Below are 54,302 nucleotides of genomic sequence, written 5' to 3'. Positions count from 1 at the left end.
GTCTTCAACTTCAACTTCACCGACTGGTACGGGCTCGGAGACGACTTCAAGCCGCTGTGGGCCGAGTTCCTCAACGGTGACCTGACCGCCGAGCAGGCGCTCGAGAAGTCCCAGGAGGTCATCGACAAGGTCCGGGAGGACGACGGCATCGAGAAGTTCGACGTCGAATGATGGCTGCAGTCCCCACCGCCGCACCCCCCGCGGCCACACCGTCGGCCCGGGGGATGCGGCGCCGTCTGACGCCCTCGCGAGTGCTGTTCTTCGCCTTGTTCCTCGGGCTGCCGCTGGTGGTCTACGTGGTCTTCGTGGTGTCGCCGTTCCTGCAGGCGTTCTACTACTCGATGACCGACTGGCGCGGCCTCGCCCGCGCCCCGCAGTGGATCGGGCTGGACAACTACGTCACGCTCGCGAACGACCCGATCTTCCGCAAGGCGCTCTCGAACAACCTGATCCTCATGATCCTGCTGCCCACGATCACGATCACGCTGTCGTTCGCGCTCGCGGTGCTGGTCACCGTGGGCGGGAACAGCAGGGGGAAGATCTCCGGGATCCCGGGAGCGGCCGTCTTCCGCATCGTGAGCTTCTTCCCGTACGTGATCCCGGCGGTCGTCGTCGGCATCCTGTTCGGGTTCATCTACTCGCCCAACGGGGGCCTGCTCAACGGTGGGCTGAACGTGCTCGGGCTGGACGTCTCGATCGCCTGGCTGGGCGACCGCCGACTGGCGATGCCGGCGGTGATGGCGGCAGTCATCTGGAGCCTCGTGGGCTTCTACATGGTGCTGTTCGTCGCGGCGATCAAGTCCATCCCGTCCGAGATCGTCGAGGCCGCGCGTATCGACGGTGCCGGGCGTCTGCGCCTGGCGGTGCGGGTCATCCTGCCGATGGTGCGGGAGAACGTCTCCACCGCCGCGGTCTACATGGGGATCATGGCGCTGGACATGTTCGTCTACATCAATGTCATGACGCCCAGCGGCGGCATCGGCAAGAGCACCGAGGTGGTCTCGCGGTACCTGTACGAGACCGCGTTCAGCGAGTCCCGCTTCGGGCTCGCCTCCGCCATGGGTGTCGTGATGGCGCTGGTGACCATGCTGATGGCCGTGATCGTCCTGTTCGGGACCCGGCAGAAGGGGGACGAATGAGCGTCTCGCACACCACCGCGCCGGCCGGCACCGAGCAGCCCCGGCCGCCGGCGCAGCAGCGTCGCAACCGCGGCCCTGCAGGCGACCGGATCTTCACGGTCGTCGCCCAGATCATCCTGGGCATCTGGTCGCTGCTGGTGATCCTGCCGCTGGTCTGGACCGTCTTCAGCTCGTTCAAGTCGACGAAGGGGATCCTGTCCTCGCCGTTCGCGCTGCCCGAGGAATGGAACTTCGACAACTTCGTGCGGGCGTGGAGCCAGGCCGGCATCGGCCGCTTCTTCGGCAACACCGTGCTCGTCGTCGGCTGTGCATTGATCCTGGTGATGCTGCTGGGGGCGATGTGCGCCTATGTCCTGTCCCGGTACACCTTCCCGGGTCGCAGGATCATCTATTACGCCCTCATCGCGGGCCTCACGTTCCCGCTGTTCCTCGCCGTGGTGCCGCTGTTCTTCATCATGGAGTCGATGCACATCCGGGGCACGTACTTCGGACTGATCATGGCCTACGTGGGCTTCGCGCTCCCGTTCACCGTGTTCTTCCTGTACGCCTTCTTCCGGCAGCTGCCGGAGGAGATCGCCGAGGCGGCAGCGATCGACGGTGCGGGGGACTTCCGCACCTTCTTCCAGGTGATGCTGCCGATGTCGGGACCGGGGATGGCCAGCGTGACCATCTTCAACTTCCTGGGACTGTGGAACCAGTTCCTGCTCCCGATCGTGCTGAACACCGATTCGGACAAGTTCGTCCTCGCGCAGGGCCTGGTGAATCTGCAGGCTCAGCAGGGATACCGTTCGGACTGGGCGGCGATGTTCGCCTCGGTGACGATCACGATCCTGCCGGTGCTGATCGTGTACATGATCTTCCAGCGCCAGCTCTCCGGCGGGATCGGTCCGAGCACGAACAAGTGACCGCCCCTCTCGAGGCGGCGCCGTTCCCGGCGTCGCCGTGGAGGGTCTGTCGTCGAGGACCAGGTCTGCCTCCGAAGCAGTCTCGAGGCCCTCGACGCGGCTCCCGCCACGGCACACCCGCATACCCGCATCCCGGCGCACCGGCCGCGTCCCGCGAAGTCCGCAGGACGCGGCCGGTCCGCTGTGCTGCGTGATCTGTGACGGGGTGCACGCGACCTCCCCTTGTGAGGCACTCGGAGGCGTGGCAGACTAGACGAGTTGTCTGCGTGGGCCGATATTCCCGGTTCCGTTCTCCCAGGCTCTTGGCCCGGGCGAATGATCACCGGATGAGGTCCATCCCGAGGATGCGAACTGTGCCATTGCGCAGATCGCGCATCGAGACGAGGGAACAGACGCAGAAGCAGCCGATACTCGGCGGCCGCAGGCTGGGCTCGTGTGCCCCGCGGAGGCCGACACGCCCGTCCTCGGGTACCGGGGATCGGGTGTATCCATGCCAGACGAAAGAGAGACAGGACGCCATGGCGGGACAGAAGATCCGCATCCGGCTCAAGTCGTACGACCACGAGGTGATCGACACCTCCGCGCGCAAGATCGTGGACACGGTCACCAGCGCGGGCGCGACTGTTGTGGGCCCGGTGCCGCTGCCGACGGAGAAGAACGTGTTCTGTGTGATCCGTTCTCCCCACAAGTACAAGGACTCTCGTGAGCACTTCGAGATGCGTACGCACAAGCGACTGATCGACATCGTCGATCCCACGCCCAAGGCCGTGGATTCGCTCATGCGTCTCGATCTGCCCGCAGATGTCAATATCGAGATCAAGCTCTGAGGCAGGTGGACATGAGCAACGAACTGACCGGCCAGAAGGCCCGTCCGGTGTCCGGCGTGCTCGGCACCAAGCTCGGCATGACCCAGGTCTGGGACGAGAACGGAAAGCTCGTCCCGGTCACCGTCGTGCAGACCGGTGCGAACGTCGTGACCCAGATCCGGTCCGTCGAGACCGACGGCTACGACGCCGTGCAGATCGCCTACGGGCAGATCGACCCGCGCAAGGTGTCGGCCCCGCTCAAGGGCCACTTCGAGAAGGCCGGCGTGACCCCCCGCCGTCACCTCGTCGAGCTGCGCACCGGCAACGCCGGTGACTACTCCCTCGGCCAGGAAATCGACGCGTCGATCTTCGAGTCGGGCCAGAAGGTCGACGTCGTCGGCACCTCCAAGGGCAAGGGCACCGCGGGCGTCATGAAGCGCCACGGGTTCGCCGGTGTCGGCGCTTCTCACGGCCAGCACCGCAACCACCGCAAGCCGGGTTCCATCGGCGGCGCCTCCACCCCCGGTCGTGTCTTCAAGGGTCAGCGCATGGCTGGCCGTATGGGCAGCGACCGCACCAGTGTCCAGAATCTGACCGTTCACGCGGTCGACGCCGAGAAGGGCCTCGTGCTCGTCAAGGGTGCCGTTCCCGGCCCCAAGGGCGGCCTCGTGCTCGTCCGCTCGGCTGTCAAGAGCCCCGCGAAGGAGGCCTGAGCCCGATGGCAGCGAACCTGACTGTCGACGTGCTCGATACGGCCGGTAAGAAGTCCGGCACCGTCGAGCTGCCCGCGTCGATCTTCGACGTGCAGACGAACGTGGCCCTGATCCACCAGGTGGTCGTCGCCCAGCAGGCGGCCGCTCGTCAGGGCACCCACAAGGCCAAGACCCGCGCCGAGGTGCGTGGCGGCGGCAAGAAGCCCTGGAAGCAGAAGGGCACCGGTCGTGCCCGTCAGGGCTCCCTCCGTGCGCCGCAGTTCGCCGGTGGCGGCACCGTCCACGGGCCCGTCCCGCGTGACTACAGCCAGCGCACCCCGAAGAAGATGAAGGCCGCCGCCCTGCGCGGAGCCCTCTCGGATCGGGCCCGCAACGGCCGCGTCCACGTGGTGTCGTCCCTCCTGACCGGAGATGTCGCCTCCACCAAGGCCGCGCGCATCACCCTGTCCCACGTCTCCGACCGCCGGCACGTGCTGGTCGTCGTGCGTCGTGACGACGATCTGGGCGCGCTGAGCTCCCGCAACCTGCCTGTCGCCCACGTCCTGTACGCGGACCAGGTGAACACCTACGACGTCATGCTCGCCGACGACGTGGTCTTCACCTCCGGTGCGCTCGAGGACTTCGTGGCCCAGGCGACCCTGACGCTCCCCACCTCGACCTTCGCCACGGCGAGGTCCGCTGCTGCCGCTCCGGCCGCCGCTGTCGAGGAGGCCCCCCACGGTGCAGGTTCGGCGGCCCCCCTGGCCGACGGCTCCGCTCCCGAGGGCTTCACGATCAAGGGCAACCAGGGCTCGATGAAGTTCCACACCGAGGACTCCCCGTGGTACGGCCGCACCAAGGCCGAGGTCTGGTTCACGACCGAGGAGGCCGCCAAGGCCGCCGGATTCGTGAACGCGGTCAAGGAGTCCACCCCGGCCGATGAGGCCGCCGAGGAGGAGTCGAAGTGACCTCGCTGAACAAGGATCCCCGCGACGTCCTGCTGGCCCCGGTCGTCTCCGAGAAGAGCTACGGGCTGATGGACAACGGCAAGTACACCTTCCTGGTGGCTGCCGACGCCAACAAGACCGAGATCAAGATCGCCGTCGAGAAGGTCTTCGACGTCAAGGTCGCCTCGGTGAACACGATCAACCGTCAGGGCAAGTCGCGCCGCACGCGCTTCGGCACCGGCAAGCGCAAGGACACCAAGCGCGCCATCGTCACCCTGAACGACGGAGCCATCGACATCTTCGGAGGGTCGGTCGCCTGAGGCGGCCGATATCCGAGGAGCCGAAGAGAGTCTGAGGGAAACCCACATGGCAATTCGTAAGAGCAAGCCGACCACCCCCGGTCGTCGCGGCTCGAGTGGCGCCGACTTCGTCGAGGTCACCCGGTCCACGCCGGAGAAGACGCTGGTCCGACCGCTGTCCAAGTCCGGCGGTCGCAACAGCAACGGCCGTATCACGTCCCGTCACCGGGGCGGCGGCCACAAGCGTGCCTACCGCGTGATCGACTTCCGTCGTCACGACAAGGACGGCATCAACGCGAAGGTCGCTCACATCGAGTACGACCCCAACCGCACCGCGCGCATCGCGCTGCTGCACTACGTCGACGGCGAGAAGCGTTACATCCTCGCTCCGGCCAAGCTGCGCCAGGGCGACTGGATCGAGAACGGTCCGGGCGCGGACATCAAGCCCGGCAACAACCTGCCGCTGCGCAACATCCCCCTGGGCACCGTGGTGCACGCGATCGAGCTCCGGCCCGGTGGCGGCGCCAAGATCGCCCGCAGCGCCGGCGCCTCCGTGCAGCTGGTCGCCAAGGAGGGTCAGCATGCGCAGCTGCGCATGCCCTCCGGGGAGATCCGCAACGTCGATGCGCGCTGCCGCGCGACCATCGGCGAGGTGGGCAACGCCGAGCAGTCCAACATCAACTGGGGCAAGGCCGGCCGCATGCGCTGGAAGGGCAAGCGCCCTCACGTGCGCGGCGTGGTCATGAACCCCGTCGATCACCCCCATGGTGGCGGCGAAGGCCGTACCTCCGGTGGTCGCCATCCGGTTTCGCCCTGGGGTCAGCCCGAGGGCCGCACCCGTCGGCCGGGCAAGGAGAGCGACAAGCTCATCGTGCGCCGTCGTCGGACCGGCAAGAAGCGCTGATAGGGAGAAGCAGAGACAATGCCTCGCAGTATCGCCAAGGGCCCCTTCGTGGACGATCACCTTCAGAAGAAGGTCGATGTCCAGAACGAAAAGGGCACCAAGAATCTCATCAAGACCTGGTCGCGTCGTTCGGTGGTCACCCCGGACTTCCTCGGCCACACCTTCGCAGTGCACGACGGCCGCAAGCACGTCACGGTGTTCATCACCGAGTCGATGGTCGGCCACAAGCTCGGCGAGTTCGCTCCCACGCGGACTTTCAAGGGCCACGAGAAGGACGACAGAAAGGGCCGTCGTCGCTGACCTCGAGTCAGCACGGCAGCACGTCCCGACACCCAGAAGAAAGCAGGACAGCAATGGAAGCCAAGGCGCAGGTGCGGCATCTCCGCATGTCGCCCATGAAGGCTCGCCGCGTTGTGGACCTGATTCGTGGCAAGAGCACGGCCGAGGCCCTGGACATTCTGCGGTTCGCTCCGCAGTCCGCCAGTGAGCCCGTCCTCAAGCTCGTCGAGTCCGCGATCGCCAACGCGCGGGTGAAGGCAGATCAGGCAGGGGAGCGCTTCGATGAGCGCGAACTCGCCATCTCCGCCGCCTTCGTCGATGAGGGTCCGACCATGAAGCGGTTCCAGCCGCGTGCACAGGGTCGAGCCTTCCAGATCAAGAAGCGCAGCAGCCACGTCACCGTGGTCGTCGCTCCCGTGAACAAGTAAGGAGTCCCGAATGGGCCAGAAGGTCAATCCGAACGGGTTCCGTCTCGGGATCACGACGGAGCACACGAGCCGTTGGTTCGCCGATTCCTCCAAGGAGGGTCAGCGCTACCGCGACTACGTGAAGGAAGACGTCGCGATCCGCGAACTCATGTCCAAGGGCATGGAGCGGGCCGGCATCTCCAAGATCGAGATCGAGCGCACCCGTGACCGCGTCCGCGTCGACCTCCACACCGCCCGCCCGGGCATCGTCATCGGGCGTCGTGGTGCAGAGGCCGAGCGTCTGCGCGGAGCACTGGAGAAGCTCACCGGCAAGCAGATCCAGCTGAACATCCTCGAGGTCAAGAACCCCGAGGCCGACTCTCAGCTGGTCGCACAGGGCATCGCCGAGCAGCTCGCCGCCCGTGTCTCCTTCCGTCGTGCGATGCGCAAGGGCATGCAGTCCGCCCAGCGTGCCGGCGCGAAGGGCATCCGAGTGGCCGTCTCCGGTCGCCTCGGTGGCGCCGAGATGAGCCGTAACGAGTTCTACCGCGAGGGTCGCGTGCCGCTGCACACCCTTCGCGCGAACATCGACTATGGCTTCTACGAGGCCCGCACCGCCTTCGGCCGTATCGGCGTGAAGGTGTGGATCTACAAGGGCGACGTCACCGCCAAGGAGCTCGCGGCTCAGCAGGCCGCCTCGCAGGGTCCCCGCTCCGGCGGCCGTGGTCCTCGTGCCGAGCGCCCCCGTGGCCGTCGTAACGAGCGCAACGCCTCCGCGCGTCGGGAGAACACGGACTCTGCACCGCAGAGCGCCGCTCCCGCCGAGCAGACCGCGTCCGCTCCCGCACAGCAGTCCGGAACGGAGGCCTGAGCGACATGCTGATCCCCCGCAGGACCAAGCACCGCAAGCAGCACCACCCGACCCGCAGCGGCATGGCCAAGGGCGGCACCGAGCTCGCGTTCGGCGACTACGGCATCCAGGCGCTCGCGCCTGCCTACGTCACCAACCGTCAGATCGAGGCTGCACGTATCGCCATGACCCGCTACATGAAGCGTGGCGGCAAGGTGTTCATCAACATCTACCCCGATCGACCCCTCACCAAGAAGCCTGCCGAGGTCCGCATGGGCTCCGGTAAGGGCTCTGTGGAGTGGTGGATCGCCAACATCAAGCCGGGACGGGTCATGTTCGAGATCGCCGGTGTCGACGAGGACGTTGCTCGTGAGGCCCTGCGCCTTGCGATGCACAAGCTCCCCATGAAGTGCCGCATTCTGAGCCGAGAGGGTGGTGACATCTGATGGCAGCGACCAAGCTCACCGCCGAGGAGATCGACAAGCTGGACGACCTCAAGCTTGCCGAAGAACTGGCCAAGGCCAAGGACGAGCTGTTCAAGCTTCGTTTCCAGTCCGCTACCGGTCAGCTCGAAAGCTCCGGCCGCCTGCGGTCCGTCAAGAAGGACATCGCACGGATCTACACGATCCTGCGCGAGCGCGAGCTGGGCATCCGTCAGGCCCCCGGCTCCGCCGAGTGACCGCGAAGCGAGGAACAGAGATGACTGAGAACAGCAAGGCCGAGTCCCCGGCCGTCGAGGAGCTCGACAAGGAAGGCGCTCACGCGTCCTCCCAGGAGCGTCCCTACCGCAAGACCGTTCGCGGCTTCGTGGTCTCCGACAAGATGGAGAAGACGATCGTCGTCGAGGTCGAGGAGCGTGTGAAGCACGCTCGCTACGGCAAGGTCACGACCAAGACCAGCAAGTTCAAGGCCCACGACGAGGAGAACACCGCCGGCATCGGCGACCGTGTCCTCATCATGGAGACCCGTCCGACCTCCGCTTCCAAGCGGTGGCGTCTGGCGGAGATCCTCGAGCGCGCCAAGTGATCCAGCGGTCCTCGTGACCGCAGCTGGAATCTGAGAAGGGCCGGTCCTCCCACAGGGAGGGCCGGCCCTTCTTGTCTGCGAGCGGCTACTGGTCGCCGGAGGTGGGGGAGGGCTCCGCGCTCTGCGGACCGTCTGCGGTGAGCCGCATCAGCAGGGCGCCGGCGTAGGCGTCCTCCGCGTGGGGCGCCCGCACCTCCTGGACCTCGCCCCGGGGGTCGAGGACAGCGGAGACGACGAAGCCGCCGTCCTGCTCGCGCCGCAGGGAGACGAAGTCCGTGCCGAGCGCGTCACGCAGCTGCTCCTCGCGGGGGATCCAGAGGGCCTCGTGCTGCTCCACGGAGTCCAGTGCCCATTCCGTGGTGCCGTTGAAGCGGAAGATCTTCTGCCCGGAACGCCCCTCGGCGGACTCGATCACCATCGACGAGAGCATGAACGCCTCGTCGCGCAGCTGCTCGGTGTCGATCGCGAACAGATCCCCCTCCGCGGGGAACCATGGAAGTCCTGCATGCTGGAGCCGTCGGGCGACGTCGATGTCGATCATGCGTCGAGTCTAGGGGTGGCCCTCGGTGCCGCGCCGAACGGATGGGCGCTGCCGTCGCAGAGCCGTCCTCTCCCGCTCCCTCTCGGCGGGACGTTCTACCGGGAGTGCGGGCCAGGAGAGCAAGGACACACCCGCTTCTTGTCCTTCGCGGGGTGACACCGCAGCGTGGTAGCGCGTAGTCTTGAGCAGTTGCCGGACGACTGTCCCCATGCGCCCCTGCGGTGTGAGAGGACGGACGTCCGTGACAGGATCCGGTAGCACCAGATCCATCCTCGCCGGAGACCTTGCACGAGACAGCGAACGTTCCGCGTTCTCCACGCTAGTGCTTGAGTCCGGCAGAGGGTTTTTTGGTGCCCGGGACCCGTCGGCGGTGACGCCAGAGGTCGCAGCTGCGACCAGCGGCGATATCGGGCATGGTCCACATTCCGTTCCGCAAGGCTCGGCCGGCTCGCTCCCGCGGGCGGGAAGAGAACCGGTGAGACGATAGGAGAACGAGTGATTCAGCAGGAGTCGCGACTGAAGGTCGCCGACAACACGGGTGCCAAGGAGATTCTGTGCATCCGCGTTCTCGGTGGCTCCGGTCGCCGTTACGCCAGCATCGGCGACACCATCGTGGCGACCGTCAAGGACGCCATCCCCGGTGGCAACGTCAAGAAGGGCGACATCATCAAGGCTGTCGTCGTCCGCACGTCCAAGGAGCGTCGTCGCGTCGACGGTTCCTACATCCGCTTCGATGAGAATGCAGCGGTGATCCTCAAGGCCGACGGGGAGCCCCGCGGTACGCGCATCTTCGGCCCGGTCGGTCGCGAGCTGCGCGACAAGCGCTTCATGAAGATCATCTCGCTGGCACCGGAGGTGCTGTGATATGGCAAAGATGAAGATCAAGAAGGGCGACCTCGTCCAGGTCATCACGGGGCGCACGAGCGACGGCGACAAGGCCGCCGCACGCAGCCTCAAGGCCGGCGACAAGGGCAAGCAGGGTCGAGTGCTGCAGGTGTTCCCCGACACCCAGCGTGTCCTCGTCGAGGGCATCAACCGTCGCACCCACCACCTCAAGGCGGACCAGGCCGGAGGCGCGGGCGGCATCGAGCAGCGCGAGGCTCCTCTGCACGTCTCGAACGTGGCCCTGGTCGACCCGGAGGACAACAAGCCGACCAAGATCGGTTACCGCGTCGAGACCGTTGAGCTCGAGAACGGCCGCTCCAAGCAGGTGCGCGTCCGCTTCGCCAAGCGCTCCGGGAAGGACATCTGATGTCAGAGACCACTGCCACGCAGACGCCCACCCCGCGTCTGAAGGCCCGCTACAACGAGTCCATCAAGACGGAGCTGACCGAGCAGTTCGGTTACCAGAACGTCATGCTGGTCCCCGGGCTGACCAAGATCGTCGTGAACATGGGCGTCGGCGACGCCGCTCGCGACTCCAAGGTCATCGACGGTGCCATCCGCGATCTCGCGGACATCACCGGACAGAAGCCCCAGGTCACCAAGGCCCGCAAGTCCATCGCGCAGTTCAAGCTGCGTGAGGGCATGCCGATCGGTGCGCACGTCACCCTGCGCAACGCTCGCATGTGGGAGTTCCTGGACCGTCTGCTGTCGACCGCGCTGCCGCGCATCCGCGATTTCCGCGGACTGTCGCCGAAGCACTTCGACGGCAACGGCAACTACACCTTCGGTCTCACGGAGCAGGTCATGTTCCACGAGATCGACCAGGACAAGATCGACCGCGTCCGCGGTATGGACATCACGGTCGTGACCACTGCGAAGACCGACGACGAGGGACGCGCGCTGCTGAAGCTGCTCGGCTTCCCCTTCAAGGAGAACTGATATGGCGAAGACAGCCCTGATCAAGAAGTCGGAGCGCAAGCCGAAGTTCGGCGTCCGCGCCTACACCCGGTGCCAGCGCTGCGGTCGACCGCATTCCGTGTACCGCAAGTTCGGGCTCTGCCGAGTCTGCCTTCGCGAGATGGCTCACCGCGGTGAGCTCCCCGGCGTGACCAAGAGCAGCTGGTAAGAACTACCGCCAGAGGTCCCGAGGCACAGCAATGATGCCGAGGGAAACCAGGTGAGGAAGAAGCAACAGACATGACCATGACCGACCCGATCGCGGACATGCTGACGCGGATCAGGAACGCCTCAGGGGCGTTCCACGAGACCGCGTCCATGCCGTACTCGAAGTTGAAGGCCCGCATTGCGGACATCCTGAAGGCTGAGGGCTACATCCTCGGTTGGACCGAGGAAGAGGCCGAGGTGGGCAGCAAGCTCGTCCTCGAGCTCAAGTACTCCGACAGCCGTGAGCGTGCCATCTCCGGGATTCGTCGAATCTCGAAGCCCGGCCTGCGTGTATACGCGAAGTCCACCAATCTGCCCAAGGTCCTCGGCGGGCTGGGCGTGGCGATCCTGTCCACGTCCTCCGGCCTTCTGACCGACAAGCAGGCTGCCACGAAGGGTGTGGGTGGGGAAGTCCTCGCCTACATCTGGTGAGCGGGAGAGGAGCAAACAACTATGTCCCGCATCGGACGCCTCCCGGTCGCAGTGCCGGCCACTGTCCAGAACGTCACCATCGATGACCGCACCGTCACGGTGACCGGTCCCAAGGGCGAGCTCAAGCACTACGTGCCCGAGCCCCTGACCGTCGAGCGCGCGGAAGACGGCTCCATCGTCGTCAGCCGCCCCGACGACGAGCGTGAGAACCGGAGCCTTCACGGCCTCACCCGCACGCTCATCAACAACATGGTCCTCGGTGTCACCGAGGGCTACACCAAGAAGCTGGAGATCGTGGGCACGGGCTACCGTGTGACCGCGAAGGGCACCGACCTCGAGTTCGCCCTCGGTTTCTCCCACCCTGTCGTGGTGAAGGCGCCCGAGGGCATCACCTTCACCGTCGATACCCCGGCCAAGTTCTCGGTCAGCGGCATCGACAAGCAGCAGGTGGGCGAGGTCGCCGCGAACATCCGCAAGATCCGCCGGCCCGAGCCCTACAAGGGCAAGGGCGTGCGGTACGCGGACGAAGTCGTGGTGCGCAAGGCCGGAAAGGCTGGTAAGTGATCATGGGTTACGCACTCAAGCACACCAAGGGCAAGGTCGGCAGCAAGCTGCGTTCGCGCGGTCGTCGTCACCTGCGTGTTCGTCGCCGTGTCATCGGCACCGCCGTGCGTCCGCGCCTGGTGGTCACCCGCTCGTCGCGCCACGTCTTCGTCCAGATCGTCGATGACTCGCTGGGCAAGACCATCGCGTCGGCGTCGACCATGGAGGCCGACCTGCGCGGCACCGAGGCACCCAAGACCGACAAGGCCCGCAGCGTCGGCGCCCTCGTCGCCGAGCGTGCCAAGGCTGCCGGGATCGACTCCGTCGTGTTCGACCGCGGCGGCAACAAGTACCACGGCCGTGTGGCAGCCGTCGCCGACGGCGCTCGCGAAGCCGGCCTGGCGCTGTGATCGCCCCCGGGACACAGGACGAGAAGAGGATCTGATATGGCTGCACAGCAGCGGAACAACGGTCCCGCGGCCTCCGGCCGGCGGGATGACAACACCACCAACACCAGCAACGACCGCGGAGGCCGCCAGGGCGGCGACCGCGGTGGCCGTCAGGGTGGCCGCGGCCGCGGACAGGACGCCGAGAAGTCGGCATTCCTCGAGCGCGTCGTGAGCATCAACCGCGTGTCGAAGGTCGTCAAGGGCGGCCGTCGTTTCTCCTTCACCGCTCTCGTGGTGGTGGGTGACGGCGACGGCACCGTCGGCGTCGGCTACGGCAAGGCCAAGGAGGTGCCCGCGGCGATCTCCAAGGGTGTCGAGGAGGCGAAGAAGAACTTCTTCCGCGTCCCGCGCATCCAGGGAACCGTCGTGCACCCCGTCCAGGGTGAGGATGCGGCAGGCGTCGTCCTGCTCCGTCCCGCCGCTCCGGGTACCGGCGTGATCGCCGGCGGTCCGGTCCGTGCGGTGCTCGAGTGCGCCGGAGTGCACGACGTGCTCTCCAAGTCGCTCGGCTCCACGAACCAGATCAACATCGTGCGGGCCACCGTCGATGCCCTGAAGCAGCTCGAGGAGCCGGAGGCCGTGGCAGCACGTCGTGGCCTCTCGGTCGAGCACGTCGCTCCGGCTGCGCTCCTGCGGGCCCAGGCCGAGGGCCGTGCAGCGGCTCGGGCCACGAAGGTGGGTGCCTGATGCAGATCAAGGTGACCCAGGTCCGTTCCGACATCGGCGGCTCCCAGAGCCAGCGCGCCACCCTGCGGGGCCTCGGCCTCAAGCGCATCGGTGACACGGTGGTGAAGGAAGATCGCCCTGAGATCCGCGGCATGGTCCGCACTGTCACCCATCTGGTGACGTTCGAAGAGGTGGACTGACTCTCATGACTGATTCCAACCAGAGCCCTCTGAAGCTTCACGACCTGCGCCCCGCGCCGGGTTCGAAGACCGCGCGCACGCGCGTTGGTCGTGGTGAGGCCTCCAAGGGCAAGACCGCCGGTCGCGGCACCAAGGGCACGAAGGCCCGTTACCAGGTGCCCGTCGGCTTCGAGGGTGGCCAGATGCCTATGCATATGCGCCTCCCGAAGCTTCGCGGCTTCACCAACCCCTTCCGCGTCGAGTACCAGGTCGTGAACCTGGCGACCCTGCAGGAGCTGTTCCCCGAGGGCGGCTCCATCACGGTCGAGGATCTCGTCGCCAAGGGCGCCGTGCGCAAGAACCAGCCCGTCAAGGTGCTGGGTTCCGGCGAGGTGAGCGTCAAGCTCGACATCACCGCGCAGAAGTTCTCCGCCTCGGCGGAGCAGAAGATCGCGGCGGCTGGCGGGTCCGTCACCACCGCGTGAGTCTCTTTTGACGGGGCACCGTCGCGCAGAATAATCTGTGCGGCGGTGCCCCGTCGTCATATCGGGGCCGGTCCGATAGCTGCAGAACATCTGCCGCGCCGGGACGGGCCGGGACGTCCTATACGGTCCTGTCCCCGGACCTCCAGGAGGGAAACTCGTGAACTCGTTCGTGCGCGCGCTGCGCACCCCCGAGCTGAGGGCGAAGATCCTCTTCACGCTCGGCCTGCTCGCGATCTATCGCCTCGGTGTCTTCGTCCCCACTCCGGGATTCGACTACACCAACGTGATGATCTGCTCCGACCAGGCGAGCTCGGGTCAGGGCGCTTCCGCGATGGGCATGATCAACATGTTCTCCGGCGGCGCTCTGCTGCAGCTCTCCGTCTTCTCCCTCGGCGTGATGCCCTACATCACGGCGTCGATCATCGTGCAGCTCCTGCGCGTGGTGATCCCGCGCTTCGAGGCCCTCCACAAGGAAGGCGCCTCGGGCACCGCGAAGCTCACCCAGTACACGCGCTACCTGACGATCGGCCTGGGCGTGCTCCAGGCCACCACGATCATCACGCTCGTGCGCTCCGGCAACTTCTTCGTCGGCTGCAACCTGCCCCTCGTGCCGGACCAGTCGATCCCCACCCTGCTGCTGATGGTGCTCGCGATGACCGTCGGCACCGTGCTGATCATGTTCATGGGCGAGATGATCACCGAGCGCGGCATCGGCAACGGCATGTCGCTGATGATCTTCACGTCCATCGCCGCCTCGTTCCCCGGCGCCCTGACCCAGGTCTTCCAGCTGCAGGGCTGGATGGTGTTCGCCCTGGTGCTCCTCGTCGCGCTCGTGGTGATGGTCGGCGTCGTGTTCGTCGAGCAGTCCCAGCGCCGCATCCCCGTTCAGTACGCCAAGCGCATGGTGGGTCGACGCATGTACGGCGGCACCTCGACCTACATCCCGATCAAGGTCAACCAGGCCGGCGTCATCCCCGTCATCTTCGCCTCCTCGATCCTCTCGCTGCCGCAGATGCTCGCGGGCTTCGGTGATCCGGAGGCCCCGTGGGTCGCCTGGATCAACCAGAATCTGGTGATGGGCTCGTCGTTCTCCCTGATCTACGCGCTCTCCTACTCGGCGCTGATCATCTTCTTCGCCTTCTTCTACACGTCGATCACCTTCAACGCCGAGGAGATCGCCGACAACATGAAGAAGTACGGCGGATTCGTGCCCAACGTCCGTGCCGGCAAGCCCACTGAGCGGTACCTGCGCTACGTGATCAACCGGATCCAGACCCCCGGCGCGCTCTACCTCGCGGTGATCTCGCTGATGCCGCTGCTCGCACTCACATTCCTGGGCGCCTCGCAGGACTTCCCGCTCGGCGGGGTGTCCCTCCTGATCATCATCGGCGTCGGCCTCGACACCGTGAAGCAGATCGACGCGAAGCTCCAGCAGCACCACTACGAAGGGATCCTCCGGTGACCAGCCCCGACCTCTCCAGCGACTCCGCCGCCTCGTCCGCCCCGCAGGGGGAGGGCGCCCCCCGACGCCTGCTCATCGTGGGTCCGCCCGGAGCGGGCAAGGGCACGCAGGCCGCGCGGCTGGCGGACGCACTGTCGATCCCGGCGATCTCCACCGGTGACATCTTCCGTGCGAACGTCTCCCAGCAGACCGAGCTCGGCGTGCTCGCGAAGTCCTACATGGACAAGGGCGAGTACGTCCCGGACTCCGTCACCAACGACATGGTGCGCGCACGCCTCGCGGAGGACGACGCCGCGGCCGGTTTCCTGCTCGACGGCTACCCCCGCACCCTCGATCAGGTCGAGGCCCTGGACGGGGTGCTCGACTCCCTGGGCACGTCCCTGGATGCAGTCCTGCTGCTCGTGGTCGAGACCGAGGCCGTCGTGGAGCGGCTCGTCGCTCGTGGCGAGGCCGAGGGACGCAGCGACGACACCGAGGAGACGATCCGTCATCGTCTCTCGGTGTACAGCGAGCAGACCGCTCCGCTGATCGACGTCTACGACGCTCGGGGCCTGGTGCGCCGGGTGGACGGCATGGCCTCCATCGACGAGGTGACCGCGGCTCTGCAGGACGCGCTCGGGGCCCGATGAGCCTGCTGCCTGAACGGGTGGAGCTGAAGACTCCCGAGCAGATCCTCGTGATGCGGCGCAGCGGCCTGCTGCTGCATCGTGTCCACGAGATGCTCTCGGAGAGCATCCGGCCTGGCATCACCACGAACCAGCTGGACTCGCTCGCCCACCAGATGATCCGGGACGAGGGCGCCGTCCCGAACTTCCTGGGCTACCAGGGATACCCCGCGACGCTCTGCATCAGCGTCAACGACGTCGTCGTGCACGGCATCCCCGATGACGTCCCGCTCGAGGAGGGCGACATCGTCTCGATCGACGGCGGCCTGATCATCGACGGCTGGCATTCCGATTCGGCCCGCACCCACATCGTGGGGGAGCCCCGCTCGCGGGCCGACGAGGAGCTCGTGCGCGTCACCCGCGAGGCCCTGTGGGCCGGCATCGCCGCCCTGGCGGCCGCACAGCGGGTGGGCGACGTGAGCGCCGCGATCGAGGACTTCGTGGGTCAGGAGGCGGGGGAGACCCTCTCGCATCTCGAGGGCTTCGGGGGCCACGGCATCGGCACCGCCATGCACCAGGCTCCGGACGTCATGAACTACAGGACCCGCTCCCGCGGCCCCAAGGTGCGCACCGGCATGTGCCTCGCGATCGAGCCGATGCTCATCCAGGGCTCCGGCGACTGGGAGCTGGAGGACGACGACTGGACGGTGCGCGCCACCGGCGGCGGTCGGGCGGCCCACAGCGAGCACTCGACCGCGGTCACCGACCAGGGGCTGCTCGTGCTCACCGAGGGTGACGGAGGCGCGGCCGAGCTCGCGCGACGCGGCATCACCGCCGCACCGGACCCGCTGGCCGCGTGACGAGCCCGTCCCGGGTGTGACGTGATGGGCGTCATCCCGGCATCGATGGCCGTGGCGGAGCAGTCCGTGTAGGCTCGTCCACTGGGTGTGCTCCGTGCGCGGTGTCTTCGTCGTGCGCAGTCTGCAGTCCCGTCGTGCAGAGGCGTCGTCCGGCTTGGCCGGGTCGATCTGTCACGCCGATGACGCGCTCCGGCGCCACCTTCGTCGACCACCGTACCGTCACCCGACGGTCGGTGTGCATGGACAGAGAATGCGGAACTCAGCCCCCGGTCCGCCGGTGGCGAGAGATTGGGGAGGCATGGCGAAGAAGGACGGCGTGATCGAGGTCGAGGGCCGAGTTGTGGAGGCGCTCGCGAATGCGCGTTTCCGGGTCGAGCTCGACAACGGCCACAAGGTGCTCGCGCACATCTCCGGGAAGATGCGCCAGCACTACATCCGTATCCTTCCCGAGGACCGAGTGGTCGTCGAGCTGAGCCCCTACGACCTCGACCGGGGCCGCATCGTCTACCGCTACAAGTGATCGTCCCGGGAGAAGGAAAGCTATGAAGGTCAAGCCGAGCGTCAAGCCGATCTGTGACAACTGCAAGGTGATTCGTCGCCACGCCCGAGTCATGGTGATCTGCTCGAACCCGCGTCACAAGCAGCGCCAGGGCTGAGCGGAGCACTCCGCGCATCCCGGCAGCTGCCGTGACGACCGCCCACGAGGCGGCAGCCCGATACAGGGCATCGTCCGATCCGTCGGACACACAACAGAAGAGACGGCACCACCGGCCCTCGGGCCGGACACCCGCAGCGCGGAGGCTGCGGCGTCCAGGGAACAGACCCGGGCGGGGTGTCGGATCAGGCCTCCGAGACAGTAGGAGAATCTGCACATGGCACGTCTGGTGGGAGTGGACCTTCCGCGCGAAAAGCGCCTCGAAGTCGCCCTGACGTACATCTTCGGCGTGGGACGCACCCGCGCCCTGGAGACCCTGGCCGCAACCGGCGTCTCCGGTGACAAGCGCGTGCGCGAGGTGACCGACGACGAGCTCGTCAAGCTGCGCGACCACATCGAAGAGAACTATCGGATCGAAGGCGATCTGCGACGTGAGGTCGCAGCCGACATCCGCCGCAAGGTCGAGATCGGCAGCTACCAGGGCCTGCGCCACCGTCGTGGCCTCCCGGTCCATGGTCAGCGCACGAAGACCAATGCGCGCACCCGCAAGGGCCCCAAGCGCACCGTCGCCGGGAAGAAGAAGACTCGCTGATCGACGGCCTCCGCCGTCGAGCCGAGTCGGCTCTCGCCCCCGTAGTCACTTCGCGCCGCTGAGGGATTCGGCGCCCACACACCACCAGAGGAGTTCCGCCGCATGGCATCCACGACCCGCCAGGCCGCTGCGCGCAAGCCGCGCCGCAAGGACAAGAAGAACATCGTCAACGGCCAGGCTCACATCAAGAGCACGTTCAACAACACCATCGTGTCCATCACGGACCCGACCGGTGCCGTCATCTCCTGGGCCTCGGCCGGGCAGGTCGGCTTCAAGGGCTCGCGCAAGTCGACGCCCTACGCCGCCCAGATGGCCGCAGAGGCCGCCGCGCGTCAGGCGCAGGAGCACGGCATGAAGAAGGTCGACGTCTTCGTGAAGGGCCCCGGATCCGGCCGTGAGACCGCGATCCGCTCGCTGACCGCGACCGGCCTCGAGGTCGGTTCGATCCAGGACGTCACCCCGCAGCCGCACAACGGCACCCGTCCGGCCAAGCGCCGCCGCGTCTGACCGCGTCGGCCGCGACGGGGCCGGCCCCTGTCGATCCCGGCCGACCCCGGTGCCGGGCGCAGCCGCTGCTGCGCCCGGCACCACCTGGACATCACTCACCCTCTAGGCCCACCGCCCCCTTCTGAGCGTCATATGGCGGACGCTCGCGGAAAGGATCCACAGTGCTCATTGCACAGCGCCCCACGCTGACCGAAGAGGTCGTGTCGGACAACCGCTCCAGGTTCGTCATCGAGCCGCTCGAGCCGGGCTTCGGCTACACCCTCGGCAACTCCCTGCGCCGCACCCTGCTGTCCTCCATCCCCGGCGCTGCGGTCACCTCGATCCGCATCGACGGTGTGCTGCACGAGTTCAGCACGGTCCCCGGTCTCAAGGAGGACATCACCGAGGTCATCCTCAACATCAAGAACCTCGTCGTCTCCTCGGAGAACGATGAGCCCGTCGTGATGTACCTGCGCCGTGAGGATGCCGGTCGCGTGACCGCCGCCGACATCACCCCGCCGGCCGGTGTGGAGATCCACAACCCCGATCTGCACATCGCGACCCTCAACGAGAAGGGTCGGCTGGAGATCGAGCTGATCGTCGAGCGTGGCCGCGGCTACGTCTCGGCCTCGCAGAACAAGGGCGTCGACGGAGAGATCGGCCGCGTGCCGGTCGATTCGATCTACTCGCCCGTGCTCAAGGTGACCTACAAGGTCGAGGCGACCCGTGTCGAGCAGCGCACCGACTTCGACAAGCTCATCGTCGACGTCGAGACCAAGCCGGCCATCTCCCCGCGTGACGCGGTGGCCTCCGCCGGCAAGACCCTGGTCGAGCTGTTCGGCCTGGCCCACGAGCTGAACCAGGAGGCGGAGGGCATCGAGATCGGCCCGTCGCCGACCGATCAGGCGCTGGCTGCCGATCTGGCGCTGCCGATCAACGACCTCAACCTCACGGTGCGGTCGTACAACTGCCTCATGCGCGAGGGCGTGCACACCGTCGGTGAGCTGACCGCCCGTTCCGAGGCCGACCTGCTCGATATCCGCAACTTCGGGCAGAAGTCCATCGACGAGGTCAAGGCGAAGCTCGCCGAGCTCGGACTGTCGCTGAAGGATTCCCCCGCCGGGTTCGACCCCTCGGCCCTGGAGTCCTACTCCGACGACTTCGGCGACCAGTACTGACCTTCATCTTTATCTAGGAGAACGACCATGCCTGCACCCACCAAGGGCGCGCGCCTCGGCGGATCCCCCGCTCACGAGCGGATGATCCTCGCGGGCCTCGCCACCGAGCTGTTCCGCCACAAGGCGATCACCACGACGGAGACCAAGGCCAAGCGCCTGCGTCCCTACGCCGAGCGCCTCGTCACCTTCGCGAAGAAGGGCGACCTGTCCTCGCGTCGTCGTGTCATGCGCACCGTCCGCGACCGCTCCGTCGTGCACGCGCTGTTCGAGGAGATCGCCCCGACCTTCTCGGAGCGCCCCGGCGGCTACACCCGCATCACCAAGGTGGCCCCCCGCAAGGGCGACAACGCCCCCATGGCGGTCATCGAGCTCGTCCAGGAGGAGTACTCCCCGAAGCAGGCCGTGGTGAAGGAGGCCGAGGGCGCCGCCAAGAACGCGTCCAAGGCTGACGACACCGCCGCCGCCGAGGCGACCGCTCCCGTCGAGTCCGCGGAGGGCTCGCAGGACGCAGCCGAGGAGAAGCCCGAGGCCTGAGCCTCAGGAATCGCACCACGCCGAGGGCGGGTCGACGGGAGAGATCCCGACGGCCCGCCCTCGGTCTGTGCGTGTCGCCCGCGAACGCAGGCGACGCCGTCCAGAGCAGCGACGCCTTCGAGGGCAGGTGACGCGTACGAGGGCGGGCCACGCGTACGAGGACAGCGACGCCCGCCGTCCGCGCGTCACGCCCGTCCATGGAGCGGAACGGGACTCCTGCGCTACTGTGGCCCGTGGGACCCGCCGGTGGTGCTCGAGGGTGTCGACGTGCCCGTCGGCCGCGAACAGCCTCGCAGGATCGTCTCGGCCACGGCCACGGCCCCGTCCGTCCGCGCATCCCTTCCCCGAGCACCGGAGCAGTCTCATGTCCCCGTGGCACCTTCCCCCCGCCTCCGACAGCACCAGCCGTCCCTCCACCTCCCCCTCCGTCCCCACGTCGATGTCGGGCGGGGAGGCCGCGCACGGCCTCAGCCGTCGTGCGCTGCTGGCCGCCACCGCGGCAGCGGTACCCGGCACCGCAGCCGTGCTGAGCGCCGCCCCGGCGATCGCCGATCCGACCGTGGCAGACGGTGACACCCGCGTGGTCGACGTGCCGCTCGACGACGCCGAGACCCTCGACGTCGAGGGTGTCACCACCCGTGATCTGCCCGAGCAGCCCGCCACCATGGTGGGTGTGACCTGGCCGGAGGGCAGCGAGGAGCGCGAGGTCAGTGCCCGCGGTCTGACGGCCGACGGCACCTGGACCGACTGGCTCCCGCTCGAGACCGCTGAGGACCCCGAGACCGGGGATCAGGCGTCGGGCACCGAAGCGGCGTGGCTCGGCGCGGTCTCCGCCCTGCAGCTCCGCGTGGAGATCGACGGGGCCGACGCCAGCACGGAGACCACTGCGCACGTGGTCACCACCTCGCCGGCGGCGAGGGACGAGGAGGCTCCGGAGCTCAGCGGCCCGGACGCGACGGTCACCCAGCAGAAGCAGATGACGACGATGGCCGCCACGGCCACCGCGAACCCGGCCACCCCGACACTCGGCCCGGGCATGCCCTCGTTCATCACCCGCGCCTCGTGGGGCGCGGACGAGTCGACGGTGCGCGGCACGAGCGCCGCCGACTCCGTCAAGGCCGTGATCATCCACCACACGGCGGGCACGAACAGCTACACCAAGGCGGAGTCCGCACAGATCGTGCGCGGCATCCTCAGCTACCACACCGGCACGCTGGGCTGGGCGGACGTCGGCTACAACATCCTGGTCGACAAGTACGGCCAGATCTTCGAGGGGCGCAGCGGCGGTCTGCACCGCAACATCGTCGGCGCCCACGCCTACGGCTTCAACACCGGTTCCTTCGGGATCTCCGTGCTGGGCGACTACTCCTCGACCACGCTGCCCGCCGCTGGGCGTCAGGCCGTCGGCCGCCTCGTGGCCTGGAAGCTCCTGACGACCTTCCAGACCTCGGTCACCGCGAAGTCCTCCTGGACGCCGGGCAGCGGCACCCGCTTCACCCCGGGGAAGACGATCTCGCTGGCCAAGATGATGGGCCATCGCGACGTGAACTACACCGAGTGCCCCGGGCTGAACCTGTACAACCAGTTCGGCACCATCCGCAAGGAGGCGCAGGGTTACCTCGACGGCGGCTGGAAGGAGCACCTGTGGGCCTTCGAGGGCGCCGGCGGCGCCTCGAAGCTCGGCACGGTCGTCAAGAGCAACCACGTCACCGGCAGCTACCACGCCACGATCCTCACCAAGGGGCTGGTGCTGCAGGAGGGCAGCGGCAAGGCGTCCGGCTACGCGACGCCGTTCTCCGCGCAGTGGCGCAGCTCGTGGGGCCGTCCCTCCGCGTCCGCCGTCACCCACGGCACGCAGACCGCCCAGAAGTTCGAGAAGGGTGCAGCGGTCAGGACGGGCTCCGCCTCCGTCGTGTTCCACGACTCCCGGTTCATCGATGTCCCTCCGGAGATGATGTACCGGGCCGAGATCGAGGAGCTGGCCTCCCGGAAGATCACCACCGGCTGGGACGACGGCACCTACCGTCCGCTCGAGGAGATCCAGCGGGACGCGATGGTCGCGTTCGTGTACCGGGCTCTCGGCAGCCCGGCGTTCACGCCGCCGAAGACGTCCCCCTTCTCGGACATGCCGCCCAGCCGCCAGTTCTACAAGGAGATCACCTGGGCGCACGCGCAGAAGATCACCAGCGGCTGGGATGACGGGACGTTCCGTCCCACGGCTTCCGTCGAGCGCGGGGCGGTCGCCGCTTTCCTGTACCGTGCGTCGAAGGCGACCTCCACGAAGACCTCCAACCCGTTCTCGGACGTTCCGGCGAACCACCAGTTCGCCAAGGAGATCACGTGGCTCGCTGATCGGGAGATCACCACCGGCTGGGAGGATGGAACCTTCCGGCCGACCGCTCCCATCGCCCGTGACGCGATGGCGGCATTCATGATCCGTTGGATGAAGGACCGCGGGCTCTGACATCTGCGGAGGTCGGCCTGCCGAGAAGGAGATGCCGGTGAAGGTCGCCCTGCTGTGCGATGTCGATCAGACCGTCTACCACGTCGGGGACGAGGCGATCGCGACGATGAGCGCACGTCGCCTCCGGTCCCGCGGGCATGAGGTGGTGCGGATCTCGCGCCACGAGAAGTACGGTCCCGGGGGGTCGGCGCCGGAGCGGAGCATGCCGGCGCTCACCTTCCCCTGGCCGCTCGATGCGCGGGTCGTCTACCTCGACGAGATCCGGCGCGTGCTCGCGGGGGAGACGGACGCCCTGCCCGAGCAGGACAAGCTGTTCCGCATCATCGAGCAGCTGGCGGCCGTGGATGCCGTGGTGATCGGCGGTGGCGGGAGCCTCACCTCCCGCTTCGGCTGGCTGCTCGACGAGCGCCTGGCCACGGCCCTGGTCGCACGGAGCCTCGGCAAGCCCGTGGTGCTCAGCGGCCAGAGCCTCGGCCCGGAGCTCACCGACACCGACCGCGGCAGCGTGCGGGAGCTGCTGCTGGCGTGCGACCTGGTGGGGCTGCGCGACGCGCACAGCGTGCGCATCGCGCGCGCCCTCGTACCCGAGCACCCCGCCCTGGTGCAGACTCTCGACGACGCCGTGGGACTCGGTGCGACGGAAGCGGCCGGGGACGGGGCAGAGCTCGATGAGTCGCTGCTCAGCGTCACCCTCGGCGGCGACGGGGACCCGCTCCCGCGCGAGGACTACATCGCGGTGGCGACCGCTGTGATCGAGGCGCTGGCCGAGCGCACGGGGGCGCGCGTCGAGCTCGTGCCGCACATGGCCGACCCCGACTCCGGAGGCGGGGATCTGCAGCTGCACCTCGAGGTGGCCGAGCGGCTCGCGCTCCCCGCCACGGTGCATCCGATCGAGCTGGACGCCGCAGCCGCCGCGCGGACCACGCGCGCCGCCTGGGTGCTCAGCACCCGCTTCCACCCGGTCGTCTTCGGCACCGCCGCGGGTGCCTCGGTGCTGGCCCTCCCGCTGAACCGCTACGGGGCCTCACGGATGGACGGGGCCCTGCGCAATGCGGGCATCGCCGGGGGAGCGGTACCGCTCGCAGCGCTCTGGGATCCCACCACGGCAGGCCCGTCCGCATTGGTCGGTCCGGTGGTCGACGCGCTCGTGGCCGGGCGGGACGCGGAGCGTGCGCGCCTCGCGGCCGCGCGCCCCGCGCTCCTCGACGCCGCCGAGCGCTGGTGGGACCGCGTGGTGAGCGCGCTCCATGCGTCGGCTGCCGGCGGGGCACGTGCCCGCGGGGCTGACGCCGACGGTGCGCCTGCGGACGGAGGACCAGTCGGCTCAGGCCCTGTCGCAGCTGGACACGGCGGCCGGGACTCGATCATCACCGCTCTGGACCGCACCGATCCCGTCGGCGCCGGGCTGGAGCCCCGTCAGCGCTGGGACGACTCCCTGCGCGCCGCGCTCGGCCCGTGGACCACGACGGTCGACGCCCCGGCCTCCTCGGCGTCGACCTCGATCATCATGCGCACCCGCGACCGCGCTCGGATGCTCGATCGCGCCGTCCAGGACGTCCTCGCCCAGAGCAGGCAGGACTGGGAACTGGTGGTCGTCAACGACGCCGGCGATCGCGCGGCCGTGGACGACGTGCTCGCCCGGTATTCCGGCGAGGCGGCCGGGCGCATCCAGGTCCTGCACCGAGAGCGGTCCACCGGGATGGAGGCGGCCAGCAACGCGGGTCTCGACGCCACCTCGGCGCCCACCGTCGTGGTCCATGACGACGACGACACCTGGCACGCGACCTTCCTGCAGGAGACGCTCGCGCATCTCGCGACCCATCCCGAGCAGGAGGCGGTCGTGGTGCGCACCCTGATCGTCCACGAGCACGAGACGCCGTCGGGCTTCGTGGAGGACGACGCCTTCCTGTCGTGGCCGGAGCTGCAGGGCGCACGGCTGCTGGACTACATCGCGGTCAACCGCAACGTGCCGATCTCGATGCTGCACCGGCGGCGCGTGCACGAGACCGTCGGCGGGTACGACGAGTCGCTGCCGGTCGTCGGCGACTACGCCTTCCACCTCGCTCTCCTGCAGCGCTACGACGTCGGCTTCCTGGACCGGCCGCTCGCCCAATGGCGCCAGCGGCCCACCGCCACCGGCACGAGCAGCAATTCGATGTACGCGCTCAGCGACGGGCACCGGCATCACGATGCCGAGCTGCGCGAGCGCTACTTCCGGCAGTGGACGCGCGAGAACGGCATCGGGCTGCCGATGTTCCTGTCGAAGAACACCGAGACGCTCCTGGATCGCAGCGAGGAGCGGGTGCTCGCGGAGCTGCGCACCCTGCGCGAGGAGCTCGCACAGACCCGTGCCGAGCTCGCCGCCGTGCACGAGCGTCTGGACGGCGCGGGTCTCGCCCGGGCCGGCGGCCGCGCCCGGGACCTGGCACGGCGAGTGCGGCGGCGCGCCGTCGCCTCCGGACGGGCGATCCTGCCCGCGCGCCCGGCGGACTAAGGCAGGGCCGGCCCCGGCACCAGCCTCGCCCCTGGTGAGGGCCGCCGGTGTCGGGGCGCGGAGCGCACCTGGAGCATCCGCGTCAGCCCGTCATCACGCAGATGCCGCGTCCCTCCGGGCAGGAAGGTCCGCCGCCCACGCGTAGGAGGTCTGCGTGCCCGGTCGCGTCACCGAGTCCGACGCGTACGCACTGCCGGCCCGGATCGCCTCGAGCACGTCGCCCGAGCGCACCCAGGCGTTGCTGAAGCAGCCGATGAAGGCATCGCCCGCCCCCGTGGTGTCGATCGCCTGGACGGCAGGGGCGTCGACGAACTCCTGACCGTCGGCATGCGCCCAGAGCGCGCCCCGCGACCCGAGGGTGACGATGACGTTCGTGATCCCGGCGGAGAGCAGCACGTCGGTCGCCCTGGTGATGTCCTCGAGGCTGGAGACGGGCATGCCGGTGAGCAGCTCGAGCTCGGACTCATTGGGGACCAGGAACTCGACGCCGGCGATCCGGGCCAGATCCAGCTCGGGAGAGGCAGGGGCCGGGTTCAGCAGCACCGGGATGCCCAGCTCCCGGCCGAGATCGATCGCGGCGTAGACCGTCTCCAGCGGGATCTCCAGCTGCAGCACGATGAGCCGGCAGCGGGCGATGTCCTCGCGGGCGGCCTCGACGTCCTGTGGCGTCAGGAGTGCATTGGCGCCCTTGACGATGATGATCGAGTTGTGCGAATCGGGATCCACGAAGATCGGGGCGACTCCGGAGGTGGCCTCGGTGCGCAGCACATGGGTCGTGCTGATCCCGTTGTCCTCGAAGTTCTTCAGGGTGGTCTCGGCGAAGACGTCGTTCCCCACCCGGGAGACCATCACGACCTCGGAGCCCAGGCGCGATGCGGCGACGGCCTGGTTGGCCCCCTTGCCGCCGCAGCCCATGCGGAACTCCGGGGCCTCGACGGTCTCGCCCTCCGCGGGCATGCGGTGGACGTAGGAGATCAGATCCACCATGTTGGATCCGATGACGGCGATGGTCATGTCAGGGGTTCCCTTCCTCCGGGGCTCAGCCGAAGTAGCGGGGCAGGGTGCCCTCGCGCAGGGTGCGCAGCTCGGAGACCGCGAAGGCCCCCACGCCCCGGATGTCCAGGGTGTCCGCGATCGTGGTGCCCAGCGTCAGCTGGGGGACGCCGTGCTCGGCGCACAGCGACACCAGGCGGTCCGCCTGCTCGGTCGGCACGGCGACCAGCGCACGGGCCTGGGACTCGGAGAACAGGGCGGTGAACAGGTCCACGCCGTCCCTCTCGAGCAGCGCGGCCAGATCGACCTGCGCGCCGGTGCCGAAACGGGTCACGGATTCGACGAGGGCCTGGGCGAGACCGTCCTCGGAGAGGTCGTGCGCGGCAGCCGCCACGCCCTCCTCCGCGGCAGCGATGAGCACGCTGGCCAGCGACCGCTCGGCCTCGAGGTCGACCTGCGGGGGCAGTCCGCCGAGGTGGCGGTGCGCGACGTCGGCCCAGGCGGAGCCGGAGAGCTCCTCGCGGGTGGTGCCGAGCAGCAGCACCGACAGGCCCTCCTCCTGCCAGCCCGAGGCGACGCGTCGGGCGACGTCGTCGAACACGCCGAGCACGCCGACCACGGGGGTGGGGTGGATCGCGGAGTCGATCTTCCCGGGCTCTCCCGTGGAGTTGTACAGCGAGACGTTGCCGCCGGTGACGGGCACGCCGAGGGTCTCGCAGGCCTCGGCGAGGCCGCCGATCGCCTCGACCAGCTGCCACATCGGGCCCGGATCCTCGGGGGAGCCGAAGTTCAGGCAGTCCGTGATGGCCAACGGCACCGCGCCGGAGGTGGCGACGTTCCGGTAGGCCTCCGCGAGGGCGAGCTGGGCACCGGTGCGGGGATCGAGCTTGGTGTATCGGCCGTTCGCGTCGGTCGCGATCGCGACGCCGCGCCCGGTCGTCTCGTCGACCCGCAGCACACCGGCGTCGTCGGGCATCGCGAGCGCGGTGTTGCCGCCGACGTAGCGGTCGTACTGGTCGGTGACCCAGCCCTTGGAGGCGAGGTTCGGGGAGGCGATGAGCTCGCGCAGCGTGCGGGCGATCTCCTCGGCGCCCTCGGGGCGGGGCAGATCCTCGGCGCGGTCGGCCTGGAGGGCGTCCTGCCAGTCCGGACGGGCGAAGGGACGGTCGTAGACCGGGCCGTCGATCGCGACGGTCGAGGGGTCGACGTCGACGATGCGGCGTCCGTAGTGGTCGATGGTGAGGCGGCCGTTGCCGGTGACCTCGCCGATCACGGAGGCCTCGACGTCCCACTTGGCGACGATGGCCTCGAACTCGGCGAGCTTCTGCGGGCTCACCACGGCCATCATGCGCTCCTGGGACTCGCTCATGAGGATCTCGCCGGCGGTCAGGGTGGGATCGCGCAGCAGCACGTCCTCGAGGTGGATGTGCATTCCCGACTCGCCGTTGGCGGCGAGCTCGCTGGTGGCGCAGGAGATGCCGGCGGCGCCGAGGTCCTGGATGCCCTCGACGGTCTCCGCGGCGTACAGCTCCAGGCAGCACTCGATGAGCACCTTCTCCATGAAGGGGTCGCCCACCTGCACGCTGGGACGCTTCACGGGACCGCCCTCGTCGAAGGTCTCCGAGGCGAGGATCGAGGCGCCGCCGATGCCGTCGCCCCCGGTGCGCGCGCCGAAGAGCACCACCTTGTTGCCCGCGCCGGTGGCGGAGGCGAGGTGGATGTCCTCGTGGCGCAGCACGCCCACGGCAAGAGCGTTGACCAGGGGGTTCGTCTGGTAGGCGGCGTCGAAGACGGTCTCGCCGCCGATGTTGGGCAGGCCGAGGGAGTTGCCGTAGCCGCCCACGCCGGAGACCACGCCGTGGACCACGCGGGCGGTGTCGGGATGATCGATGGCGCCGAAGCGCAGCTGGTCCATCACGGCGACCGGACGCGCGCCCATCGCGATGATGTCGCGGACGATGCCGCCCACACCGGTCGCGGCGCCCTGGTAGGGCTCGACGTAGGAGGGGTGGTTGTGGGACTCGACCTTGAAGGTCACCGCCCAGCCGTCGCCGATGTCCACGACGCCGGCGTTCTCGCCCATGCCCACCAGCAGCTTCTCGCGCATCTTCTCGGTGGTGTGCTTGCCGAAGGTGCTCAGGTGCTTCTTGGAGGACTTGTACGAGCAGTGCTCGGACCACATCACCGAGTACATGGCCAGCTCCGCGTTGGTGGGGCGGCGACCGAGGATCTCGCGGATGCTCGCGTACTCGTCGTCCTTCAGGCCGAGCTCGGCGAACGGCTGGGCCTGCTCGGGGGTGCTGGCGGCGAGCTCGACGGTGTCGAGGTCTCCGGGCCGGTCGGCGGGCGCGGGGGTGGGGGCGTCGTTCGCGGTCATCGCGGGATCGAATCCGTTCGTCACGAGGTCACGGGTGCGCAGGCGGTCGCCGGCGCCGGGGCGCGGGCGGGGGTCCGCCTCGGCGAGCCCAGTCTACGATCGCGGGGCGATGGCGGGCACGAGCGCCCACGGGCGAGGGCCGACCACAGGCAGCTCACGTCCCGGAGGCGTGGCACGGCCCACTCGCGCGGGCCGTGGGTCACACGGACGAACCGGCCGGCACGTCGGGGAACGGTGGTCCCCGACGCGCCGACCGGCTCGCACCGACGGGTCAGCGCTTGGTGCTGCGACGCGCCTTCTTCTCCCGATCCCGCAGCGCCTTCTCGCTGACGGGGGCGTCGGCGCTGGCACGCTGGGCACGGAAGTACGCGGCCGCCTCCTCCTGCCGCTCGTGCTCGCCGCCCAGGGCGATCGGCGCGCGCACGTGTCCCGGGCGCACATCGAACGCCGCGACCAGGTCGAGCACGTGCGGGCGCAGCCGCCACAGCAGGCGTCGCAGATCGGAGCCGATCTGGCGACCGCGCTGAGCGGAGATCATGCCGCCCAGCAGGAACCACGCGAGATCGTCCTCGATGACGCTGAGACCGAACAGATCGCGCACGTCCGTCATGATGCCGCGGGTCGCCGGGTCCTCCATCTGCTCGAGGGCGGCGGTGAAGGCGCGCCACCGGACCAGATCCGCGTGGGCACGGGCGGCGTCGAGCATCTCGACCTGGTGCTTGTTGACCTCGGCGGCGGCATCGGCGGGGCTCATCTTCCCGGCGGCACGCAGCGAGAGGGCCACCTCCTCGACCTTCACCCGGGCGCGCGCGGTGAGCATCTCCTCCTGGAAGTCGCTCTGGCGCATCGAGTCGAAGGCCCGACGGGAGTTGCCACGGTCGCTGAGGTCCTGGGCGAGGCGCGCCCAGGGGGTGTGGCGCTTGGCGAGCACCTCGGCGCGCTGTGCGATGAACCGGCCGATGCCGGCGCGGTCGACGCTCTTGAGCTCGGAGGTGTAGTCGCTGAGCAGCCGCTTCGCGACCAGCTGCAGCAGCACCGTGTTGTCGCCCTCGAAGGTGGCGTACACGTCGAGGTCCTGGTGCAGTCCCACGAGCTGGTTCTCCGAGATGAAGCCGGCGCCGCCGCAGGCCTCACGGCACTCCTGGATGGTGTCCAGGGCGAGCCGGGTGGAGGTGGGCTTGAGCGCCGCGGCGAGGGTCTCGAGGTCCTCGCGCGCTTCGGGGTCATCGGTGTGCCCGGAGAACACGTCGTCGAAAGCGTGCAGCAGCTGCTCGTGGGCGAAGGACCCCGCATAGGTGGCCGCGAGCTTGGGCAGCAGGCGGTGCAGGTGCGCCTGGTAGTCCATCAGCACCGTCTCGCGGGTGGGATCGGAGGCCGTGAACTGGCGCCGCTGGGTGGCGTAGGTGATCGCGATGTGCAGCGCCAGCTGGCTCGCACGGGTCGCGGAGCCGTCCAGGGACACGCGGCCCTGCACGAGCGTGCCGAGCATCGTGAAGAACCGGCGCCCGGGGGACTCGATGGGCGAGGCATAGGTGCCGTCCGCAGCGACGTCGCCATAGCGGTTCAGCAGGTTGGTGCGCGGGATGCGCACGTGGTCGAAGGCCAGGCGACCGTTGTCGATGCCGTTCAGACCGCCCTTGGGGCCGTCGTCCTCGCTGCGCACACCGGGCAGCAGCTCGCCCTCGGCGTCCCGCACCGGCACGTAGAAGCAGTGCACGCCGTGGTCCACGCCCCGAGTGATCAGCCGAGCGAAGACGGTCGCCGCCTTCGCGTGGATCGCCGCGTTGCCCAGGAACTCCTTCCAGGCGGCGCGGAAGGGGGTGTGGAGCACCCATTCCTCGGTGGAGGCGTCGTAGGTGGCGGTGGTGGCGAGCGACTGCACGTCCGAGCCGTGCCCGATCTCGGTCATCGCGAAGGCGCCCGGGGTGGTCAGGTCCATCGCATCGGGCACCCAGGCCTTCTGCTGCTGCTCGTCGCCGAGCTGGACGATCGCGGAGGTGAACAGCCCCCACTGCACGCCGGCCTTGATCTGGAGCGAGGGATCGGCGACCACGAGCTCTTCGAAGGAGGCGACGTTGCCGCCGTTGTCGTTGGGACCGCCGAGGTGCTCGGGCAGCATCAGGTGGGAGACGTTCTCCTCGGCCAGCCGCTTCATCTGCTCGAAGGTGAGGTCACGGTGCTCGGCGACGGTGAGGTCGGTGGGGCGATGGAACTCGGGGCGGGCGGCCCGCTCCCGGGCGTCCCGGCGGGCATCGGCCCAGGTGCCCATCAGCACCTCGGTGACGGCGGCGATGTCGAGACGATCCGATCCTGCGGGCGGCACGGGGATCGGCCCGGTGGGGGTGGGGCTGGTGGGGCTGGTGGGGACCGTGGTCCCGGAGGTGATGGAGCTGCTGCTGCGGTCTGCGTCGACAGTCATGCGTGCATTCCTTTCATGAGCCAGGTGATGAGGTAAGTGACGAGCTCGTCGGAGGTGAGGAGTGGCCGGCGGGTGCCCGGGTCGTCCTGGGTGGCCTGCTGCTGGAGCTCGGTCATCCAGGTGTCCACGGCGGCCTCGACGAAGCCGACGGCACCGTGCGCCCAGATCTGCGGGGCGGGCACGTCGTCGGAGAGGAAGGTGGCGACCAGGCGGGAGACCGAGTTCAGGAAATGGTTCAGCCCATCGCTGGGCCGGGTCACGAAGCGGTAGACGGCGGGGGAGCGCTGGGCGGTCTCGACGTACGCCCGGATCATCGCGTGGATCCGTTCGTCGGCCGCCGGCTCTCGGCCCACCTCGGATTCCAGCTCGCGCATCTCGTCCAGGAGCTTGGCGTGCATCGCGGAGAGGATGCTGCGCCCCAGGGCCTGCTGCAGGGTCGCCTTGTCCTCGAAGTACCGGTACACGATGGACTTCGAGGTGCCGGAGGCCGCGGCGATGTCCTCCATCGTCACGTCCGGTCCGTTCTCGTGGATGAGATGACGGGCGACGTCCAGCAGCTCGGCCCGTCGCTCCTCACGATGGCGGGCCCAGCGGGCCGATCGGCCGTCCACGGGGGCTTGCGTCGTTGCGTTCACGGAACCTACGGTATCAAGTACCGTCGGTTCTATGTAAAGTCGTCTCCGAGAGCCCGTTCCGGAGCGGTCGACCCGACCCCCGTACACAGTGACCACGAAGAGGTGCACCCCCGTGACTGATTTCCCCTCCGACGCCCTGATCCTCGGCGGCAACCGGATCCCGTTCGCGCGTGCCGGCGGCCCCTACGCCGGCATCTCCAACCAGGACATGCTCACCGCGGCCCTCGACGGCCTGGTGGCGCGCTTCGGGCTGCAGGGCGAGAAGCTCGGCGAGATCGCCGGCGGCGCCGTCCTCAAGCTCGCAGGGGACCTCAACCTGACCCGCGAGAGTGCACTGAGCACCCCGTTGGACCCGCGCACCCCCACGATCGACATGTCTCGCGCGTGCGCCACGAGCCTCGAGACCGTGGTCCACCTGTCCAACCGGATCCAGCTGGGCCAGATCGACTCGGGCATCGCCTGCGGCGTCGACTCCGCCTCGGACTCGCCGATCGAGGTCACCCCGCGCCTGCGCCGCATCCTGCACCGCGCCTTCGCGGCGAAGACCGGCATGCAGCGCGTCAAGGCGCTCAGCGCGATCCGTCCCGCGGACCTCGCACCGGTCCCGCCGCGCAACGGGGAGCCCCGCACCGGGCTCTCGATGGGCGAGCACCAGGCGCTCACGGCCACCCAGTGGGCGATCACCCGCCAGGCGCAGGACGAGCTGGCACTGGCATCGCATCAGAAGCTCGCCGCCGCGTACGACGCCGGGTTCTTCGATGATCTGGTCACCGGCTACCGGGGCCTGTCGCGGGACCAGAACCTGCGCCCGGACTCCACCCTCGAGAAGCTCGGCACCCTCAAGCCGGTCTTCGGCGTGAAGTCCCCGCAGGTCGAGGAGCCCACGATGACCGCCGGCAACTCCACGCCGCTCAGCGACGGCGCCTCCTCCGTGCTCATGGGCAGCGCGGAATGGGCCGATCGGCACGGGCTGACCCCGCTCGCCCGCGTGGTCGATGCCCGCAACGCGGCGGTCGACTTCGCTCACGGGGACGAGGGCCTCCTCATGGCCCCCGCCTACGCCGTCCCGGAGCTGCTGGACGCGCAGGGCCTCACCCTGCAGGACCTCGACTTCTACGAGATCCACGAGGCCTTCGCCTCGACCGTGCTGTCGACTCTCGCCGCCTGGGAGTCCGACGAGTTCTGCCGCACCCGGCTCGGCCGCGGCGGTGCGCTGGGCAGCATCGACCGCAGCAAGCTCAACGTGGCCGGCTCCTCCCTCGCCGCCGGGCACCCCTTCGCCGCGACCGGCGGCCGCCTGGTGGCCACGCTGTCCAAGCTGCTGCACGAGCGCGCCCGGGAGACCGGCCGCGTCCAGCGCGGCCTGATCTCCGTGTGCGCCGCCGCCGGCCAGGGCACCGCGGTCCTGCTCGAGTCGGTCACCGATTGATCCTGTCGACCCGGCGCGGCCTCCGCGACGCCGCGCCCGCATCCCTGCTGAGGAGCACCCCATGACCGATACCTATACGAAGTTCATCCGTTCCGCCCCCGGAGCGTTCATCGCCCGACGGACCGGCCTGCCCCGCCCCTCGATGCTCCCGCGCCGCGGCGACCGCCCCGCACCGATCCTCGGCCCGGTCGTCGTGCTCGGCGAGTCCGCGGGCGCCGATCAGGTCGCCCGCGACCTCCTCGGCGAGGGCGCCGACGTGCGCCGACGCTTCGACGAGCTGCGCAGCGTCGGCTCCGTGATCGCGGTGCTCGACGAGATCTCCGCCCCGGCGGATCTCGGCCGCATCCTGCTGCCGCTTGCAGGGGCCATGCGCTCCCTCGCCCCCGGGGCACGAGTGGTGACTATCTCCCGGCCCGCGCAGGGCGAGGACCCCGCTCGCGACGCCGCCCGCGGCGGTGTCGAGGGCTTCCTGCGCTCCCTCGCCCATGAGATGCGCCGCGGCGGGACCGCGAACGGGATCCTGGTCCAGGACGGTGTGGACCTGGACGCTCCGGGCGTGACCGGGGCCCTGCGCTTCCTGCTCTCCGCCCGCAGCGCCTTCGTCGCCGGGCAGTTCCTCACGGTCTCCAGTGCCGCCGGTTCCCTGACCGAGAACCGGGACCGGCCGCTGGCCGGGCGCACCGCTCTGGTCACCGGCGCCGCTCGCGGCATCGGTGCGGCGATCGCCCGCACGCTCGCGGCCGACGGCGCCCGGCTCGTGGTGCTCGACGTGCCCGGTGCAGGGACGGACCTCTCGCAGCTGGCCAACGAGCTGCGCGCGGTCCCGGTGCAGCTCGACGTCACCTCCGAGGGCGCGGGGGAGCGCCTGGTCTCCTTCCTGCGCGAGCGCTCTCTCGTGCTCGACATCGCCGTGCTCAACGCCGGCATCACCCGCGACAAGCTGTTCGCCAACATGACCTCCGACCGCTGGGACCCCGTCCTGGCAGTGAACATCGCCAGCCAGGTCGCCCTGACCGACGCGCTGATCGAAGCCGGGGACGTGCTCGGCGAACAGCCTCGCGTGGTGTCCCTCGCCTCCACCAGCGGGATCGCCGGCAACCGCGGCCAGACGAACTACGCCGCCTCCAAGGCCGGAGTGATCGCTTTCGTCGACGCGCTCGCCGCCCGCCTGGAGTCCCTCGGCGGCACCGCCAACGCGGTCGCCCCCGGGTTCATCGAGACCGAGATGACCGCCAAGATGCCGGCGCTGACCCGCGAGGTCGCGCGCCGGCTGAACTCCCTGCAGCAGGGAGGCCTGCCGGTGGACGTCGCCGAGGCGATCGCCTTCCTCTCCTCGGCGGAGGCGGGCGGCATCCGCGGCGGGACGCTGCGGGTGTGCGGACAGAACATGGTGGGGAAGTGACCGCCATGCAGACAGGCTCCGAGGTCACCCCCGGCGAGCAGATGAAGGACCTCTCCGACGTCCCCTCCTTCCCCGCGATCTATGCGGCCGCGCTCGACCCGCGCTCCTCAGGGCGCCGGGGGTCGAAGGAGCCCGTGCTGCCATCGATCGGATACCGCGTGCGTCAGGTGCGCATCGACGCCGAGCGGGCCCGCGATTTCGACCACCTCATGGGCGGCCCGGCGACCGATCTGGTCCACCCCGGGGTGCTGCACGTGCTCGCCTTCCCGGTCTCGCTGGCCCTGATGGCGCGGCGCGACTTCCCCTTCGCCCTGCTGGGGCTCGTGCATCTGCGCAATCAGGTGCTCCAGCACCGTCCGGTGCGGGTGGGGGAACTGGTGGACGTCGAGTGCCGCGTGCGTGATCTGCAGCCGCACCGCAAGGGGCGCACCTTCGAAGCGGTCTCCACGATCCTCGGGGAGGACGGCGAGATCATCGCGACCGACGTCTCCACGTACCTCGCCAAGGGCGGCGATTCCGGCAACGGCGAGCCCTCGGCGGAGAGCTCCGACGGCGCGAGGACGTCCGCGGGCGGCGACAGCGCCAGCGCTCGCTCCTCGCGCTCGACGCGTCGGGCCTTCGAGGCCCCGCGGCCGACGGGACGCTGGAAGCTCGGGGCCGACACCGGGCGCCGCTATGCGGCGGTCGCCGGGGACGTGAACCCGATCCACCTCTCGGCGCTCAGTGCGAAGGCCTTCGGGTTCCCTCGCGCCATCGCCCACGGCATGTACACCGCCTCGCGGGCGTTCACGGAGTCGCGCGTCGATCTCTCGCGCCCCCTGCGGTGGGATGTCACCTTCGACGCGCCCGTGACCCTTCCGGGCACGGTGCTGCTCGCCTACGAGGAGCGCGGCACGCACGGCGTGCACTGCGTGGGCTGGCGGGCCGGCTCCGGGGACAAGGGGCCCCGACGCTGCTTCGAAGTCGAGGTGACGACGCTGGGCTGACCTGCTCGGCTCCGGAGCTCAGCGGGTGATCGACAGCCCCGTCTCGAGGGTCGCCAGCAGGTGCGCGATGAAGGCGGCGGGCCGCACGTCGGTGAGGACGTCGACGTTCGGTGCCCGGCCCCATCGGCCCAGCTCGTCGCCGACGGTCTGACCGCGGGTCAACGTGCCTGCCAGCTCGACGTCGACGGCCAGGGGCCGGGTGCCCGCGAAGTCGCCGGTGACCGCGTGCGCGGTGACCAGGGGGTCGTGCACGTGCGCCATCCAGCCGAAGCCGTCGGCCCGGTGGAACTCGAAATACCAGCGCAGGGCGTCCACGAGGATCCCCGCGACAGGATGGCCGGTGCGCTCGGCGAGCCCCCGGAGATCGTCCAGGGTGTCCTCGGTGAACCGCACGGTCTCGGTGGCCTCGAGGGAACCGAGCACCGGCCGCTCCCGCGCAGTGCTGAACGCTGCGAGCACCCGCTGCGCGGCCTCCGGGTCCACGGCGATGTTCCATTCGCTGGTGGCCCCGGTGTTCCCACGATGGTTGATGGCGCCGCCCATGATGTGCAGGCGCTTCAGCAGACGCGGCAGCTCGGGATCGATCTCGAGCGCGAGGGCGAGGTTCGTGTGCGGCCCCAGCACGAGGCCGACGAGCTCGCCCGGATGCGCGCGGGCCATGTCGACCCACAGCCGAGCGCCGGATCGGGCGTCCTCCGCGCGCGCCGGGTCCGGGAGCACGGCGTGGCCGATGCCCTGCGGTCCATGGGTGTCGTCGGCGTACATCGGCTCCTGCACGAGCGGGGTCGACTCCCCGAGAGCGACCGGGGCGTCGAGCCCCAGCAGCTCGGCCAGGGAGAGGTTGTTGCGGTGCACGGCCGCGACGGGAACGTTGCCGCCGGTGGAGACGATGCCGGCGATCTCGACATCGGATCGGCAGGCCAGATAGGTCAGTGCGATCGCGTCGTCGATGCCGGTGTCGCAGTCGATCAGCACGGGAAGAGTCATCGCTCCAGCCTAGAGGCGCGGAGCCGACGCCGTCGCAGTGTCCGGATTCCTCGCGGCGGTTGAGAGGGTGGTGGGCTGGAAGTCCGGAATCGGCGTCCGGGGAGGGGCGGACCAGTGGTCCGGAGGGTGGCGGATCCGCGCCGATCGCGGGAGGATCACGGCATGGTTCATCCGCAGATGTTCGACGACGATGATCCGCTCCTCGCTCTGGTGAGGTCGATCGCGCTCGCCGTGCCCGGCTCGCACGAGAAGATCAGCCATGGTCGCCCCGCCTTCCACACGGTCAAGGTGCACTGCTACTACGGCGGCGCCCGGAAGGTCGAGGGGGAGTGGGAGCAGCACCCGCAGTCGGTGCTGCTGCATCTGCTGGCGTCGGAATCCGCCACTGTCCAGGAGTATTCGGCCTCGTTCGTCCCGGCCTATCTCGGCGGTTCCGGATGGATCGGGCTGGATCTCGATGAGCGCACCGATCCCGCCGAGCTCGCGGAGCTCATCGAGGAGTCCTATCGCACGGTGGCTCCGCGGCGCCTGGTGGCCGAGCTCGACAGTGATGCCAGGCCCTCCGCTTGACCCTCACGCGACGTCAGGCCGGAAGGTGGTCCCCATGACCGAGAAGCCCGCTGAGCACGACCTCGCCATGGGGGAGGACCTCGCGGTGGGGGACGACCTCACCGTGGGGCGCGTCGCCGACCTGGTCGGCGTCAGCGTCCGCACCCTGCATCACTGGGACAGCATCGCCCTGGTGCCTCCCAGCGGGCGCAGCTGGGCCGGATACCGGCTGTACGACGCGCAGGACATCGCCCGGATCCACCGGGTGCTCGTCTACCGCGAACTCGGTCTGGCGCTCGCGGAGATCGGTCGGATCCTCGATGATCCGACAGTGGATCCCCGCGAGCACCTCCAGCGCCAGCGGACCCTCCTCCGGGAGCGGATCCGACGGCTCGAGAGGACGGCGCACGCCGTCGACGAGATGATCGAGAGGACCGCCATGACCGACGAGAAGACCATCAACCTGACCCCCGAGGAGCAGTCGCGCATCTTCGGCACCGACTGGGACCCCGCCTACCAGGAGGAGGCCCGCGAGCGTTGGGGGAGCACCGACGTATGGAAGCAGTCGGTGGCCCGCACCGGCTCCTGGGACGCCGCGCGGTGGCAGCAGCTCAAGGCCGAGAACGACGCGCTCGAGCAGGCGCTCGCCGATGCGCTCGCCCAGGGCGTGGAGCCCGGCAGCGAGGAGGCGCACGCCCTGGCCGAACGCCATCGCGCCGCGATCGGTCAGCACTACGACTGCAGCCGATCCCGGCAGGTCGTGCTCGCCCGGATGTATACGGAGGATCCGCGGTTCGCGGCGCACTACGACCAGCTCGCCCCGGGCCTGGCCGCCTGGCTGCGCCGGGCGATCGAGGAGAACGCCCGCGCCCACGGCGTGGATCCGGAGACCGCGACCTGGGAGTGACGTGACGGGCGGGGCCCGAGACGGGGCGCGAGGGGAGGAGAACTGCACTCGACCCCCTCGCGCCGTGAATCTCGATCTTGCGTTCTGCCGCATGAAATCAACGATCTACGGCATCTCACCTGTGGATGACTCCACCGCGATACGTGGACCTACAGGTTGCTTAGCACTTTCGTTAGCACTTTTCGCGGCTCGGGCGACGGCAATGCCTGGAGGTCTGTCGAGGTTTGGACAGCCCAGTTTCGCGGCTCAGACCTGTGCCCAAACTGCCAACTCACGGGGTTGCGGATGGCCCAGACCTGGTTGGTCTTGCCGTTGGCGGAGAGCGATGAGCGGGTGTCGGGGCGTGGGCTTGACTGTGCCGTGGCGTCATAGTTTCTGATGGGTGCATGGGTCGAAACACGTGGGTTTATCTGGGGTCATACAGCCTGTCGCTGTTGGGGAACGGGATCGCGTCGGTGCTGTTCCCCCTGTTGGTACTCGCCAAGACCGGCGACATCCTCGCCGCGGGGATCCTCGCGTCGGTGACCGCTGCGGTCGCCGCGGTCGTCGGGGTGCTGGCCGGGGTCGTCGTGGATCGGGTGAACCGGCGCACGGTCTCGATCACCAGCGACGTGCTCTCGGCGGGTTCGGTGGCCGCGCTCCCGGTCGTGGATGCGGTGTGGGGGTTGAACCTGACATGGTTCATCGTGCTCGGCGTCATCGGGGCATTCGGTGACATGCCGGGCATGACCGCACGCGAGACGATGCTGCCCCGCCTGGTGCAACTCGACGGCGGCAAGCCGGGTGCACTGGACCGGTTGGTCGGAGTGCGCGAGTCACTCTCCGCGGCGCTCATGCTGATCGGGCCCGGTGTCGGTGGTCTGCTCGTGTTCCTGCTCGGGGTCAGCTCGACGACGCTGTTCATCACCGCGGGAACGAGCCTCGCCGCCGCAGCGCTCTCCCTCGCACTCTCGTCGCGGGCCGGAGCGATCGAACCGATAGCTGGCGCTGCGGAGCACAGCGGTTCACCCGGGGTGCGTGGTGTCGCGACCGATCTGGTGCAGGGGTGGCGGTTCCTGCTTGGACACCGGCTTGTACTCGGGGCGAGCATCTTGACGGCGGTGTTTGTCGCAGTCATTGCGGGGTTGCAGGCGACGATCCTGCCCGCCTACTTCCTTCAGGAGCGACTGCCTGAGTTCAGCGGGTTCGCGGTCACGGGCATCGCTCTCGGCAGCCTGTTCGGTGCGGGCCTGTATGCGGCGACGGTCGGCAAGGCTTCGCGGCGGGCCTGGTTCGTGATCGGCATGCTCGGCAGCGTGATCGGCTTCGCCGCCCTGGGGGCGATGGGTGCGCCGTGGCTGGTGATCGCCGCCGCGGTGCTGATCGGTCTCACGAACGCCCCCATGTCAGCCGTGCTCGGCGTCGCGACGATCGAGGCGACCCCTGACCGGATGCGCGGGCGCGTGCTCGGGGCGCAGAACGCGCTCATGCTCGCCGCCCCCGCTCTCACCGCTGCACCGATCGCCGCCATCGCCTCCGGGTACGGGCTCACCACCGCGGGGGTCGGGATCGCGGTGGTCATGGCCGTCACCGCCGTCATCGCGCTGATCGTGCCCGCGTTCCGGTCGTTGGACACAATAGAGACACCGGATTCAGAAACACCGGAACCAGGCGAGCAGGAGGGGTGAGCATGGCGTGGAGCACGAAGCAGCTCGCTGACCTCACCGGGGTCACGCTGCGGTCGATCCGCCACTGGCACGAGGTCGGACTCCTATCGGAACCTGAACGGTTGAGCAACGGGTACAAGCAGTACACCGCCCGGCATCTCGTGCTCGCGCTCCGCATCGCACGCCTCACCGGCCTCGGCTTCACCCTGGAGCAGGTTGCAGGGATGCTCGAATCCGAGGAACAGGGTCAGGAATCCCTGCATGGGCTGCGGACCGAACTCGACGGCAGGATCACCGAACTCACCCGCATCCGCGCAGACATCGACGAACTGATCGCTCGGGGCATCTCACCCGATCTCTCACCAGAAGCACTCCTCGCGATGGAAGCCCTCGGGCCGGGGCCCGGCTCCCGGAACATGGCCATTCTGCTCGCACGGCTGCTCCCGAACGATGCCATGCCCAGCTTCGCCGAAGCCATGCACGGTGCACCCGACGCCCTCACGCAAATCAATACGGACCTGATGGGGCTACCGCCAGACACGTCAGAGGCGGAGATCACCACCCTGGCTGAACGTGGGGCCGCGCTCATCACCGGGTTCCTCGCCGAGCGGGGCGACGCCATCCCGCACTTCGACATCAGCATCGGGGAACAGGAGGGCGCGGACGCGATGACCACGCTCCTGAACGAGCACATGAACCCCGCGCAGCAACGCGTCATGACCCTCATCATCGAACGCCTCACCGGCCCTGACCGGCAACACTGATTCTACGGTCCTGCCACCTTCGCGGAACCGTGGGATCAGGGGTTTTCAGGTTCCTGGGTGAACTCCTTCGCTCCATATGCAAGCGCCGAGCAGAATGCTCAGCACTGATGGCTCCTCGCGCACCCTAAGCACCCCATGCTCGCCCGCCTTACGCTGCCCCTCTGTACACCCCTTACACTTCCCTGTCCTTCCGAACGAACGCACACCTCTGGAGCGCGCACGAGGGCGTCCGGGGGACTACTGCGTAAATGGCAGCGCCTCTGTGGCAAGGGTGAGTGCGTCCGCCTCTCGCGTGAGAGTGGATTCCTTCAACGGCAGCGCCCTCCAGAAGACGAGGCCATTGACCACACTGAGGAGGAAGTGCGCCCGGGCCGTGTTGTCGCCTTCTTCGAGTGCTCCCTGCCCGACGAGGATCGACAGCCATGTCTCGACGCGTCGCGTTGCCTGCTCGTCGAAGGTGGCATATGTCGTGCGGACGTTCTCGGGCGCATCGGGGCTGATATAGCTCTGGAACATCTCGCCCATTCGCGCCCGTGCCTCGTCGCCTGTGCCGATGGTGGCGACGAGTCTGCCCAGGTTGTCGGTGAGGCGCTGGCGCGCTGGCAGCGTCGTGTCGTGGATGCGGTCATCGGGCATCGCCTGCTCGTACATCGACGCGAGGACCGCGTCGAGCAGAGAGCGCTGGTTCGGGAAGTGATGCCGCAGCGTCCCCATGCCGACGCCGGCTCGTGAGGCCACTGCGCGCACCGTCAAGCGCTGTCCGTCGCCCTCCTCCACCATCGAAGTCGCTGCGTCAAGGATCCTGCGTCGCGTGTCCACAACCCCTCCGTAGTCCTGTGAATCGAATTGACATCACACTAGCACATTGTGCTAGTGTGATGTCCTAGCACAATGTGCTAGTGACGGTGGGGCTGCTGTAGACGTTCGTAGGGGCAAGGCCCCACGAACGTCTACCGGGCTCTCCGTCCTTCCACCCCACCGGGCGATCCCAGGTGCCTCCATACAACATCCGAAAGGGAGCAACATTATGCTCGAGACCCTCCAGGACTTCGCTCAGTCCTTCCCCGGCTGGCTTCAGTGGTTCGCCGTCTTCCTTATCGCTGCCGTCCCGTTCGTCGAGTCTTACCTCGGCACGCTCGTCGGCGTCGCGATCGGCCTGCATCCGGCCGTTGCCGTCAGTGCTGCGATCGCGGGCAACGCCGCGGCGGTCGTTCTCATCGTCGTCGTGTCCAGTCGGATTCGGCAGCGCGTGCGATCGACGCCGAGCACGGAGGAGGAAAGCTCACCCAGGCGCAAACGCGTGGGCCGCCTGTTCCAGAGGTTCGGAATCCCGGGCGTGGCCCTCATCGGCCATCCGACGCAGATCTCGTCCGCCGCGATGGTCGGCTTCGGCGCGAATCCCACCAAGGTTCTGATCTGGGAGCTGGTGTCAGTGGCCGTCTGGGGCGCAGCCGTCGCGATCCTCGGCGGGCTGGGCATCCAAGTACTCACGCACTGACGCAGGCCTGTTTCTACGACCTCACAAGGAGAGAAGAATGAACCACACATCCACGATCGACGACGCTACGCGCGACTCAACGACACCGAACGATCGACCTGGGGGTCGTTGGCCCCTGGCCCGTACAGTCCTGTGGTGGGCGCACGCAGCAATACGATTCCTGCTGGCGATCATGCTGTTGTTCAACGGCGTGATCAAGATCGGACTCTGGCAGTTCGGCAGACCTGACGTCGGCGAGTCGCTGATCACGCTCGGTGAAATGAGCCCCATGGGTCTGCTGTCGTACATGGTGGGATTCTCGCCGCTCTTCCAGGCCCTTGCCGGTATGGCCGAGTTGGGGGCGGCTGTCGCGCTCATGTGGCGTCGGACGATGGTCCCGGGAGCGCTGGTCTCCGCCGGCTCCATGGCCTTCATTCTCGTGCTCAATCTTGGCTACGACATGCCTGCGAAGCAGCTCTCGCTCGCCCTGCTCGTGATGAGCCTGATCGTCCTGGCTCCGTGGGCGAAACGCATCGTCGCTGCGGTCGTGGGCAATGGTGCGGTCCCCGCCTCGGTTGAGCCGCGCCCGTTCCGCAGCGCTCGCGCGAACCGCATAGCTGGTCGTATCGCGATGCCCGTGGGTGTTGCGGTGCTGGCGTTGACCGGGGCCTTGGTTTTCGTCGTCCAGCCCACTCAGAGCGTCGATGATTCCGCACCTGCGGGAGTGTGGGCGGTCGAGTCCGACGGCTCCGGTGCAGACGCGTCCTGGTCGCAGCTTGCGCTCGGGAGCACCCTGACCGACGGGGCGGCGACTGCGCAGGTGAGACAGAACGACGGCACCCTGCTCGTGGGCACGTACGTGCGCGAGGGCAACGGGCTGGTTCTGACGCTCAAGCCCTTGCAGAGTCCGGGTCAATCGACACTCGAATATGCAGAGGCACCGGCCGAGAGCATTGAACTCGATTACACGACCGACAGCACCGAGACACTCACGCTGACCGGGGATCGGACCGTGGAACTGAGCCGCAGTCTCGACGCATCGGTGCTCTACGATCGCGGGTTCAGCTGGTCGATCCGCGCCGACGACCCCTTCGAACGGTAGTCGACGCCTCCACCGCGGTCGCCGAATACTTCCTCCACATCCAGCAGCACGAAAGGACAACGCTCCCCATGACCGCATCGACTCATCCCGAAACTCAGACAGCACTGTGGGTGTACGCGCACCCACGGGGCTCCTCCCTGAACGCACACGTCTATCGCGAAGGTGTGAGCACTCTCGCGCAGGATCACCGGATATTGACCTCAGACCTCTACGCGCAGGGCTTCGATCCCGTGCTGAGGGAGAGCGACCTCGGGCGCTTCTCCGGCTCGCCTGGAGGCGTGGCGGACCTTCTCGGCGAGGCGTTCACGGAGCAGCAGCTCCTGCCAGATGTTCGTGAGGAGCAGTGGAAGATTGCTGAGGCGGAGTTGCTGGTCTTGCAGTTCCCCCTCTGGTGGTATGGAATGCCTGCCATCCTGAAGGGCTGGTTCGATCGTGTCCTCACCGCAGGATTCGCCCATGGCGAAGTTGATCCCCGTACCGGACTCCCGCTTCGGTACGGGGACGGCGGTCTCTCTGGTCGCAGGGCGCTCATCATCGTCACCGCAGGCGAGGATGCGCGTTCAATCGGCCCACGCGGCATCAGCGGAGACTTGGATAGCCTGCTCTTCCCCCTCACCCACGGTGCACTCTGGTACTCAGGGGTTGAAACATACGCACTCCACACTATCTACGATGCTGACGACCTCGACACTGAGCGCGTGGACGACGAGATTCAACGCCTCCGCGACCGGCTCCGCGGCCTTTCTGACGAACGAACGCGGCCATTTCGAAGACTCAGCGACGGGCAATACAGGGGCACGAGAGCACTTCACCCAGATCTCGCCCCAGGCCGCACAGATCTCGGCATCCACCTAGCGGGAGACTGATTCGTCGACGAGATGCTCAGGTCGGACTACTGGCGGCATGCGTCGATCCTCGACTCGCGAGACGGATGCTTGCTGTCACGGGAAGCCGGGGCCGATTCAGGCGAGCTTCACGGTCGCTACGGTGCCGAGCGCCGTGAAGTAGGCGTCGAGCAGGGGGCGCAACTTCGAGCCTGGAGTGTGCGCCCACTCCTGCCAGGCGAGGTCGACAGCCGCGACCCCGGCGGCAGCAATGGCCTGGGCGGCGCGGCCGTTGCTGAGGCACTCGCGCAGCACCTCGGCGACGGCAGACTGATCGCCGCGCTGCTGGGACGCCAGATGCCCCTTGAGTGCCGACACTTCATTGATCATGCGGATGCGTGCCCGCAGCGGGTCTCCTCGGGACTCGGCCGTGGCGACCATCGGCTCCGTGGCCGCGCACATGATCGCCCAGAGGCTTGTGCCGGGAGAGGCTGCCTCGACAGCCTCGGCAACGCTCTGGGCGAAGGAACCCGCGCGCGTGGCGGCGAAGCGCGCGGCGGAGACGACCGCGTCCTCCTTCGAGGCGAAGTAGCGGAAGAAGGTGGCGCGGGAGACGCCGATGCCACGCGCAAGCTCCCCGACCGTCACCTCGTCGAAGCCCTGCTCGACGCAGAACGTCGCAGCGGCGTCGGCCAGCTCTGCCCGCAGGATCTCGCGACTGCGGTCGCGCACATCATTCGACATGAATCTGAGTCTATAGCATGATACGGTATCTGTTGGCTGAGACACCGTCTCATCATGATTCACAACGAGCAGGGACGGAAGAACGACCGATGACCTCCACCCGGGCCCAGGGCATGCCCCTGGCCGCCGATGATGACCGCACTCGCATGCCTCGACACCGTTCGGGGGTGATCCTCGCCGTGCTCGCTTTTGCGGGACTTGGGGCGTCGTTCATGCAGACGATCCTCATTCCGATCCAGGGAGAGCTGCCGAGGCTGTTGAATACCACCAGCGAGAACACGGCATGGGCGATCACGGCGACCTTGGTGGCAGCGGCCGTCTGCACTCCCGTGGCCGGGCGTCTCGGCGACATGTTCGGCAAGCGCCGTATCGTCATGTCGCTCTTGCTGCTTCAGGCGGCAGGCGCGATCCTCGCCGCTTTCGCAGGCGATGTGACGACCCTCATCGTTGCTCGTGCCCTGCAGGGGGCGGTCGCAGGCGTCATCCCGCTGGGCATCTCGATCCTGCGCGATGTCCTGCCGCCGCAGAAGCTCGGCGCGGGCATCGCCCTCGTCAGCGCGACACTCGGCGTCGGCGGCGCGCTCGGCCTGCCGCTGAGTGCCCTCGTGGCAGAGCACCTCGACTGGCACGCCCTGTTCTGGGTCGCGGCCGTCATCGCCGTGCTCGCCTTCCTCGGCTGCGCGGTGTTCGTACCTGGGAGCACGCAACGCTCGCCCGGGCGCGTTGATGTCGTCGGCATCGTCGGGCTCTCGCTCGGACTTGTGGGCGTGCTCATCGCCGTCTCGCGCGGTGGCGAGTGGGGGTGGGCAGACGCACGCACCCTGACCCTCCTGATCGGCGGAGCGATCGTGCTCGTGATCTGGGGCGCGATCGAGCTGCGCGTCAAGGACCCGCTCGTCGACCTGCGCGTGAGCGCCCGCGCACCGGTGCTGCTGACCAACCTCGCCTCGGTCACCATGGGATTCGCGCTCTTCGCATCCAATGTGGTGCTGCCGCAGCTGCTCACGCTGCCGCAGGCCAGTGGCATCGGGCTTGGTCTGACGCTCACGGTCGCGGCGCTCGTCGTCGCCCCCTCCGGTCTGGCGATGATGGCGATGTCTCCGGTGGCGGGCAAGGTCGGACAGCGCTGGGGCGCGAAACGGCTGCTCCTCCTGGGGGCGGTGATCCTTGCCCTCGCCTACGGGCTCGCGTTGGCCTTCCATGCACAGGTCTGGCAGATCCTCGTCGTCAGCATCGTGCTCGGCATCGGGGTCGGGCTCGGCTACGCGGCGATGCCTGCGCTCATCATGCAGGCCGTACCGGCGCACGCGAGCGGGGCGGCGAACGGACTCAATGCGCTCATGCGCTCGCTCGGTACCACAATCGCTGCTGCCGTCACCGGCGCGGTCCTCGCACAGTCCGTGACGACTATTGGCGGCGTGACAGGCCCGAGCGAGGGAGGCTTCCTCTTCACGCTCGCACTCGGGCTCGGTGCAGCGATCGTCACCTTCATCATCGCGGCGTTCATCCCGCGCCCACGCGTGGCCCAGGAGGGTACTGTCGAGCCCTCCTGACATTGAGCCGGTCCGCGCGAAGAGCCATGTGCGTCCAACGCTCGCCGGAGCCGCGGTTGACGTGATCGCCGCCGATGCCACCAACAGGCACCGAACGCGCACACCAGCCCCTACCCCTCGTCACTGTTCCCCCAGGAGCCTCGACGCGCATCACTTCTCTTCTCTTTTGAATGGACGTATGCTACCGTGGTAGATATACGGTTCTCTAATTAAGAGAATTAAGGATGGTGGTCCTCATGCATGGCGGCGTGATCCTGTTCCGGGGCACCGGAGCCGACGCGCGCCGCTATGTCGAGGCCGACCGCTCCCGCGCCGATGACTACTATCTCGGCGCGGATGCGTCTGTGGCGGAGTTCACCGCGCTCGACGGCGACGGAAACACGACCGCGACCCTGGGGCTCGACCCGGAGGCCTATGCGGCGTGGGTGGATTGGGTGAACCCGGTCACGGGTGAGTCGATGGGCAAGCCGCGTCTGCCCGGTGCGGGGCGGCAGGGGTCCCCACGATTCGCGGAGATGGTCGTGAACGCCCCGAAGTCGCTGTCGATCGCCGCCGCCCTGCACCCGGAGGTCTCCGACGCCCTCGATGTGGCGCAGCGGGATGCGGTGGCGGAGATTCAGCGGTGGCTCGCTCAGCACTCCGTCACCCGCGTCGGCCCGCGCGGGAAGCAAGAGGTCGTGCCCGCCCGTGAGGTGCAGACGGTGGCGGTGTCGCACCGCACCAGCCGGGCGGGTGATCCGCACCGGCATATCCATTTTCAGATCGGCACCCGGGTCTGGGCGGCCGGGAAGTGGCGCGCGTTGGATACCGCGGCGTTGTTCAAGCAGCAGGGCGCGATCCGTGCCCTCGGCACCGCCGTGATCGCCGCCCACCCCGAGCTTGCGGAGGTGCTGGATCGGCACGGCCTCACCCTCGACCCGGTGACCGGTGCGGTGGTCGAGCTGGAACGGTTCAATCCGGTGATGAGTAAGCGCGGTGAGCAGGTGCGCAAGCATCTCGAACGCTTCGAGGCCGACTGGGAGGCCGCGCACCCCGGCGAGACGATGGGGCCGGTCGTCTCCGCCAGACTCGCCGCGAAAGCGTGGGCGCACGAGCGGCCCGCGAAGAAGCCCACCACCCTGCACGAAGAACAAGCATGGGTAGCAGAGTTGCGGGAGGCCGGCTACGACCCCGAGACATTGCAACGGCCCGCACGGCGTGCACCGGTGTCGCTGGATGACCTCTCCGTGCAGGCGGTGGCGAGCCGGGCGCTGGATCGGTGCGCGGCGGGCGGGTCGGCGTGGACCCGGCACACGGTGCAGGAGCACGCGACTCGGATCATGACCGAGTACGGCGTGCAGGCCGCGCCGTCCGAGGTGCGCGAGTTCGTGAGCATTGCGACATCGTTGGCGGTGGAGGATTGCTTCTCGATCCTCCCGCCCGGCGCGCCCACGCCGGAGCATGTCGCGCACCTCACGTCGCTCCGGGTGGTGCAAATGGAGACGGAGCTGCGCGACCTTCTGGCCGCACGGGTCCCGAAGCGGGAACCGAAGCACCCGGACGTGCGCGAAGCAGCGAGGGCACGAGGCCTCGATGCGGGCCAGGAGCGCGCAGCCGCCGCGGTCGCCTCCCGCGATCCGCTCGTGATTGTGGAGGGCGCAGCCGGAGCGGGCAAGACCACCATGCTCGGGGCTGCAATCGAAGTCGCCTCCGAACACAGCAGGGCGTCGCGGGTGGTTGCGCCGACGTTGCGCGCCGCGCAGGTCGCGCACGATGAACTCCGCGTGCCCGCGAGCAGTGTTGCCGCTTTGGTGCATGCGCATGGGTGGCGGTGGAACAGTGACGGTGTATGGACGCGCCTCACGCCCGGCGACACCGACCCCGAGACGGGCCGCACCTATCGTGGTCCGGCTGCGGGGGCGCGGCTGGTGCGGGGTGAGCGCGTGATCGTGGATGAGGCCGGGATGCTCGACCAGGACACCGCGATCACCCTCCTGACCGTCACCGCTGAGGCGGGTGCGACGGTCGCGCTCGTCGGGGATCGCGCCCAGCTCGCCGCCGTCGGCCGCGGCGGCGTGCTCGACATGGCCGTCCAGATCCGGGGTCGCACGTTCGATATGGCCGAGGTGCACCGCTTTACCGACCCCGCCTACGCCGAACTCACCCTGCGGATGCGCGACGGAGAGAACCCCGGCGAGGTGTTCGACCAGCTCACCCAGCAGGGTCTGGGGCGGCTCCACGCGAGCGGCGAGGATGCGCACGAACAGGTCGCCCAGCAGCGGCAGGACGGTGAGGCGGTGACGGTGAGCACGAATGACGAAGCGAGTACGGTCAACGCCGCCGTTCGTGAGGCGCGCGTCGCCCAGGGCGTCGTCGACGACACCCGCACCGTCTATGGCAGTGACGACCTCCCCATCGGGGCAGGCGACCTGATCCAGACGCGGAAGAACAACACCGATATCGGAGTCGCGAACCGGCAGCAGTGGATCGTGCAGTCGGTCGAGGATGACGGCGCGCTCCACGTGCGCGAGCAGGGGAACGGGCGGAAGCGGCAGCGCACCGTCCGCCTGCCCGCCGGCTACGTGGCCGAGCATGCACACCTGTCGTATGCCGCAACCTCCTACGGCGTGCAGGGCGCAACCGTGACGGCCTCGCACACGATCCTCACCGAGGCAACGAGCGCCGCGAGCGTTTACGTCGGCATGACCCGCGGCCGCGATCAGAACCTGCTGCACGTGGTCGCGGAGAACCTGGCGGATGCGCGGGGGCAGTTCATCGAGGCGATGGAACGCGACCGCGCCGACCACGGCCTCACCGACGCCACCCGCCGCGCGACCGAGCAAGTGGCCGGGCTGGTCGAAGACGGCCCCGCGAAACTCGTCAACACCGAGATCGCGGCGCTCATCGAGCAGGCGGAAACCGCCGAGGCGCAAGCGGAACGCTGGCAACAAGTCCGGACCGTCTTGGCTGACCTGAGTACACGCGAGACGGCGGTGAGAGAGACGGCCCAAGCGGCCGAGGAGGCGGCGAAGCAGCACGCCGATCTGGTGCGGGCCGAGGTCGCCGCGCCTCTCGTGTCCGCGGCAGGGGCGGCGCTGAATGATTGGCAGGACGCGAACGTGACCGTGGAGGCGGCGGCTGAGCAGGTGCGGGCGGCGTCGTGGTTCGGGAAGCGTCGCGCCCGCACTGACCACGAGACCGCCGGGGCCCGTGCCCAGCAGGCGCGGCAGCACCTCACGGACGAGTGGGGCGGCCCGCCGAAGTGGAACGAACGCCCGAACGTGTGGGTGGAGCGCGTGACCCGCCCGCGGGTCGACGCCGACCCCCGCGTGATCGAGGCGGAGCGCGAGCACCGGGCCGCGCGCGACGCGCTCGTGAGCAGGCCCGAACGGGCGCAGACGGCGCGGCTGACCGCGTACGCGCGCGCGTTCGGCACCGACAAGGTGCTCCGCAACCAGTACGCCTATCTCGCGGCGAACCCGGCCCAGCAAGTCGCCAGCGCGACGCAGACCGCGAAACAGGCACGCGAGGAGGCCGACCTGTTGCGCTCGCTCACCCCGGCCGAGGCCGTGGAGCGGATCGAGCAGACCCGCGTTGCCGAAGCAGCCCGCGAAGCGCACCAAGCGGAGCGGAGACAGGCCGCGCTCTACGACCCGGGCCAGCATCGATCTTCCTCAGGCCAGGCGCCGCCCGACCGTGGCCGTAGCCTGTGAGCGTCGCGAACCCCTCCCCACTGTCGGCTCTCAGCGGTAGACTTAGGGCATGACGCCGAAGCTCGCAGAGTACATCGCAGAAGGCCGTAGCCTCTCTGCTGATGAGCGTGAGCTTGCTGCGGTCGCGCTCCAGCAGATCAGTGCCGATGAGCAGGCCGAGGTCGATACGGCCTGGCGTTCGGAGCTTCGCCGTCGCATTGACGACATCGAGAGCGGCAAAATCGAACTGCTCGACGCGGACGAGGTTCACGCGCAGATTCGGGCCAAACTCGCGGCGATGCGCAAGTGACGCTGACGCGCCGCATCCATCCCGAAGCCGCGTCGGAACTGTTCGAAGCTGCCGAGTGGTACGAAGCAGCGCGTACAGACCTAGGCGATGACTTTCTTTCCGAGGTTGGGGCTACAGAGTGGCAGGTGCTCGATTGGCCGGAAGCCGCTCGGGTGTTTCCCGGTTGGAATGAGTTGCCCGTAGTGAGAAGCGCAAGCGTGCGCGTGTTTCCCTACCGGGTGCTCTACTACCTCACCGACACCGAGGTCGTGATCGTCGCCTACGCGCACAACCGGCGCAAGCCGAAGTACTGGGAGCACTGGCTCGACGGCTAACGCCGTGAGTACGGCGGTGCCGAATCGGCACCCCCACCCAGCGCGTCAGGCATCATCACCGGGCGTCGCGTCGGCGAAGAGCGCGAGGAACTTCTCGCGCGGGATCACGACCCGCCGTCCGAGCTTCACCGACGGGATCGTGCCCTCGTTGATGCTCGTTGTGATCGTACGCGGATCAACCCCGAGCGCCTCGGCGGCCTCTTTCCGGGTGATGACCAGGCTGCGCCGCCCGCGCAGGTCTTCCATGTCCAGCGTGCTCTGCCGCATCATCACACCATCCGTTCGAGTTCGCGCGCGAGAAGAGGAGTTCCACTATCATCCGCGCCAGGGATTGCATTGTCAAGAGTCGCGGTGTAGTTTTCCTATATGGAGAACGAACGGATGCGGGGGAACCCCGCCGGACTCACGAACAGCTACGTCGCGCACAACGTCAGGAAAGCACGGCAGTCCATCGGCATGGACTTGCGCACCCTCTCGCAGAAACTCACCGAGGCGGGCCGGAAGCTCTCCGTCTCCGGGGTGAGCAAGGTGGAGCTGGGCGACCGGCGCGTGGACGTGGACGACCTCACCGCGATCGCCTACGCCCTCGGCACCACCCCGGCCGCGCTCCTGGCCCCGCCCGAAGACGAATCGGCATTCACCGGCGTACCCGCCGGACACACGTCGGAGGAAGTGCAGGCGTGGCTGGCCGGGGCCACCGCCCTCACGCACGCCGGGCTCGTGGCCTACTGGCAGAGGCAGGCACAGGAGGCGCTGTACGAGATCGAGACCGCGAAACTCAAACTCGACTCCTACAAGGACAGTGAGACCGCGATGGCCGCGTTCGGCCCCCACTACCAGGAACGCATCGAGCGCTACCGCGAACGCCTCCAGCACGCCAACCTGCGCCTGCTGCACCTCGACCCCGACGCCCGGCCGTTCGGCGAGAGCTAGCAGCCCAATCGACCACCCGAGCGAAGGAGCAGATGAAATGACGACGACGAAGCAGCCCGCCGAGCAGAACAGTGGGGGTGAGAAGCAGCAGCGTCGTTCCCGTTCCCGGCAGCCCGGCTCGATCCAGGCCTACGACACCGACAAGGGCAAACGGTGGCGGTTCCAGATCTACGTCCTGAAAGACCCCGAGTACCCCGAGATGGGATCGCGCCGCCTCACACGTTCCGGGTTCACCAGCACCGACGAGGCCAACGACGCCTTGCAGGAAGCGTTGAAGCAGCGCAAGCAGAACGAGAAGTTCGGCAACAAGGTGCCCACCCTGGGCGCGTACGCGGATGAGTGGGTGGCCGGGTTGAAGCTCGCGGCATCCACGATCAAGGGGTACAAGAAGATCATCCGCAACCACATCAAGCCCCAGCTCGGCACGATCCGGCTCGACAAACTCACCGCCACCAGGATCGCCCGCCACTACCGCGACCTCGAAGATCACGGCCGCAAAGACGAGTACGGCAAGGGCAAACCGCTGTCGGCCAACAGCGTCCACAAGGTGCACGTCGTACTCGGCGCGATCCTCGACGCCGCGATCGACGACGGACACCTGACAGTGAACCCGGCGAAGGAGAAGCGCACCGTCAAGGCCCCGACCACGAGCGAAGTGCGGGCGCAGAAACCCGAGATCGTCACCTGGAGCGCCGACCAGCTCACCCTGTTCCTCACCTGGAACCGCGACGAGCGGGAAGACGAGCTGTTCCCGCTGTGGCGCCTCATCGCCTACACGGGCATGCGCAGAAGCGAAGCCCTCGCCCTGAAATGGAGCGACCTCAACACCAAGACGATGCGGGTCAGCATCCGCCGCGCGGTCGATACCGACGACTGGACAAAGACCAAGACCACGAAGACCGGCAACGCCCGCGTGATCGACGTGGACGAAGACACCCTGAAAGTGCTCGCCTCCTACAAGGTCGCCCGCGCGGAACTCTCGTTCACCCTTGCCAAGGCCGACGCCTACATCTTCGGCGACGACGACGGCAAGCTCCGCTCACCCGACGCGATGACCAGCCGCTGGGATCGCCGCATGAACTGGCTCACCAAGAAGTACGACACCATGCACCGCGTCACGATCAAGGGGCTGCGTCACACCCACGCGACCCTGCTGCTGGAGATGGGCGTGCACCCCAAGATCGTCCAAGAGCGGTTGGGACACTCAACGATCACGACGACGATGAACATCTACTCCCACGTCACCCCGACCATGCAGAGGTCGGCCGTAGACCGCTTCGCCGCCCACCTCGGGAACGCTTAGCACTTTTTCTAGCACCTCCAACGAAAATGGCCCCCGACCTGGAGTGTAAAACTCCTGATCAGAGACCATTTTCCATTCGTGCGCGAGGGGGGACTTGAACTGACCGGCCGTGTCGGCCCATCAGGTGCGGGGCGGGCGCGGTCGGCTCGTGTCAGCCCGGCAGATGCCGGGAGGGCGCGGCTGGCTCGCCGTAGGCCTCCAGCAGCGGCGCGAGGCGCTCGCCGATCTCCACCTGGGTCAGGAGCAGTCCGAGGGTCCCGTCGGGATCGACGAAGAAGTCGGTGCCCGCCCCGCCGGACCAGCCCCAGCGGCCCCGGTGCGGGCCGCCGGTGACCACGCAGACTCCGAAACCCCACCCGGTCCGCTCCCAGAAGCCGGGGAAGAAGGAGTCCGGCTGCTTCACGGCGTCGGGCACCTGGTCGGTGCTCAGCAGCTGCAGGAACCGCGGGGAGAGCAGCTCTCCGTCGCGGAGGGCGCGCAGGAACCGCAGGTAGTCGGGAGCGGTGGAGAGCAGCTCGCTGTGGCTCATGTCGTAGGGCGGCGGGCCCACGTGGAAGCCGCCGCCGGCCGGTTCCCGCTCGACCAGGCTTCCGTCGTCGGCGGCATAGGAGGCGGGCAGCCGGTGCGCCGACCGGGCCGGGACGAAATATCCGGTGTCGCGCATGCCCAGTGGCGTGAACAGCGTGCGCTCGAGGTGCTCGCCGGTGCTCATCCCGCTGAGCCGGGACAGGAGGATCCCCAGCAGACCGAAGGAGTGGTGATACCGCCACACCGTTCCCGGCTCGCCCACCAGGGGCAGGGAGGAGAGGGCGGCGAGCCAGTCGTCGGCCCCGAGCGTCGGCGGCTGAGGGCCGGCCTCGGTCCCGCCGGCCGTCATCGCCCGCTGCAGGGGCGAGTCCGCGAGGATCATGCCGTACCCCGAGGTGTTGGTGAGCAGATGGCGCAGCGTGATCGGGGTGCGCGCGGGGATCGCCTCCTCGAGCGGAGCATCAGGGCGGGGGAGCACGCGCGGAGCCGCGAGCTCCGGCAGCCACGACGCCACCGGGGTGTCGAGAGCGAGCGTTCCCTCGGCCACCAGGCGCAGCGCGGCGACCGTGGTGACGAGCTTGGTCATCGACTGGATGCGGAAGATCGCGTCGGTGCGCATCGGCTCGCCGCCCAGCGCCATCGACCCCGCGGCGAAGGGCTCCGGGTCCGGGCCGACGGCGATCACGCCACCGGGCACCACACCATCCTCGACGGCGCTCCGGAGCAGCTGTGCGGCGGGAGAGGTCTGCGGTGACATGGGGTCACAGTACGCAGGCGGCCCCCGACACCGACAGCCTGCGGAGCGTGTGGGTCTCTGCCTACACTCGAGCGATGAGCGCCTTCGAGGACTTCGTTCTGCTGGACCCCCGTGAGGTCCCGCTCGGCGGGCCGCGCGGAATGACCGTGCACCGCACCCTGCCCGCCCGCCGGACCTCGCTGATCGGCGCCTGGTGCTTCGCCGATCATTTCGGGCCCGACGACCTCTCGGCGGGCGACGGCATGCGTGTCGCCCGGCATCCCCATACCGGTCTGGCCACCGTCTCCTGGCTGTTCGAGGGCGCGATCACCCATCGCGACTCGATCGGCCACCACGCCCTGGTGCGACCCGGCGACGTGGACCTCATGGTCGCAGGCTCGGGGATCACCCACTCCGAGTTCTCCACCCTGGACACGACCGTCCTGCACGGCGTGCAGCTCTGGTATGCGCTGCCGGACCGCGCACGCTTCCGGGACCGGGAGTTCGCCCTGCACACTCCCCGCCCGCGCCGTACGTCGGCCGCCGCGGCGCGGGTGGGCCTGGGCAGGTTCCGCGCGACGGACGAGAACGGCGAGGTGCTGGAGGATGCCAGCCCCCTGGTCACCGACACGGCGCTGAGCATGGTCCAGATCGACCTGCGCGCCGGGCACCGGCTGCAGGTGGAGCTGGACCCAGGGCACGAGTACGGGGTGCTCGTGGATCGCGGCACGGCCCGCCTCGCCGCCGACGGGCGACCGGCCGACGGCCCCGGGGCGACCGGGCGC

62 protein-coding genes (1 of these 62 running past the window's edge) are annotated in these 54,302 nt (G+C 68.6%); 52 read left to right on the top strand and 10 right to left on the bottom strand.

The window, feature by feature from the left end:
* The 14 genes from ngcE to rpsQ form a co-directional block, all read left to right on the top strand.
* Positions 1-171: the 3' end of an N-acetylglucosamine/diacetylchitobiose ABC transporter substrate-binding protein gene (ngcE, locus tag CIK81_RS12505; protein WP_096163293.1), read on the top strand. Its footprint begins 1,284 nt before the window's first position; the window shows 171 of its 1,455 coding nt (coding positions 1,285-1,455); its start codon lies off the left edge, out of view; it ends in the stop codon at positions 169-171.
* A complete protein-coding gene (locus tag CIK81_RS12500) occupies positions 171-1,139 on the top strand; it encodes a carbohydrate ABC transporter permease (RefSeq protein ID WP_241964149.1) in 969 nt (322 codons plus the stop codon). The genes ngcE and CIK81_RS12500 overlap by 1 nt, the downstream gene beginning before the upstream one ends.
* Positions 1,136-2,044 (top strand): carbohydrate ABC transporter permease, encoded by a 909-nt coding sequence (locus CIK81_RS12495; protein WP_096163291.1) that lies wholly within the window; start codon positions 1,136-1,138, stop codon positions 2,042-2,044. The genes CIK81_RS12500 and CIK81_RS12495 overlap by 4 nt, the downstream gene beginning before the upstream one ends.
* Positions 2,045-2,562: 518 nt before the next feature.
* The gene (gene rpsJ / locus CIK81_RS12490; RefSeq protein WP_087484116.1) at positions 2,563-2,871 is read left to right on the top strand and encodes a 30S ribosomal protein S10; all 309 of its coding nucleotides are present in this window, start codon (positions 2,563-2,565) and stop codon (positions 2,869-2,871) included.
* A gap of 11 nt (positions 2,872-2,882) precedes the next feature.
* The gene (gene rplC / locus CIK81_RS12485; protein WP_096163290.1) at positions 2,883-3,563 is read left to right on the top strand and encodes a 50S ribosomal protein L3; all 681 of its coding nucleotides are present in this window, start codon (positions 2,883-2,885) and stop codon (positions 3,561-3,563) included.
* A gap of 5 nt (positions 3,564-3,568) precedes the next feature.
* Positions 3,569-4,510 carry a 50S ribosomal protein L4 gene (gene rplD, locus CIK81_RS12480; RefSeq protein ID WP_096163289.1) on the top strand — a complete coding sequence of 314 codons (942 nt, stop codon included), beginning with the start codon at positions 3,569-3,571 and terminating at the stop codon, positions 4,508-4,510.
* The gene (gene rplW / locus CIK81_RS12475; RefSeq protein WP_096163288.1) at positions 4,507-4,809 is read left to right on the top strand and encodes a 50S ribosomal protein L23; all 303 of its coding nucleotides are present in this window, start codon (positions 4,507-4,509) and stop codon (positions 4,807-4,809) included. Before rplD ends, rplW begins: the two co-directional genes overlap by 4 nt.
* Before the next feature lie 46 nt (positions 4,810-4,855).
* Positions 4,856-5,692: a 50S ribosomal protein L2 gene (gene rplB / locus CIK81_RS12470; RefSeq protein ID WP_096163287.1), complete on the top strand. Its 837-nt coding sequence runs from the start codon at positions 4,856-4,858 to the stop codon at positions 5,690-5,692.
* 18 nt (positions 5,693-5,710) lie between these two features.
* On the top strand, positions 5,711-5,992 hold the full coding sequence (gene rpsS / locus CIK81_RS12465; protein ID WP_096163286.1) for a 30S ribosomal protein S19: 282 nt from the start codon (positions 5,711-5,713) through the stop codon (positions 5,990-5,992).
* Positions 5,993-6,045: 53 nt separating this feature from the next.
* On the top strand, positions 6,046-6,399 hold the full coding sequence (gene rplV / locus CIK81_RS12460; protein ID WP_096196620.1) for a 50S ribosomal protein L22: 354 nt from the start codon (positions 6,046-6,048) through the stop codon (positions 6,397-6,399).
* A gap of 10 nt (positions 6,400-6,409) precedes the next feature.
* A complete protein-coding gene (gene rpsC / locus CIK81_RS12455) occupies positions 6,410-7,249 on the top strand; it encodes a 30S ribosomal protein S3 (RefSeq protein ID WP_096163284.1) in 840 nt (279 codons plus the stop codon).
* A 5-nt stretch (positions 7,250-7,254) separates the two neighbouring features.
* Positions 7,255-7,674: a 50S ribosomal protein L16 gene (gene rplP, locus CIK81_RS12450; RefSeq protein ID WP_096163283.1), complete on the top strand. Its 420-nt coding sequence runs from the start codon at positions 7,255-7,257 to the stop codon at positions 7,672-7,674.
* Positions 7,674-7,907 (top strand): 50S ribosomal protein L29, encoded by a 234-nt coding sequence (gene rpmC / locus CIK81_RS12445; RefSeq protein WP_096163282.1) that lies wholly within the window; start codon positions 7,674-7,676, stop codon positions 7,905-7,907. The genes rplP and rpmC overlap by 1 nt, the downstream gene beginning before the upstream one ends.
* A 20-nt stretch (positions 7,908-7,927) precedes the next feature.
* Positions 7,928-8,254 carry a 30S ribosomal protein S17 gene (rpsQ, locus tag CIK81_RS12440; RefSeq protein ID WP_096163281.1) on the top strand — a complete coding sequence of 109 codons (327 nt, stop codon included), beginning with the start codon at positions 7,928-7,930 and terminating at the stop codon, positions 8,252-8,254.
* Between the two features lie 85 nt (positions 8,255-8,339).
* On the opposite strand, the gene CIK81_RS12435 is transcribed toward rpsQ, so the two are convergent.
* On the bottom strand, positions 8,340-8,795 hold the full coding sequence (locus CIK81_RS12435) for a hypothetical protein (RefSeq protein WP_096163280.1): 456 nt from the start codon (positions 8,793-8,795) through the stop codon (positions 8,340-8,342).
* A gap of 495 nt (positions 8,796-9,290) precedes the next feature.
* On the opposite strand from CIK81_RS12435, the gene rplN reads away from it, so the two are divergent.
* From rplN to CIK81_RS12330, 21 genes are all read left to right on the top strand, one after another.
* Positions 9,291-9,659: a 50S ribosomal protein L14 gene (gene rplN, locus CIK81_RS12430; RefSeq protein WP_096163279.1), complete on the top strand. Its 369-nt coding sequence runs from the start codon at positions 9,291-9,293 to the stop codon at positions 9,657-9,659.
* 1 nt (position 9,660) lies between these two features.
* Entirely contained in the window at positions 9,661-10,047 is a 387-nt protein-coding gene (gene rplX, locus CIK81_RS12425; protein ID WP_096163278.1) for a 50S ribosomal protein L24, read from the top strand.
* Complete coding sequence (gene rplE / locus CIK81_RS12420) at positions 10,047-10,619, top strand: 50S ribosomal protein L5 (RefSeq protein ID WP_096163277.1); 573 nt, start codon at positions 10,047-10,049, stop codon at positions 10,617-10,619. Before rplX ends, rplE begins: the two co-directional genes overlap by 1 nt.
* Before the next feature lies 1 nt (position 10,620).
* On the top strand, positions 10,621-10,806 hold the full coding sequence (locus CIK81_RS12415) for a type Z 30S ribosomal protein S14 (protein WP_096163276.1): 186 nt from the start codon (positions 10,621-10,623) through the stop codon (positions 10,804-10,806).
* Between the two features lie 71 nt (positions 10,807-10,877).
* Positions 10,878-11,276 (top strand): 30S ribosomal protein S8, encoded by a 399-nt coding sequence (gene rpsH / locus CIK81_RS12410; protein WP_096163275.1) that lies wholly within the window; start codon positions 10,878-10,880, stop codon positions 11,274-11,276.
* Positions 11,277-11,297: 21 nt separating this feature from the next.
* Positions 11,298-11,840 carry a 50S ribosomal protein L6 gene (gene rplF / locus CIK81_RS12405; RefSeq protein ID WP_096163274.1) on the top strand — a complete coding sequence of 181 codons (543 nt, stop codon included), beginning with the start codon at positions 11,298-11,300 and terminating at the stop codon, positions 11,838-11,840.
* Positions 11,841-11,842: 2 nt separating this feature from the next.
* On the top strand, positions 11,843-12,229 hold the full coding sequence (gene rplR, locus CIK81_RS12400) for a 50S ribosomal protein L18 (RefSeq protein ID WP_096163383.1): 387 nt from the start codon (positions 11,843-11,845) through the stop codon (positions 12,227-12,229).
* 36 nt (positions 12,230-12,265) lie between these two features.
* Complete coding sequence (gene rpsE, locus CIK81_RS12395; RefSeq protein ID WP_096163273.1) at positions 12,266-12,955, top strand: 30S ribosomal protein S5; 690 nt, start codon at positions 12,266-12,268, stop codon at positions 12,953-12,955.
* The gene (gene rpmD, locus CIK81_RS12390; protein WP_158542032.1) at positions 12,952-13,134 is read left to right on the top strand and encodes a 50S ribosomal protein L30; all 183 of its coding nucleotides are present in this window, start codon (positions 12,952-12,954) and stop codon (positions 13,132-13,134) included. Before rpsE ends, rpmD begins: the two co-directional genes overlap by 4 nt.
* A 5-nt stretch (positions 13,135-13,139) precedes the next feature.
* Positions 13,140-13,598: a 50S ribosomal protein L15 gene (rplO, locus tag CIK81_RS12385; protein WP_096163271.1), complete on the top strand. Its 459-nt coding sequence runs from the start codon at positions 13,140-13,142 to the stop codon at positions 13,596-13,598.
* A gap of 157 nt (positions 13,599-13,755) precedes the next feature.
* Positions 13,756-15,060, top strand: a complete 1,305-nt coding sequence (gene secY / locus CIK81_RS12380; protein WP_096163270.1) for a preprotein translocase subunit SecY — start codon at positions 13,756-13,758, stop codon at positions 15,058-15,060.
* Entirely contained in the window at positions 15,057-15,689 is a 633-nt protein-coding gene (locus tag CIK81_RS12375; RefSeq protein WP_096163269.1) for an adenylate kinase, read from the top strand. The genes secY and CIK81_RS12375 overlap by 4 nt, the downstream gene beginning before the upstream one ends.
* Positions 15,686-16,525, top strand: coding sequence for a type I methionyl aminopeptidase (map, locus tag CIK81_RS12370; protein WP_096163268.1), 840 nt, complete (start codon positions 15,686-15,688; stop codon positions 16,523-16,525). Before CIK81_RS12375 ends, map begins: the two co-directional genes overlap by 4 nt.
* A 298-nt stretch (positions 16,526-16,823) precedes the next feature.
* Complete coding sequence (gene infA, locus CIK81_RS12365) at positions 16,824-17,045, top strand: translation initiation factor IF-1 (protein WP_096163267.1); 222 nt, start codon at positions 16,824-16,826, stop codon at positions 17,043-17,045.
* A 22-nt stretch (positions 17,046-17,067) separates the two neighbouring features.
* Positions 17,068-17,181: a 50S ribosomal protein L36 gene (rpmJ, locus tag CIK81_RS12360; RefSeq protein WP_015776353.1), complete on the top strand. Its 114-nt coding sequence runs from the start codon at positions 17,068-17,070 to the stop codon at positions 17,179-17,181.
* Positions 17,182-17,397: 216 nt separating this feature from the next.
* The gene (rpsM, locus tag CIK81_RS12355; RefSeq protein WP_096163266.1) at positions 17,398-17,772 is read left to right on the top strand and encodes a 30S ribosomal protein S13; all 375 of its coding nucleotides are present in this window, start codon (positions 17,398-17,400) and stop codon (positions 17,770-17,772) included.
* A 102-nt stretch (positions 17,773-17,874) separates the two neighbouring features.
* The gene (gene rpsK, locus CIK81_RS12350) at positions 17,875-18,279 is read left to right on the top strand and encodes a 30S ribosomal protein S11 (RefSeq protein ID WP_096163265.1); all 405 of its coding nucleotides are present in this window, start codon (positions 17,875-17,877) and stop codon (positions 18,277-18,279) included.
* Between the two features lie 161 nt (positions 18,280-18,440).
* Positions 18,441-19,436 (top strand): DNA-directed RNA polymerase subunit alpha, encoded by a 996-nt coding sequence (locus CIK81_RS12345; RefSeq protein WP_096163264.1) that lies wholly within the window; start codon positions 18,441-18,443, stop codon positions 19,434-19,436.
* A 27-nt stretch (positions 19,437-19,463) separates the two neighbouring features.
* On the top strand, positions 19,464-19,970 hold the full coding sequence (rplQ, locus tag CIK81_RS12340; protein ID WP_096163263.1) for a 50S ribosomal protein L17: 507 nt from the start codon (positions 19,464-19,466) through the stop codon (positions 19,968-19,970).
* A gap of 364 nt (positions 19,971-20,334) precedes the next feature.
* Entirely contained in the window at positions 20,335-22,434 is a 2,100-nt protein-coding gene (locus CIK81_RS12335) for an S-layer homology domain-containing protein (RefSeq protein WP_096163262.1), read from the top strand.
* Between the two features lie 37 nt (positions 22,435-22,471).
* Positions 22,472-24,928, top strand: coding sequence for a polysaccharide pyruvyl transferase family protein (locus CIK81_RS12330; protein WP_158542028.1), 2,457 nt, complete (start codon positions 22,472-22,474; stop codon positions 24,926-24,928).
* 93 nt (positions 24,929-25,021) lie between these two features.
* Here the strand turns inward: CIK81_RS12330 and rbsK are convergent, their stop codons facing one another.
* The 4 genes from rbsK to CIK81_RS12310 all read right to left on the bottom strand — a co-directional run bounded on the left by rbsK (position 25,022) and on the right by CIK81_RS12310 (position 31,352).
* Positions 25,022-25,942 (bottom strand): ribokinase, encoded by a 921-nt coding sequence (rbsK, locus tag CIK81_RS12325; protein WP_096196621.1) that lies wholly within the window; start codon positions 25,940-25,942, stop codon positions 25,022-25,024.
* 25 nt (positions 25,943-25,967) lie between these two features.
* Positions 25,968-28,298 carry a phosphoribosylformylglycinamidine synthase subunit PurL gene (purL, locus tag CIK81_RS12320; protein ID WP_114355767.1) on the bottom strand — a complete coding sequence of 777 codons (2,331 nt, stop codon included), beginning with the start codon at positions 28,296-28,298 and terminating at the stop codon, positions 25,968-25,970.
* 271 nt (positions 28,299-28,569) lie between these two features.
* Positions 28,570-30,717: an acyl-CoA dehydrogenase gene (locus CIK81_RS12315; RefSeq protein ID WP_096163258.1), complete on the bottom strand. Its 2,148-nt coding sequence runs from the start codon at positions 30,715-30,717 to the stop codon at positions 28,570-28,572.
* Positions 30,714-31,352, bottom strand: a complete 639-nt coding sequence (locus CIK81_RS12310) for a TetR family transcriptional regulator (protein WP_096163257.1) — start codon at positions 31,350-31,352, stop codon at positions 30,714-30,716. Before CIK81_RS12310 ends, CIK81_RS12315 begins: the two co-directional genes overlap by 4 nt.
* A 112-nt stretch (positions 31,353-31,464) precedes the next feature.
* On the opposite strand from CIK81_RS12310, the gene CIK81_RS12305 reads away from it, so the two are divergent.
* The 3 genes from CIK81_RS12305 (at position 31,465) to CIK81_RS12295 (ending at position 35,169) form a co-directional block, all read left to right on the top strand.
* On the top strand, positions 31,465-32,781 hold the full coding sequence (locus CIK81_RS12305) for an acetyl-CoA C-acetyltransferase (protein ID WP_096163256.1): 1,317 nt from the start codon (positions 31,465-31,467) through the stop codon (positions 32,779-32,781).
* Positions 32,782-32,842: 61 nt separating this feature from the next.
* Positions 32,843-34,183: a 3-oxoacyl-ACP reductase gene (locus CIK81_RS12300; protein WP_096163255.1), complete on the top strand. Its 1,341-nt coding sequence runs from the start codon at positions 32,843-32,845 to the stop codon at positions 34,181-34,183.
* A gap of 5 nt (positions 34,184-34,188) precedes the next feature.
* Complete coding sequence (locus CIK81_RS12295) at positions 34,189-35,169, top strand: MaoC/PaaZ C-terminal domain-containing protein (RefSeq protein WP_096163382.1); 981 nt, start codon at positions 34,189-34,191, stop codon at positions 35,167-35,169.
* 18 nt (positions 35,170-35,187) lie between these two features.
* On the opposite strand, the gene CIK81_RS12290 is transcribed toward CIK81_RS12295, so the two are convergent.
* Positions 35,188-36,156 carry a nucleoside hydrolase gene (locus CIK81_RS12290; protein ID WP_096163254.1) on the bottom strand — a complete coding sequence of 323 codons (969 nt, stop codon included), beginning with the start codon at positions 36,154-36,156 and terminating at the stop codon, positions 35,188-35,190.
* A 162-nt stretch (positions 36,157-36,318) separates the two neighbouring features.
* On the opposite strand from CIK81_RS12290, the gene CIK81_RS12285 reads away from it, so the two are divergent.
* The 4 genes from CIK81_RS12285 to CIK81_RS12270 all read left to right on the top strand — a co-directional run bounded on the left by CIK81_RS12285 (position 36,319) and on the right by CIK81_RS12270 (position 40,022).
* Entirely contained in the window at positions 36,319-36,726 is a 408-nt protein-coding gene (locus tag CIK81_RS12285) for an MmcQ/YjbR family DNA-binding protein (RefSeq protein ID WP_096163253.1), read from the top strand.
* Positions 36,727-36,760: 34 nt separating this feature from the next.
* The gene (locus CIK81_RS12280; protein ID WP_241964148.1) at positions 36,761-37,612 is read left to right on the top strand and encodes a MerR family transcriptional regulator; all 852 of its coding nucleotides are present in this window, start codon (positions 36,761-36,763) and stop codon (positions 37,610-37,612) included.
* Positions 37,613-37,998: 386 nt separating this feature from the next.
* Positions 37,999-39,279 (top strand): MFS transporter, encoded by a 1,281-nt coding sequence (locus CIK81_RS12275; RefSeq protein WP_096163252.1) that lies wholly within the window; start codon positions 37,999-38,001, stop codon positions 39,277-39,279.
* A 2-nt stretch (positions 39,280-39,281) separates the two neighbouring features.
* Entirely contained in the window at positions 39,282-40,022 is a 741-nt protein-coding gene (locus tag CIK81_RS12270) for a MerR family transcriptional regulator (protein ID WP_096163251.1), read from the top strand.
* A gap of 237 nt (positions 40,023-40,259) precedes the next feature.
* On the opposite strand, the gene CIK81_RS12265 is transcribed toward CIK81_RS12270, so the two are convergent.
* Positions 40,260-40,841: a TetR/AcrR family transcriptional regulator gene (locus CIK81_RS12265; RefSeq protein ID WP_096163250.1), complete on the bottom strand. Its 582-nt coding sequence runs from the start codon at positions 40,839-40,841 to the stop codon at positions 40,260-40,262.
* 208 nt (positions 40,842-41,049) lie between these two features.
* Between CIK81_RS12265 and CIK81_RS12260 the strand changes: the two genes are divergently transcribed.
* From CIK81_RS12260 to CIK81_RS12250, 3 genes are all read left to right on the top strand, one after another.
* Positions 41,050-41,520, top strand: a complete 471-nt coding sequence (locus CIK81_RS12260; protein ID WP_096163249.1) for a hypothetical protein — start codon at positions 41,050-41,052, stop codon at positions 41,518-41,520.
* Positions 41,521-41,692: 172 nt separating this feature from the next.
* The gene (locus CIK81_RS12255; protein WP_096163248.1) at positions 41,693-42,601 is read left to right on the top strand and encodes a hypothetical protein; all 909 of its coding nucleotides are present in this window, start codon (positions 41,693-41,695) and stop codon (positions 42,599-42,601) included.
* A gap of 68 nt (positions 42,602-42,669) precedes the next feature.
* Positions 42,670-43,467: an NAD(P)H-dependent oxidoreductase gene (locus tag CIK81_RS12250; protein ID WP_096163247.1), complete on the top strand. Its 798-nt coding sequence runs from the start codon at positions 42,670-42,672 to the stop codon at positions 43,465-43,467.
* A 96-nt stretch (positions 43,468-43,563) separates the two neighbouring features.
* On the opposite strand, the gene CIK81_RS12245 is transcribed toward CIK81_RS12250, so the two are convergent.
* Positions 43,564-44,169, bottom strand: a complete 606-nt coding sequence (locus CIK81_RS12245; RefSeq protein ID WP_096163246.1) for a TetR/AcrR family transcriptional regulator — start codon at positions 44,167-44,169, stop codon at positions 43,564-43,566.
* 89 nt (positions 44,170-44,258) lie between these two features.
* Between CIK81_RS12245 and CIK81_RS12240 the strand changes: the two genes are divergently transcribed.
* The 4 genes from CIK81_RS12240 (at position 44,259) to CIK81_RS12225 (ending at position 50,017) form a co-directional block, all read left to right on the top strand.
* Positions 44,259-45,722 (top strand): MFS transporter, encoded by a 1,464-nt coding sequence (locus CIK81_RS12240; RefSeq protein ID WP_114355766.1) that lies wholly within the window; start codon positions 44,259-44,261, stop codon positions 45,720-45,722.
* A gap of 224 nt (positions 45,723-45,946) precedes the next feature.
* The gene (mobF, locus tag CIK81_RS12235) at positions 45,947-49,414 is read left to right on the top strand and encodes a MobF family relaxase (protein WP_241964147.1); all 3,468 of its coding nucleotides are present in this window, start codon (positions 45,947-45,949) and stop codon (positions 49,412-49,414) included.
* A gap of 49 nt (positions 49,415-49,463) precedes the next feature.
* Positions 49,464-49,703, top strand: coding sequence for an addiction module protein (locus tag CIK81_RS12230; RefSeq protein ID WP_096163244.1), 240 nt, complete (start codon positions 49,464-49,466; stop codon positions 49,701-49,703).
* Entirely contained in the window at positions 49,700-50,017 is a 318-nt protein-coding gene (locus CIK81_RS12225) for a type II toxin-antitoxin system RelE/ParE family toxin (RefSeq protein ID WP_096163243.1), read from the top strand. Before CIK81_RS12230 ends, CIK81_RS12225 begins: the two co-directional genes overlap by 4 nt.
* Positions 50,018-50,062: 45 nt before the next feature.
* On the opposite strand, the gene CIK81_RS12220 is transcribed toward CIK81_RS12225, so the two are convergent.
* Positions 50,063-50,287 (bottom strand): helix-turn-helix domain-containing protein, encoded by a 225-nt coding sequence (locus tag CIK81_RS12220; protein WP_199586364.1) that lies wholly within the window; start codon positions 50,285-50,287, stop codon positions 50,063-50,065.
* 96 nt (positions 50,288-50,383) lie between these two features.
* Here CIK81_RS12220 and CIK81_RS12215 point away from each other — a divergent pair, with 96 nt between their 5' ends.
* Both CIK81_RS12215 and CIK81_RS12210 read left to right on the top strand, forming a co-directional pair.
* Positions 50,384-50,950, top strand: a complete 567-nt coding sequence (locus CIK81_RS12215) for a helix-turn-helix domain-containing protein (protein ID WP_096163242.1) — start codon at positions 50,384-50,386, stop codon at positions 50,948-50,950.
* Positions 50,951-50,987: 37 nt separating this feature from the next.
* Positions 50,988-52,253: a tyrosine-type recombinase/integrase gene (locus CIK81_RS12210; RefSeq protein WP_096163241.1), complete on the top strand. Its 1,266-nt coding sequence runs from the start codon at positions 50,988-50,990 to the stop codon at positions 52,251-52,253.
* A gap of 151 nt (positions 52,254-52,404) precedes the next feature.
* Here the strand turns inward: CIK81_RS12210 and CIK81_RS12205 are convergent, their stop codons facing one another.
* A complete protein-coding gene (locus tag CIK81_RS12205; protein WP_096163240.1) occupies positions 52,405-53,538 on the bottom strand; it encodes a serine hydrolase in 1,134 nt (377 codons plus the stop codon).
* Positions 53,539-53,612: 74 nt separating this feature from the next.
* Here CIK81_RS12205 and CIK81_RS12200 point away from each other — a divergent pair.
* Positions 53,613-54,302 (top strand): pirin family protein (locus CIK81_RS12200; protein ID WP_147272359.1); only part of this gene is annotated, 690 nt, incomplete at its 3' end.

This window comes from Brachybacterium sp. JB7, assembly GCF_003335205.1.
Lineage (GTDB): Bacteria > Actinomycetota > Actinomycetes > Actinomycetales > Dermabacteraceae > Brachybacterium > Brachybacterium alimentarium.
Note: the sequence above shows the minus strand (reverse complement) of the source record. Positions and strands in the feature narration are given on the sequence as shown.

Excerpts from the sequence above, each read along its gene's own strand:
- CIK81_RS12500 (WP_241964149.1), top strand. The coding sequence starts at position 171 with ATGGCTGCAGTCCCCACCGCCGCACCCCCCGCGGCCACACCGTCGGCC.
- CIK81_RS12495 (WP_096163291.1), top strand. The coding sequence starts at position 1,136 with ATGAGCGTCTCGCACACCACCGCGCCGGCCGGCACCGAGCAGCCCCGG.
- rpsJ (WP_087484116.1), top strand. The coding sequence starts at position 2,563 with ATGGCGGGACAGAAGATCCGCATCCGGCTCAAGTCGTACGACCACGAG.
- rplC (WP_096163290.1), top strand. The coding sequence starts at position 2,883 with ATGAGCAACGAACTGACCGGCCAGAAGGCCCGTCCGGTGTCCGGCGTG.
- rplD (WP_096163289.1), top strand. The coding sequence starts at position 3,569 with ATGGCAGCGAACCTGACTGTCGACGTGCTCGATACGGCCGGTAAGAAG.
- rplB (WP_096163287.1), top strand. The coding sequence starts at position 4,856 with ATGGCAATTCGTAAGAGCAAGCCGACCACCCCCGGTCGTCGCGGCTCG.
- rpsS (WP_096163286.1), top strand. The coding sequence starts at position 5,711 with ATGCCTCGCAGTATCGCCAAGGGCCCCTTCGTGGACGATCACCTTCAG.
- rplV (WP_096196620.1), top strand. The coding sequence starts at position 6,046 with ATGGAAGCCAAGGCGCAGGTGCGGCATCTCCGCATGTCGCCCATGAAG.
- rpsC (WP_096163284.1), top strand. The coding sequence starts at position 6,410 with ATGGGCCAGAAGGTCAATCCGAACGGGTTCCGTCTCGGGATCACGACG.
- rplP (WP_096163283.1), top strand. The coding sequence starts at position 7,255 with ATGCTGATCCCCCGCAGGACCAAGCACCGCAAGCAGCACCACCCGACC.
- rpmC (WP_096163282.1), top strand. The coding sequence starts at position 7,674 with ATGGCAGCGACCAAGCTCACCGCCGAGGAGATCGACAAGCTGGACGAC.
- rpsQ (WP_096163281.1), top strand. The coding sequence starts at position 7,928 with ATGACTGAGAACAGCAAGGCCGAGTCCCCGGCCGTCGAGGAGCTCGAC.
- CIK81_RS12435 (WP_096163280.1), bottom strand. The coding sequence starts at position 8,795 with ATGATCGACATCGACGTCGCCCGACGGCTCCAGCATGCAGGACTTCCA.
- rplX (WP_096163278.1), top strand. The coding sequence starts at position 9,661 with ATGGCAAAGATGAAGATCAAGAAGGGCGACCTCGTCCAGGTCATCACG.
- rplE (WP_096163277.1), top strand. The coding sequence starts at position 10,047 with ATGTCAGAGACCACTGCCACGCAGACGCCCACCCCGCGTCTGAAGGCC.
- CIK81_RS12415 (WP_096163276.1), top strand. The coding sequence starts at position 10,621 with ATGGCGAAGACAGCCCTGATCAAGAAGTCGGAGCGCAAGCCGAAGTTC.
- rpsH (WP_096163275.1), top strand. The coding sequence starts at position 10,878 with ATGACCATGACCGACCCGATCGCGGACATGCTGACGCGGATCAGGAAC.
- rplF (WP_096163274.1), top strand. The coding sequence starts at position 11,298 with ATGTCCCGCATCGGACGCCTCCCGGTCGCAGTGCCGGCCACTGTCCAG.
- rplR (WP_096163383.1), top strand. The coding sequence starts at position 11,843 with ATGGGTTACGCACTCAAGCACACCAAGGGCAAGGTCGGCAGCAAGCTG.
- rpsE (WP_096163273.1), top strand. The coding sequence starts at position 12,266 with ATGGCTGCACAGCAGCGGAACAACGGTCCCGCGGCCTCCGGCCGGCGG.
- rplO (WP_096163271.1), top strand. The coding sequence starts at position 13,140 with ATGACTGATTCCAACCAGAGCCCTCTGAAGCTTCACGACCTGCGCCCC.
- map (WP_096163268.1), top strand. The coding sequence starts at position 15,686 with ATGAGCCTGCTGCCTGAACGGGTGGAGCTGAAGACTCCCGAGCAGATC.
- infA (WP_096163267.1), top strand. The coding sequence starts at position 16,824 with ATGGCGAAGAAGGACGGCGTGATCGAGGTCGAGGGCCGAGTTGTGGAG.
- rpmJ (WP_015776353.1), top strand. The coding sequence starts at position 17,068 with ATGAAGGTCAAGCCGAGCGTCAAGCCGATCTGTGACAACTGCAAGGTG.
- rpsM (WP_096163266.1), top strand. The coding sequence starts at position 17,398 with ATGGCACGTCTGGTGGGAGTGGACCTTCCGCGCGAAAAGCGCCTCGAA.
- rpsK (WP_096163265.1), top strand. The coding sequence starts at position 17,875 with ATGGCATCCACGACCCGCCAGGCCGCTGCGCGCAAGCCGCGCCGCAAG.
- rplQ (WP_096163263.1), top strand. The coding sequence starts at position 19,464 with ATGCCTGCACCCACCAAGGGCGCGCGCCTCGGCGGATCCCCCGCTCAC.
- CIK81_RS12335 (WP_096163262.1), top strand. The coding sequence starts at position 20,335 with ATGTCCCCGTGGCACCTTCCCCCCGCCTCCGACAGCACCAGCCGTCCC.
- rbsK (WP_096196621.1), bottom strand. The coding sequence starts at position 25,942 with ATGACCATCGCCGTCATCGGATCCAACATGGTGGATCTGATCTCCTAC.
- purL (WP_114355767.1), bottom strand. The coding sequence starts at position 28,298 with ATGACCGCGAACGACGCCCCCACCCCCGCGCCCGCCGACCGGCCCGGA.
- CIK81_RS12315 (WP_096163258.1), bottom strand. The coding sequence starts at position 30,717 with ATGACTGTCGACGCAGACCGCAGCAGCAGCTCCATCACCTCCGGGACC.
- CIK81_RS12300 (WP_096163255.1), top strand. The coding sequence starts at position 32,843 with ATGACCGATACCTATACGAAGTTCATCCGTTCCGCCCCCGGAGCGTTC.
- CIK81_RS12295 (WP_096163382.1), top strand. The coding sequence starts at position 34,189 with ATGCAGACAGGCTCCGAGGTCACCCCCGGCGAGCAGATGAAGGACCTC.
- CIK81_RS12290 (WP_096163254.1), bottom strand. The coding sequence starts at position 36,156 with ATGACTCTTCCCGTGCTGATCGACTGCGACACCGGCATCGACGACGCG.
- CIK81_RS12285 (WP_096163253.1), top strand. The coding sequence starts at position 36,319 with ATGGTTCATCCGCAGATGTTCGACGACGATGATCCGCTCCTCGCTCTG.
- CIK81_RS12280 (WP_241964148.1), top strand. The coding sequence starts at position 36,761 with ATGACCGAGAAGCCCGCTGAGCACGACCTCGCCATGGGGGAGGACCTC.
- CIK81_RS12275 (WP_096163252.1), top strand. The coding sequence starts at position 37,999 with ATGGGTCGAAACACGTGGGTTTATCTGGGGTCATACAGCCTGTCGCTG.
- CIK81_RS12270 (WP_096163251.1), top strand. The coding sequence starts at position 39,282 with ATGGCGTGGAGCACGAAGCAGCTCGCTGACCTCACCGGGGTCACGCTG.
- CIK81_RS12260 (WP_096163249.1), top strand. The coding sequence starts at position 41,050 with ATGCTCGAGACCCTCCAGGACTTCGCTCAGTCCTTCCCCGGCTGGCTT.
- CIK81_RS12255 (WP_096163248.1), top strand. The coding sequence starts at position 41,693 with ATGCTGTTGTTCAACGGCGTGATCAAGATCGGACTCTGGCAGTTCGGC.
- CIK81_RS12250 (WP_096163247.1), top strand. The coding sequence starts at position 42,670 with ATGACCGCATCGACTCATCCCGAAACTCAGACAGCACTGTGGGTGTAC.
- CIK81_RS12245 (WP_096163246.1), bottom strand. The coding sequence starts at position 44,169 with ATGTCGAATGATGTGCGCGACCGCAGTCGCGAGATCCTGCGGGCAGAG.
- CIK81_RS12240 (WP_114355766.1), top strand. The coding sequence starts at position 44,259 with ATGACCTCCACCCGGGCCCAGGGCATGCCCCTGGCCGCCGATGATGAC.
- mobF (WP_241964147.1), top strand. The coding sequence starts at position 45,947 with ATGGTGGTCCTCATGCATGGCGGCGTGATCCTGTTCCGGGGCACCGGA.
- CIK81_RS12230 (WP_096163244.1), top strand. The coding sequence starts at position 49,464 with ATGACGCCGAAGCTCGCAGAGTACATCGCAGAAGGCCGTAGCCTCTCT.
- CIK81_RS12220 (WP_199586364.1), bottom strand. The coding sequence starts at position 50,287 with ATGATGCGGCAGAGCACGCTGGACATGGAAGACCTGCGCGGGCGGCGC.
- CIK81_RS12215 (WP_096163242.1), top strand. The coding sequence starts at position 50,384 with ATGGAGAACGAACGGATGCGGGGGAACCCCGCCGGACTCACGAACAGC.
- CIK81_RS12210 (WP_096163241.1), top strand. The coding sequence starts at position 50,988 with ATGACGACGACGAAGCAGCCCGCCGAGCAGAACAGTGGGGGTGAGAAG.
- CIK81_RS12205 (WP_096163240.1), bottom strand. The coding sequence starts at position 53,538 with ATGTCACCGCAGACCTCTCCCGCCGCACAGCTGCTCCGGAGCGCCGTC.